The 57,671-nt window shown below is 45.0% G+C and carries 47 protein-coding genes (2 of these 47 cut by a window edge); 22 read left to right on the top strand and 25 right to left on the bottom strand.

Annotation, left to right across the window (positions count from 1 at the left end):
* The 5 genes from LEP1GSC058_RS17510 to LEP1GSC058_RS17490 form a co-directional block, all read right to left on the bottom strand.
* Positions 1 to 244: the 5' portion of a hypothetical protein gene (locus LEP1GSC058_RS17510; RefSeq protein WP_016550064.1), read on the bottom strand. 227 nt of this gene lie to the left of the window's left edge; only the first 244 of its 471 coding nucleotides appear in the window; its start codon is at positions 242 to 244; its stop codon lies beyond the left edge, outside the window.
* On the bottom strand, positions 241 to 1,218 hold the full coding sequence (locus LEP1GSC058_RS17505; RefSeq protein WP_039948508.1) for a PdxA family dehydrogenase: 978 nt from the start codon (positions 1,216 to 1,218) through the stop codon (positions 241 to 243). Before LEP1GSC058_RS17505 ends, LEP1GSC058_RS17510 begins: the two co-directional genes overlap by 4 nt.
* A gap of 20 nt (positions 1,219 to 1,238) precedes the next feature.
* A complete protein-coding gene (locus tag LEP1GSC058_RS17500) occupies positions 1,239 to 1,679 on the bottom strand; it encodes a bactofilin family protein (RefSeq protein WP_010417822.1) in 441 nt (146 codons plus the stop codon).
* 170 nt (positions 1,680 to 1,849) lie between these two features.
* The gene (locus LEP1GSC058_RS17495; RefSeq protein ID WP_016549915.1) at positions 1,850 to 2,623 is read right to left on the bottom strand and encodes a hypothetical protein; all 774 of its coding nucleotides are present in this window, start codon (positions 2,621 to 2,623) and stop codon (positions 1,850 to 1,852) included.
* 54 nt (positions 2,624 to 2,677) lie between these two features.
* A complete protein-coding gene (locus tag LEP1GSC058_RS17490; protein WP_016550670.1) occupies positions 2,678 to 3,991 on the bottom strand; it encodes a hypothetical protein in 1,314 nt (437 codons plus the stop codon).
* A 58-nt stretch (positions 3,992 to 4,049) separates the two neighbouring features.
* Here LEP1GSC058_RS17490 and LEP1GSC058_RS17485 point away from each other — a divergent pair, with 58 nt between their 5' ends.
* The 6 genes from LEP1GSC058_RS17485 to LEP1GSC058_RS17460 all read left to right on the top strand — a co-directional run bounded on the left by LEP1GSC058_RS17485 (position 4,050) and on the right by LEP1GSC058_RS17460 (position 11,961).
* Positions 4,050 to 6,305 (top strand): lytic transglycosylase domain-containing protein, encoded by a 2,256-nt coding sequence (locus tag LEP1GSC058_RS17485; protein ID WP_039948506.1) that lies wholly within the window; start codon positions 4,050 to 4,052, stop codon positions 6,303 to 6,305.
* Between the two features lie 197 nt (positions 6,306 to 6,502).
* Entirely contained in the window at positions 6,503 to 7,792 is a 1,290-nt protein-coding gene (locus LEP1GSC058_RS17480) for a citrate synthase (protein WP_016550337.1), read from the top strand.
* A 113-nt stretch (positions 7,793 to 7,905) separates the two neighbouring features.
* On the top strand, positions 7,906 to 9,171 hold the full coding sequence (locus LEP1GSC058_RS17475; protein ID WP_016549377.1) for a class I SAM-dependent rRNA methyltransferase: 1,266 nt from the start codon (positions 7,906 to 7,908) through the stop codon (positions 9,169 to 9,171).
* Entirely contained in the window at positions 9,168 to 10,034 is an 867-nt protein-coding gene (locus tag LEP1GSC058_RS17470) for a class I SAM-dependent methyltransferase (RefSeq protein WP_016550568.1), read from the top strand. Before LEP1GSC058_RS17475 ends, LEP1GSC058_RS17470 begins: the two co-directional genes overlap by 4 nt.
* Positions 10,031 to 10,837, top strand: a complete 807-nt coding sequence (locus tag LEP1GSC058_RS17465; RefSeq protein ID WP_016549596.1) for a TrmH family RNA methyltransferase — start codon at positions 10,031 to 10,033, stop codon at positions 10,835 to 10,837. The genes LEP1GSC058_RS17470 and LEP1GSC058_RS17465 overlap by 4 nt, the downstream gene beginning before the upstream one ends.
* A gap of 2 nt (positions 10,838 to 10,839) precedes the next feature.
* Positions 10,840 to 11,961, top strand: a complete 1,122-nt coding sequence (locus tag LEP1GSC058_RS17460; RefSeq protein ID WP_016549399.1) for a glycosyltransferase family protein — start codon at positions 10,840 to 10,842, stop codon at positions 11,959 to 11,961.
* A gap of 369 nt (positions 11,962 to 12,330) precedes the next feature.
* Here the strand turns inward: LEP1GSC058_RS17460 and gltB are convergent, their stop codons facing one another.
* Positions 12,331 to 16,818 carry a glutamate synthase large subunit gene (gltB, locus tag LEP1GSC058_RS17455; protein WP_016549530.1) on the bottom strand — a complete coding sequence of 1,496 codons (4,488 nt, stop codon included), beginning with the start codon at positions 16,816 to 16,818 and terminating at the stop codon, positions 12,331 to 12,333.
* A 341-nt stretch (positions 16,819 to 17,159) separates the two neighbouring features.
* Here gltB and LEP1GSC058_RS17450 point away from each other — a divergent pair, with 341 nt between their 5' ends.
* Positions 17,160 to 17,702, top strand: coding sequence for an SRPBCC family protein (locus LEP1GSC058_RS17450; RefSeq protein ID WP_016551046.1), 543 nt, complete (start codon positions 17,160 to 17,162; stop codon positions 17,700 to 17,702).
* A 21-nt stretch (positions 17,703 to 17,723) separates the two neighbouring features.
* On the opposite strand, the gene LEP1GSC058_RS17445 is transcribed toward LEP1GSC058_RS17450, so the two are convergent.
* Positions 17,724 to 19,013 (bottom strand): hypothetical protein, encoded by a 1,290-nt coding sequence (locus tag LEP1GSC058_RS17445; RefSeq protein WP_039948768.1) that lies wholly within the window; start codon positions 19,011 to 19,013, stop codon positions 17,724 to 17,726.
* Between the two features lie 78 nt (positions 19,014 to 19,091).
* On the bottom strand, positions 19,092 to 19,409 hold the full coding sequence (locus LEP1GSC058_RS17440) for a hypothetical protein (RefSeq protein WP_016550634.1): 318 nt from the start codon (positions 19,407 to 19,409) through the stop codon (positions 19,092 to 19,094).
* 162 nt (positions 19,410 to 19,571) lie between these two features.
* Between LEP1GSC058_RS17440 and ispG the strand changes: the two genes are divergently transcribed.
* Together ispG and LEP1GSC058_RS17430 are read left to right on the top strand one after the other, a co-directional pair.
* Positions 19,572 to 21,569, top strand: coding sequence for a (E)-4-hydroxy-3-methylbut-2-enyl-diphosphate synthase (gene ispG, locus LEP1GSC058_RS17435; protein ID WP_016549865.1), 1,998 nt, complete (start codon positions 19,572 to 19,574; stop codon positions 21,567 to 21,569).
* 141 nt (positions 21,570 to 21,710) lie between these two features.
* On the top strand, positions 21,711 to 23,381 hold the full coding sequence (locus LEP1GSC058_RS17430; protein WP_039948505.1) for an alkaline phosphatase family protein: 1,671 nt from the start codon (positions 21,711 to 21,713) through the stop codon (positions 23,379 to 23,381).
* 44 nt (positions 23,382 to 23,425) lie between these two features.
* Here LEP1GSC058_RS17430 and LEP1GSC058_RS17425 read toward each other — a convergent pair whose 3' ends face one another.
* The 14 genes from LEP1GSC058_RS17425 to LEP1GSC058_RS17355 form a co-directional block, all read right to left on the bottom strand.
* Positions 23,426 to 25,294: an esterase/lipase family protein gene (locus LEP1GSC058_RS17425; RefSeq protein ID WP_039948766.1), complete on the bottom strand. Its 1,869-nt coding sequence runs from the start codon at positions 25,292 to 25,294 to the stop codon at positions 23,426 to 23,428.
* A gap of 125 nt (positions 25,295 to 25,419) precedes the next feature.
* Positions 25,420 to 25,611: a hypothetical protein gene (locus LEP1GSC058_RS17420; protein WP_016549797.1), complete on the bottom strand. Its 192-nt coding sequence runs from the start codon at positions 25,609 to 25,611 to the stop codon at positions 25,420 to 25,422.
* Positions 25,595 to 26,392, bottom strand: coding sequence for a pentapeptide repeat-containing protein (locus LEP1GSC058_RS17415; protein WP_016550260.1), 798 nt, complete (start codon positions 26,390 to 26,392; stop codon positions 25,595 to 25,597). Before LEP1GSC058_RS17415 ends, LEP1GSC058_RS17420 begins: the two co-directional genes overlap by 17 nt.
* A gap of 63 nt (positions 26,393 to 26,455) precedes the next feature.
* Positions 26,456 to 26,656 carry a 50S ribosomal protein L31 gene (gene rpmE, locus LEP1GSC058_RS17410; protein ID WP_010417788.1) on the bottom strand — a complete coding sequence of 67 codons (201 nt, stop codon included), beginning with the start codon at positions 26,654 to 26,656 and terminating at the stop codon, positions 26,456 to 26,458.
* A gap of 24 nt (positions 26,657 to 26,680) precedes the next feature.
* A complete protein-coding gene (rho, locus tag LEP1GSC058_RS17405; protein WP_016549862.1) occupies positions 26,681 to 28,090 on the bottom strand; it encodes a transcription termination factor Rho in 1,410 nt (469 codons plus the stop codon).
* A gap of 217 nt (positions 28,091 to 28,307) precedes the next feature.
* Positions 28,308 to 29,429 (bottom strand): helix-turn-helix domain-containing protein, encoded by a 1,122-nt coding sequence (locus tag LEP1GSC058_RS17400; RefSeq protein ID WP_016549566.1) that lies wholly within the window; start codon positions 29,427 to 29,429, stop codon positions 28,308 to 28,310.
* A gap of 143 nt (positions 29,430 to 29,572) precedes the next feature.
* On the bottom strand, positions 29,573 to 30,238 hold the full coding sequence (locus tag LEP1GSC058_RS17395; RefSeq protein ID WP_016550763.1) for a hypothetical protein: 666 nt from the start codon (positions 30,236 to 30,238) through the stop codon (positions 29,573 to 29,575).
* 9 nt (positions 30,239 to 30,247) lie between these two features.
* The gene (locus tag LEP1GSC058_RS17390) at positions 30,248 to 31,297 is read right to left on the bottom strand and encodes an adhesin OmpL37 family surface protein (RefSeq protein ID WP_016549772.1); all 1,050 of its coding nucleotides are present in this window, start codon (positions 31,295 to 31,297) and stop codon (positions 30,248 to 30,250) included.
* 294 nt (positions 31,298 to 31,591) lie between these two features.
* The gene (locus LEP1GSC058_RS17385; RefSeq protein WP_016550952.1) at positions 31,592 to 32,818 is read right to left on the bottom strand and encodes an LL-diaminopimelate aminotransferase; all 1,227 of its coding nucleotides are present in this window, start codon (positions 32,816 to 32,818) and stop codon (positions 31,592 to 31,594) included.
* A gap of 5 nt (positions 32,819 to 32,823) precedes the next feature.
* Positions 32,824 to 33,183 (bottom strand): DUF2203 domain-containing protein, encoded by a 360-nt coding sequence (locus LEP1GSC058_RS17380; RefSeq protein WP_016550164.1) that lies wholly within the window; start codon positions 33,181 to 33,183, stop codon positions 32,824 to 32,826.
* A gap of 73 nt (positions 33,184 to 33,256) precedes the next feature.
* Entirely contained in the window at positions 33,257 to 34,183 is a 927-nt protein-coding gene (gene pyrB / locus LEP1GSC058_RS17375) for an aspartate carbamoyltransferase (RefSeq protein ID WP_039948764.1), read from the bottom strand.
* Positions 34,184 to 34,481: 298 nt separating this feature from the next.
* A complete protein-coding gene (locus LEP1GSC058_RS17370) occupies positions 34,482 to 37,586 on the bottom strand; it encodes an efflux RND transporter permease subunit (RefSeq protein WP_016549853.1) in 3,105 nt (1,034 codons plus the stop codon).
* 504 nt (positions 37,587 to 38,090) lie between these two features.
* The gene (locus LEP1GSC058_RS17360; RefSeq protein ID WP_016549411.1) at positions 38,091 to 38,804 is read right to left on the bottom strand and encodes an MgtC/SapB family protein; all 714 of its coding nucleotides are present in this window, start codon (positions 38,802 to 38,804) and stop codon (positions 38,091 to 38,093) included.
* 6 nt (positions 38,805 to 38,810) lie between these two features.
* Entirely contained in the window at positions 38,811 to 39,749 is a 939-nt protein-coding gene (locus tag LEP1GSC058_RS17355) for a fatty acid desaturase family protein (protein ID WP_039948501.1), read from the bottom strand.
* 97 nt (positions 39,750 to 39,846) lie between these two features.
* Here LEP1GSC058_RS17355 and LEP1GSC058_RS17350 point away from each other — a divergent pair, with 97 nt between their 5' ends.
* From LEP1GSC058_RS17350 to lpxB, 11 genes are all read left to right on the top strand, one after another.
* Complete coding sequence (locus LEP1GSC058_RS17350; protein WP_016550872.1) at positions 39,847 to 40,962, top strand: MBL fold metallo-hydrolase; 1,116 nt, start codon at positions 39,847 to 39,849, stop codon at positions 40,960 to 40,962.
* A 79-nt stretch (positions 40,963 to 41,041) separates the two neighbouring features.
* Positions 41,042 to 42,046, top strand: a complete 1,005-nt coding sequence (locus LEP1GSC058_RS17345) for a hypothetical protein (protein ID WP_016550086.1) — start codon at positions 41,042 to 41,044, stop codon at positions 42,044 to 42,046.
* 16 nt (positions 42,047 to 42,062) lie between these two features.
* The gene (ruvA, locus tag LEP1GSC058_RS17340; protein WP_016550641.1) at positions 42,063 to 42,701 is read left to right on the top strand and encodes a Holliday junction branch migration protein RuvA; all 639 of its coding nucleotides are present in this window, start codon (positions 42,063 to 42,065) and stop codon (positions 42,699 to 42,701) included.
* 465 nt (positions 42,702 to 43,166) lie between these two features.
* The gene (locus LEP1GSC058_RS17335; RefSeq protein ID WP_016550801.1) at positions 43,167 to 43,610 is read left to right on the top strand and encodes a DoxX family protein; all 444 of its coding nucleotides are present in this window, start codon (positions 43,167 to 43,169) and stop codon (positions 43,608 to 43,610) included.
* A gap of 521 nt (positions 43,611 to 44,131) precedes the next feature.
* Positions 44,132 to 45,304: an ADP-forming succinate--CoA ligase subunit beta gene (gene sucC, locus LEP1GSC058_RS17330; RefSeq protein WP_016549816.1), complete on the top strand. Its 1,173-nt coding sequence runs from the start codon at positions 44,132 to 44,134 to the stop codon at positions 45,302 to 45,304.
* 24 nt (positions 45,305 to 45,328) lie between these two features.
* On the top strand, positions 45,329 to 46,213 hold the full coding sequence (sucD, locus tag LEP1GSC058_RS17325; RefSeq protein WP_016550405.1) for a succinate--CoA ligase subunit alpha: 885 nt from the start codon (positions 45,329 to 45,331) through the stop codon (positions 46,211 to 46,213).
* 75 nt (positions 46,214 to 46,288) lie between these two features.
* Positions 46,289 to 47,836 carry a TolC family protein gene (locus LEP1GSC058_RS17320; protein WP_408605708.1) on the top strand — a complete coding sequence of 516 codons (1,548 nt, stop codon included), beginning with the start codon at positions 46,289 to 46,291 and terminating at the stop codon, positions 47,834 to 47,836.
* A 21-nt stretch (positions 47,837 to 47,857) separates the two neighbouring features.
* A complete protein-coding gene (locus LEP1GSC058_RS17315) occupies positions 47,858 to 49,291 on the top strand; it encodes an SH3 domain-containing protein (RefSeq protein WP_016549813.1) in 1,434 nt (477 codons plus the stop codon).
* A 34-nt stretch (positions 49,292 to 49,325) separates the two neighbouring features.
* Positions 49,326 to 49,571, top strand: a complete 246-nt coding sequence (locus tag LEP1GSC058_RS17310; RefSeq protein WP_016551003.1) for an FmdB family zinc ribbon protein — start codon at positions 49,326 to 49,328, stop codon at positions 49,569 to 49,571.
* 2 nt (positions 49,572 to 49,573) lie between these two features.
* Positions 49,574 to 50,428, top strand: coding sequence for an LpxI family protein (locus tag LEP1GSC058_RS17305; RefSeq protein ID WP_016550992.1), 855 nt, complete (start codon positions 49,574 to 49,576; stop codon positions 50,426 to 50,428).
* Positions 50,376 to 51,653 carry a lipid-A-disaccharide synthase gene (lpxB, locus tag LEP1GSC058_RS17300; RefSeq protein WP_084680423.1) on the top strand — a complete coding sequence of 426 codons (1,278 nt, stop codon included), beginning with the start codon at positions 50,376 to 50,378 and terminating at the stop codon, positions 51,651 to 51,653. The genes LEP1GSC058_RS17305 and lpxB overlap by 53 nt, the downstream gene beginning before the upstream one ends.
* Positions 51,654 to 51,690: 37 nt before the next feature.
* Here lpxB and LEP1GSC058_RS17295 read toward each other — a convergent pair whose 3' ends face one another.
* From LEP1GSC058_RS17295 to LEP1GSC058_RS17285, 3 genes are all read right to left on the bottom strand, one after another.
* Complete coding sequence (locus LEP1GSC058_RS17295) at positions 51,691 to 53,829, bottom strand: LIC_12586 family protein (RefSeq protein WP_016550367.1); 2,139 nt, start codon at positions 53,827 to 53,829, stop codon at positions 51,691 to 51,693.
* A 125-nt stretch (positions 53,830 to 53,954) separates the two neighbouring features.
* Complete coding sequence (locus LEP1GSC058_RS17290; RefSeq protein WP_016549414.1) at positions 53,955 to 54,599, bottom strand: tetratricopeptide repeat protein; 645 nt, start codon at positions 54,597 to 54,599, stop codon at positions 53,955 to 53,957.
* 4 nt (positions 54,600 to 54,603) lie between these two features.
* Entirely contained in the window at positions 54,604 to 56,619 is a 2,016-nt protein-coding gene (locus LEP1GSC058_RS17285; RefSeq protein ID WP_039948500.1) for an ATP-dependent helicase, read from the bottom strand.
* 106 nt (positions 56,620 to 56,725) lie between these two features.
* On the opposite strand from LEP1GSC058_RS17285, the gene LEP1GSC058_RS17280 reads away from it, so the two are divergent.
* Together LEP1GSC058_RS17280 and LEP1GSC058_RS17275 are read left to right on the top strand one after the other, a co-directional pair.
* Positions 56,726 to 57,307 carry an NUDIX hydrolase gene (locus tag LEP1GSC058_RS17280; RefSeq protein ID WP_016551028.1) on the top strand — a complete coding sequence of 194 codons (582 nt, stop codon included), beginning with the start codon at positions 56,726 to 56,728 and terminating at the stop codon, positions 57,305 to 57,307.
* Between the two features lie 13 nt (positions 57,308 to 57,320).
* Positions 57,321 to 57,671: the start of an MFS transporter gene (locus LEP1GSC058_RS17275; protein WP_016550681.1), read on the top strand. The gene runs 909 nt beyond the window's last position; only the first 351 of its 1,260 coding nucleotides appear in the window; the start codon lies at positions 57,321 to 57,323; its stop codon lies beyond the right edge, outside the window.

Here is a 57,671-nt window from a genome sequence, read left to right as displayed (position 1 = left end):
GTCCGTAAAGCCAACTTAGAATTTCAGTGGGATACGATTTTGTTAAACGATCGTAAGATTCCTTTAATTCCGGAAAGAACTGAAAGAAATAAAATACGAAAACGAAAAAAGTCGCCACCTTCCAGATTACTTCTATGTCGTTCCGAATTAAAACTAAGGTTAGCCCGACAAACCAAAGCAAAAATAACGGGAACACGATCTGCTCTAAGAGGCCGGCGGAAGCTGTTTGAGCGAGAAAGGTCATTTCTGTCTCCGGATTTTCTTTATTTTGGGTAATTTTCCGGAAGCCCAATCCAAACATTGAAACAAACTTTCCGGATCGGCTAATCCTTTTCCGGCAATGTCAAAGGCGGTTCCGTGATCGGGAGAAACCCGAAGAAAATCCAATCCCAGAGTCATATTCACCCCGTACTTACCTTCCCACATTTTAAACGGTATCAATCCCTGATCATGATAACAAGAAAGAAACAACGAAAAACGACTCCGATTGTGTTCGGTAAACGCTGCATCGGCGGATATCGGCCCGACTACATTCAGTCCCGACTTTTTGAAGGAGGAAATCATAGGCTCTAAAATGGCTTTCTCCTCGTTTCCGATCTGTCCACCCTCCCCCGCATGAGGGTTCAGTCCTAAAAAGGCAATCTCTTTCCCCTTTTCTAAAGGAGCGGAACGGATGGCGGCGATTAAACTCGGTACATGTATTTTTTTCAAGTAGAAAGGAACCTTCATTAAAGGAACATGAGTGGTTAAGGTTAGTACGTTCAGTTCTCGTCCGGCCATCAACATATAGGTCTTTCGGTCGTACGAATCCGCAAGCGTCTCGGTATGACCCCGGAAACCTTTTACCCCCGAACGTAAAACCCATTCCTTACTCAAAGGCAAGGTAACTAAATTTCCGCCGAAACGTTTTTGTAATTTAATAGCTGCAAGTAGAGAAGAGTATGCCGCCTTTCCGGATTCGATAGAAGGCTTACCCACAGTTAGACGGGCTTCTTCCCCGGGAGTCAAAGACCCGGTATTCCATGTATAGAGCCCGGGTCGGGAAATTTCCGTGGGGTCTTCCACCACGATCCAGCCTTTCTTCGGGAATTTTGTCTGCGAACGAATAAGAAGAATCGAATCATCCTTGGATAAGGACTTCAATTTCGAGTAGGAGAGCTCCACGAGCTCAGGCCCGATCCCGCAGGGATCTCCTTCAGTAATAAGGATGCGGTTCAAGGCCCTTTAGAATCGGAAGATTACGCTTCCTTACCGGTTTGCTTTCCGAAAAGTTTTTCGAGGCTGAGAGAATCCTTAGAATACTCCAACTCGATTCTCTCTTTATTCGAATGCTTTAGGTCGCTGGAGATCATACAACGTCCTTCCAGAGTCACTCCGTTTTGGATGATTAATTCCGGAGTCCGGATATCGCCCAGAATCAAACTTGTAGGAAGAAGCATGACCCGATTTCGAGCCGTGATATTCCCGATTACGATACCTTCTACGATGACACTCGCCGCAGTAATATTCGTTTTTACCTTACCGGAAACACCGATATACAACTGTTCCGCTTGGAGAGACTTACCTTCGAACTTTCCATCGATCTTCAAGGATCCGTTAATGAAGAATTTCCCGCTAAAGTAGGAATTTTCGCCGATCGTGGAATTGGTGACTTCGGAAGAGTTCTTAACAAGTGCCATGAATTTTAAATCCTATAGATTTCGAATCGGGTTATGTAATCCGGTGTATGCACAAAGTATAGCCCCTGCCGCTTCGGGAAAGGAATTTTTAGAGACACCGGGGGGTTTTTTCTCGATGGAAAAAACTTCCCGACCGAGCTAATTGGGTAAGTCGACGAGGGCCTTCGGTATCAATGCTTTAGATTCGGCACATTGATCCGATCCAAGACCTCGGCCGTAAAGTCGCGGAATTCTTCCACAGCTTTCGGAATGGGGAGACCTTCCAATTCCGTGGCTTTTTCAAAGCGTGAATTAAACGTGATTTTATCCTCGACGTTCATGATGATTCCGCCGCCCGCCTTGAGTCCGTCCAGGACTTTGTTCAGAAACTCGTTGAACTTTTGGAACATCTCGAAAGCTTCCGCAATGAAAATTCGAGTTTGTTTGTTCTTCATCCGACTGAGCTGCTCCCTGAATTCCTGTTTTTCTGCGGCTTGGTATTCTTCGATGGTTTCCGTCAAAACCTTGATATTTCTACGGATGTTTTCCATGTGCTTAACGACTCCGTCCTTTTCGTTCCCATGGGAAAAGTCGAAGCGAATATGCATTTCGTTCAGAATAGGCAGATATTCACGATCCAGTACGTTAATCCAAGTGCCGATCTGATTGACTTCTGAATCGTTCGAATTGGGGGAGATTTTCATGACCGGATATTTAGCCAAAATTCGGCCGGCAGCGTCGGGATTTTCTCGGAAGAGCCTGATTTGTTCGGCGGCAGTTTCCAAATTATCGGGAATTCCTTCCGGAGAAATTTCTCGCATGCGATTTCGGTATTTATCAAGGTCCCGGCTGACCCGATATCGCTGTTCGTCGTTCTTGGATAGTTTTAAAATTTTTTCCAGCTGGTTGATCATCTTTTGATGACGCTGCAACTCTAGAATCTGCTCTTGCGTTATTGCCGCCATAATGGAATTTTTATTCTAGCCGATTTCGATTCCGAAAGCAAGAAGTTTACTCACTTAATTGGATCGCTTCTTGTATCGTTCCAATACGAGCCGTAGAAAGTCCGAATCCGGAAATTTATACACCAAGGATTCCAGCAGTTTTATTCCTTCTTCCCCTTCCCCGCTTTCCAAAAGCGCGATCGCTTTCAGATAAATCATTTCGGGAGAATATTGGAAGCGCCCGGTGCGAGCTAATCGTTCACGGAATGCGTCGAATTTTCTTTCTTTGAATTCTTTTACGGCTACAGCGCGATGAATCAAATACGAATCGGGATAGGCCCTTTCTATGTCCACCAAGTCCGAGTCCAAGCGAGAAGCTGCCGTGGAATTCCAGAGAACCAAAAGTTCGAACGGCCTAAGGGTATGCACCAATCGCTTTTCCCTTAAAATTTCGTAACGTTCGAAAAGGCTCTCGTCTCCGCCGCCGAGAATCGATTCCCTCAGCGTGTCCGAGAGTTCTTCCCTGCCGTTTTTTTGCCTCTCCAATCGGAGCCATGATCTTTGCTCATCCTTGGATTTGAATTTCTTCAGAAGAAAGAAACGATCCCAAATCGAATGTCTCGTTTCATAGTCCCGAAGAAAATGGTCTTTTTCCTCGTCGTTCAACTCGCTCCAGCGACGAACAACGATCGCATCCAAAACTTTTACGTTACGTAAGCCGATCTGATTGAATCGAAAATAATGATATGCTAATCCGACCAGGGAAGGCTCTTTTCCCGAGACGGTTAGATCATATAGGAGAAATTTTTGTCGTTCATCCAAGCTCTCTTTTTTGTGAGAAAACGCCAATGTTTCCCTTATGCTTAGATCGCTCGGAATCGCGAGCTTTTCAGGAATGAAATCCAGAAATCCCAGAAAAAATAGTAAGATCCTGCCGTCGCGAGCTTCGGGAAGATCCTCCGGAAAAGAATTCAGTAATTTCTTGTATTCGTCCAAACGTTCTTCGCAGAGCAAGAATGCGGAACAAAGAGAGAAGAGTTCGCTATCCCAAACGACATGCCCCTCCAGTTCCTCCAAAAGCTCTTCGAAGAACAAACGTAGGAGTCTTTCCTCTCGTTCGGTAATTCCGTCTTCCCGAATCCAATCCGTTCTAGGAGAAAGGAACTTGAAATGACCGAACAAGTCGGAACGAAAGCAATCCAGCGGTTTTAAGTGAGTAAGAATACTACCGTTATAGTTTTCCAGTATCTTCGTTTTTAAGCGATAAACTTCCGACGGAGCGGAAACCTCGGGAGCAAGCTTCTTGCCGACCAATGCCTCCGAACTTTCCCTTTCTGGGCGACTCAGGGTGATCTCGGGCCATTCTGCTTGGGACGTTGAAACCTGCATGCCTGACTACCTTTTTGGAGTTGAACCTTTGTAAACGAGAGAAAGAGTGAAGAATCGCATGAAAAAGACGGTTCTCGTAACTCTACTATTTCTAGTTGTCGGCAGTCTTTTGGGGAACGACGACGTAAAATACCTGACCAAATCCTATAGTTTGGAAAAAATCAGGCGCATCTTTCGAGAGCGTCACCCGACCACGGAATCCGAAGTTTACGCGATGGTCCGCTTTCATGAAACCCACCCTGACGGAGATGGAAACGCAAAATATCGATATTTAGTTTCCTTACTAAAAGGCAAAATGGTCGCGGGCGTCGGTCGAGACGATCTTTTGGAAGTGATCGCGAATCCTCTCCCTTCTACAAGCGCCATAACTAAAGTCACATTCTGGAAATTGTATGAGGAGATGGCAAAACGAAAAACCCTCTCCTCCGGGGAATTAGTAACGTATCTCAAAAAATTTCCTCAAGCATACGATCCGATCTACAGGAACTCCATCTCCGAAATTCTAAAGATTCTCTACGAAACCAATCGATTCAAGGAAGCGAAAGAATACGCCGAGTCGTTTTCGGAGAAAGACCGACGGGAATATTTCGGAGCAATGGCAAATTACCGGTACGGTAAAGCACTCTATAAATTCGGCGAGGTTCAAAAAGGAGAGACGATTCTTTACGGATTGATGGAGGATGCGAACACTCCATCCTACACAAAAAAAGACATCTTCACGGATTTAAAAACATGGAAAGGGGATTCTTTCTACCGGTCTCTTCCGGTCGAAAAAGGAGTTCATTTTCTAACTTTTCTTTCCGCAGGAGATCGGAAATCGTATCTTTCCTCCCATTCCAATTTCGCTTCCGTGCAGTTCGAAAAACCGGAAAGCTTTAAAGCCGCTGCGAGAATCTTGGTTCAGTATCAACCGGAACGTATCCCGTCTTTCCTTTTCAGATACAAAGGATTTGCGCAATCCGGTTCCGATTTTACGGCGGCCATGTCCCGAGAACTCTCAAACCAAAGTCTGGGCGGTCCGGCTCTAAAAGTATTGGAAGACATTTCTCTCTCCTCCACCGACGAAGTCGAATATGCATTCGCCAGAGCTTATAAGAAATTAGGAAATCGGGATAAATATTTTTCGCGCCTTCTCGCTTCTCTAGAACGAAATCCTTATAATTTAACTCGTCAAGACGAACTGATCGATCTAATCACGGGAGACCAAACACATTTTTTAGAGGATTCTTACTGGAAGGAAGCGTTACGAAGAATTCCGAATCTTCCCGTAAAAGGCAGACTAGTCTATTGGTATCTACGAAATCTTAAAAACAAGGGCAAATCGGAGGATCTACGGGATTGGTTAAAATCTTATTATCGATCCATCCCCGGATCCTATTATACGAGAGTGATAAGAGAAGAGTTTTCCGACGAAATCTCTCGAATTTTACAGCCTGACAGTCCGTTACGAAACAAGGAAAGCTTGTTTGAATATCTGTCACTCACCGCAGGAGATCCTAAATTCGCGGGCAAAATCGTGGGACGGGATCTGGAATTCGCATATTTCCCGGAAGCATTCCAACTAGATATGCGAATCGACTCGGCCCACAGCAGAATTCGAGGCAACTATCTCCTTCAAAATGCCCGGGATTATTTGGAAATCGGGGAGATGGCCTACGCTACGGCCCTAGTCGACAAATATAAATCCCAAAATGGAATCGGAGACGATGAGCGAGATGAAATTTTAGCCGCGTTAGGAGAAGCCACCGGAAATCAGTATTTAACGGTTTTCCATATTCGTAATTTAATGAAGAAGCAACGAATTCCTGACGACGTGATTCTTCTACCATCCAAACTCGCTTCCAGAATTTACCCCCGACCTCATCGCGATTTAGTGACGAAATATTCCCAATCCTTCGGCATCGACGAAGATATAGTGTATGCCGTGATGAGACAGGAATCCTTTTTTAAGGAAAATGCGGTTTCCGTCTCCAACGCTCGCGGGCTGATGCAAATTATGGGCGCGACAGGAAAGGGACTTGCGCAGGGACTAGGATTAGGCCCTTATTCTCTCTTTGATCCGGAAATTTCCGTACAAATGGGCGCCAGGTTCCTGAAATATCTTTTATCCAGCAATGAAAACGACTTAAAGTGGGCCTCCATCGCCTATAACGGCGGCCCGGGTAATTTGAGAAAATGGAAACGGAACCATTATCGAGGAGACTTTAATCATTTCCTGGAGGAACTCCCCGTAAAAGAACCCCGTGATTATTGTAGAATCGTAACGTCCAACTATTACAATTATCAGACTCTAAGGCATTATAAGAACCGTTAAAACCTAGGTTTATCTTTCCTTTTTTTGGATTGTCTAGAATTTCCGATTCATAGGATAGTATTTACGGAAAGTTCCGAATCCGAAACGGTCTTAAAGTCGAGATGCCGGGTTCGTGACCGAAGATCTGCGTTCGCAGTTCCTCGGCTCCGCCGCATTCGACTGCCCTACATAATAGATATTTTACCCAGGAGAAACAAATGTCAAACACCGCAATCCTCAAAATCGATGGAAAGGAATATGAACTTCCCATTATTGTCGGGACTGAAAACGAGAAAGCGATCGATATTTCCAAACTTAGACAGCAGACCGGCTATATTACCCTGGATAACGGCTATCTGAACACCGGTGCCTGCACAAGCGCGGTCACTTTCCTGGATGGAGAACTCGGAATATTAAGATACCGTGGTATTCCGATCGAGCAGCTTGCGGAACAATCCACGTTTACCGAAGTGGCTTACTTACTCATATACGGCCATTTACCGAACGACGCGGACCTTCAAAAATGGAATCAGGAACTGACGATGCATACTCTGATTCACGAAGACCTAAAACGTCTTTATAACGGCTTTCCTAAAGACGGTCATCCGATGGCAATCATGTCGTCGATGATCGGATCCTTATCGACCTATTATCAGGATTCTTACGATCCGGAAAACCCTGAGCATCGTCATATTTCGATGATTCGTCTTTTGGCGAAATTTCCGACGATTGCGGCGTTCGCGTATAAGAAATCGCTAGGACAACCCACGATTCATCCTTTGAATCATCTGGATTATTGCGGAAATTTCTTGAACATGATGTTTTCGGTTCCGAGTGAAGAATATTATATCGATCCTGAAATCGTAAAGGCCCTGAATCTACTTTTAATCCTGCACGCCGATCACGAGCAGAACTGTTCGACTTCCACCGTCAGATTGGTGGGTTCTTCATTAGCGAATCTTTATGGAGCGATTTCCGCGGGGATCTGCGCACTCTGGGGACCTCGCCACGGAGGAGCCAATCAGGAAGTTTTAGAAATGCTCTTGGAAATTAAGGCCTCGGGACTGCCTGTTAAAAAAATCGTAGAGAAAGCGAAGGATAAAAACGACGCCTTCCGTCTTTCCGGTTTCGGCCACCGCGTTTATAAGAACTTCGATCCTAGGGCGAAGATCATTAAGAAAGCTTGTGATTCGGTACTGGCTCGTCTCGGAGTGAAAGATCCCCTGTTGGACATCGCGAAAGAATTGGAAGAAGCGGCTCTGAACGATCCTTATTTCGTCGAAAGAAAACTTTATCCTAACGTGGACTTTTACAGCGGGATCATTTACCGCGCTTTAGGAATTCCGGTGAATATGTTTACGGTTATGTTCGCTATGGGCCGCCTTCCCGGCTGGATCGCGCAATGGAAGGAAATGATCGAATCTCCGGACATGAAGATCGGTCGTCCTCGTCAAATTTACGTCGGCCCGACGGACACGGGTTATGATCAGGCAAAGAAAAAAGCCTAATTTGTTCGAATCCTCTATCGACAAACTATGATCCGAAGGATCTCTCCGTTCCCGGGGAGATCCTTTTTGCTTATTCCGAAAGAAATATTTTCGATCAAACACTTCCCTTAACATTGTTTCACCAAGTGCGTCGTTATCAGCTCAATAAATCCTCCGAAGCAATTCTCCGTTCGGGGCATCCATGGATATTGACGGGAAATATTTCTTCCGCAGCTTCCGCATTCAAGGACGGCGATTGGCTACGATTAGTATCCGGAACAAACGAAGTCTTGGGATACGGTATTTACTCCGTTTCCGGACCGATCGGAATACGGATTCTACAGAGCGGTAAAGAATTCTCTTTAGAAACGCTTCGCAAAACTTTATTAAGCGCATTAGAAAAACGAAAACAGTTACGTTCCATTACGGATGCATATAGAATTTTACACGGAGAAAACGACAAGATCCCCGGAATCACCGTAGATAAATATGCAAACACCTGGGTTGTCCAGATTTATTCCCAAAGTTTGTACCGGCTTGCAAGATTAGTAGTTCGCTTATTGTATTCGGCATCGGATACCGTCAATGAACCTCGACCCGAAAGAATACTGTTGATTTCTCCCCATAGAACCGGAAACGCACCGTCGTCGGCACCGCGGTTTTTACGAGGAAGTTCCCACATTCCGTTCGAAGAGAAAATCAGGATGAAGGATCTCGAATTTAAGGTTAAGATCCCCGGCCAGAAAGGCGGTCTTTTTCTGGACGTTCGAAATTTGCGAATCGCCTTATTGGAAAAGAAAGAAATGGCCAAAGATAGAAAGTGCCTACATTTATTCTGTCATACCGGCCTGACCTCGCTTTGTATGCAGGCTTCGGGCGCTCAATCGATCGTTTCGGTCGACGGCTCCAGAGAATCACTGTTAGAATTTGCTTCGCAATTGATCGACGTTCCTCCTGCAAACGCTTTCGAGCGGAAAAATGTCAAGGTTTCAATCGGCATTCATGAACTTGTCAGAGCTGATCTTTTTAAAACCTGGGATTTCCTAGAACATAGAAAATTTGAACTCATCGTTTTGGACCCGCCGAATCTCGCACCGACGCAAGCCTCGATTCCATCCGCAAAAAAAGCATATAGAACGTTGATTGCAAAATCGCTAGAACATATAGAACCCGGCGGCGATCTTGTGCTTCTATCCTGTTCCGGACGGATTCCGGAACAGGAATTTGAAAAGATTGGCCGAGAAAGCCTAGCATCTCAAGGATGGAATTATAAGAATTTATTTCGACTGTCTCCTGAACCGGATCATCCGATTCGCGGGGAGTTCCCCGAAGGTAAATACTTTAAAGTTCATTTATATCTAAATGTTAATCGATTAAAGTCAGACACGAGTACCGAATGAAACGAGCAATATCCAGCGGAACCTATGAACTCTTAGATTCCGGTAATTTTAAGAAACTCGAACAAATTGGGCCGTACAAAATCATTCGTCCATCTCCCGTGAGCGCCTGGCCGCCGACTAAGATCGCTCTCTGGAAAGATGCCGATGGGGAGTACCATAGGAGTGATAAAGGAGGGGGAAATTGGAAATGGGCGGACCGGCCCGAAGACGAATTCTTTATCGAGATCGATGATTTGTCCGTGAAGATCCGATTCACTCCTTTCGGTCATCTCGGACTGTTTGCGGAACAGAGGGAAAACTGGAATAGGATTCGGAATTTTTCTTCGCAACTTTCCGGCAAAGGTGAGGTTTTAAATTTATTCGCCTATTCCGGTCTTTCGACTCTTTCCGTATTGGCCGGAGGAATGGACGCTTGCCACCTCGACGCTTCCAAAGGAATGGTCGAATGGGCTAAAGAGAACGCCGATGCATCCGGGTTAGCGGATAAGAAAGTTAGGTGGATGGTGGAAGACGTACTTAAATTTTTGGGACGCGAAATTCGCAGAAAGAAAAAGTATGCCGGATTCATTTTAGATCCTCCTACTTTCGGAAGAGGGGCCAGCGGTGAAGTTTTTAAAATCGAACGGGACCTTCCGGAAATGATGGACCTCCTCATGCAGCTTTGTGATTCCAAACCGGAGTTTGTAGTATTGACCTGTCATTCGGCCGGATTCAGTCCGCTTGCCTTACGAAGAATATTGGAAGGCAGAATTCGGAGCAAAGGAAATTATCTTACCGAAGAACTCTCCATACAAGAAACCACGGGACGCATTTATCCGGCCGGTTCCAATTGTATCTTCTACTCCGAGAGGTTGGAACTTTGACGGGAAAACGGTATTACCTCGAGATCACAAGCTTCTCAAATGAGAAGCTGAAATACATATCCGGCCTTAAGGAAAAAAAGAATCGGGAAAAAGCCGATGCATTCTTCATCGAAGGGTATCGGGAGATTTCTCGAGCATTGACCTCGGGTAAAATAAAATTCGAATATATACTTACCTGTCCCGAATGCTATTTGGGAGAAAACGAAGACGCTTTGGTGGAATCCGTCCAAGCGAAAACGATTATCGTTCCTAAACCGATTTTCGAAAAGATTTCGTATCGAGATCGGCCAGACGGTCTAATCGCAACCGCTTTCTTACCGGATTTTTCCCTCCCCGAAACGATCCCTCTAAACGGTTCCCCAATTTTAGTCGTCGAGGGAGTGGAGAAGCCCGGAAATTTAGGAACGATCCTCAGAACCGCCGAAGGTGCCGGCTTTAACACGATTTTTGTCGCGGATCCTAAGCTGGATTTATTGAACCCAAACGTGATCCGCTCTTCGACAGGTACCCTTTTTACTTTAAACGTTTATCAATCTCTCATTCAGAATCTGTATCCCGTATTAAAAAAAGAGGGGTATAAGATAACGGCAGTTACGCCGGAAGCGAAATCCGTCTATTGGGACTCCGACTTAAAAGGCAAGATAGCTCTCGTATTCGGGAGTGAACAATATGGATTAAGCGAATTCGCGAGATCAAAGAGCGATCTCTACATCTCGCTGCCGATGAAAGGTCATGCGGATAGTTTAAATCTCGCAATGTCGGCCGGAATCTTAATGTATGAAGTGTTGAGGCAAAACAAATAGAAATGGCCCAAGTCCGCCTTTTAGTCTATTTGAGCAGTCACGGTTTCGGGCATATAAGCCGGTCCCTTGAAGCGATTTCATTTTTACTCGCGAATAATAGCGGTTGGTCTGCAACTATCGTTTCTGAACGAGCCGAAGACTTTTCGTTCACTTTAAATAAAAACGAATCGTGGCTTCGATCCAAGGATAGAATTCAATTTCGGAAGTCGAAGACGGATGTCGGTATCGTTCAAAGAGATTCTCTCGGAATGGATTTGTATGCGACCGAAAAGGAGATCGAGCTATTTCGTTCTCAAAAAGAAAGCTGGATCGAAACGGAATACGCATTTTCCCAAAAAGACGGATACGATCTCGTCTGGTCGGATGCCGCGCCTCTTCCTTTTGCCGTTTCCTCTAAATTAAAAATCCCATCCTTCTTCTTGGGTAATTTCACCTGGGACTTCATTTATTCACACTATAAACGACCGATATTCTCACAGTATGCGGAAGAAATTCGTAACGAGTATGCGCTTTGCGACTTGGGGTTGATTTTACCTTTTTCCTGCCCGACAACTTCGCTTAATAATAAAAGAGAGATCGGATTATTGGGTCGAAAGCCGAATTTATCCAAAGAAGAAGCACGACGACAATTCGGTTTTGAGAAGGATGTCGAATATTATCTTTTCTCCTTTGGCGCCTATGGAATCGATCCTGAACGGTTTTCATGGCGAGATTGGAATCCCGCAAAAAAAAGAATCGTGATCAGCGGCACCGAGCTGAAAGGCCCTACCCCCAATTCCCTCGGAGTAGTTTCCGTTCCGCCTTGCCATTATCCGGATTTAATTACTGCCTGCGATTTTGTTTTAACGAAACCGGGATACGGAATCTTAAGTGAAGCGTTATTGGCAAATACTCGAATTTTGTACACCGATAGAGGCGATTTTCCCGAATACCAATTTTTAGTCGAAGCTTTGGAGAAGAATTTTTACTCTTCGTTTATCAGTCACGATGATTTATATAATTTCAGATGGGAAGAAGCGTCCGTAAACGCAGGTAATAAGCGACCTGAAAGCGACCCCCGTTTGCAAACGAATGGAGTCGCGGATATCGCAAGCGCGATCGAAGAGCTTCTATCGTGGCAATGAATCGGGAACCGAAAGTTCTACGAACTCTATATTTTAATTATATAAACGACTAGTTTAAAAATCCCGGATTAACGAAAGGTATCGGTTCGCGAATGTTGGAGCTCCCACAGAATTTGCCGTTCCAAAAAATGCTTGAAGGTTTTCCGAATCTGTGATAGATACGCGATCCAGCCTGCCGGGAACGCGGGGTACCACCGACCGGCCCCCCACCCACGACCGGTGGGGAATACAAATCCCTTAGCCGCCCAAACCGTTCCCCACCTAAAATAAGTGAAGGTTTTCAATTTCCAAGATTCTCAGTATTCCGGCGGGCTTGCCGAAGAGAGACCCTCATGCGATCTACCCTTCGGTTTTAATGAAACGATTGAACTATTTTGGAACAACCTTTACGAAATACTTTTTAGAATCTTCCCAACTCTTAAGAATCTCGTCCGATAATTCGGAGCCCGTAAGCTTCGTATGTTCCGTAATCAAGGCTTTGATTGCATCGTTATCTTCGTGTTCCAATTCAACGATCTTAACATATTCCTTATTTAGTAACGGCTCGAGCTCCCAACCTTTTTGGAAGAAGTAAGCTTTTCCTCCGGTCATACCGGCGCCCATATTTTTACCGACGGTTCCGAGGCAAACTACGGTTCCGCTAGTCATGTATTCCAAGAAGTGGTCTCCCGCTCCTCCGACAACCGCATCTGCACCGGAGTTTCTGACTCCGAAACGTTCCCCGGCACGACCTGAGCAAAATAGTTTTCCGGAAGTAGCGCCGTATAAACAGGTATTTCCGATGATCACGTTTTCGTATGCTTTCAGTTTAGAACGACGATGTTTGCGAATTGCGATCGTTCCTCCGCAAAGGCCTTTTCCTACGTAATCGTTCGCATCACCGTGCAACGTAATTTGAACGCCCTTCGCTAACCAGGCCCCCAAAGACTGTCCCGCAGTCCCTTCGAGAATCACTTCAAGTTTACCGGGAAGACCTTTTGAACCGTACTTCCGAGAAATGATTCCGGAAACCTTCGCTCCAACCGTACGATTCGTATTCCTGACGGAATAGGAAAGCGACATGGAGGTCTTTCCTTCGAGCGCCGGCTCGGCATCCTTAATGATTCTATCATCTAGAACTTCTCCGACAGGCTCTCTCCTTTCCAGACGATTTTTCTTCTTCGCCGAATCGTAGAGGAGAGGAAGGCGAACTAAAATCGGATTGAGGTCCAACGAATCCAAACGGTCCTGTTCATAACGAGTGATCTGCTTGAGGAGGTCCGTGCGGCCGACGATTTCGTCCATAGATCGAAAACCGAGTTTCGCTAGATATTCCCGAACTTCCATAGCAAGTAGAGTCATAAGGTTCGCTACTTGGTCGGGGGAACCTTTGTATTTAGCTCGGAATTTCGGATCTTGAGTCGCGATTCCGGTAGGACAATTATTCAAATGGCATTTGCGCGCCATGATGCAACCGAGCGCTACCAGGGAAGCGGTTCCGATTCCGTATTCCTCCGCTCCCAGACAAGCGGCGATGATCACGTCGCGACCGGAGACAATTCCCCCATCCGTGCGAAGAACGACTCTATCCCTAAGCCCATTCATTACAAGAACTTGATGTGCTTCGGAAAGTCCCAATTCCCATGGAGACCCCGCGTGCTTGATCGAAGTCAATGATGCGGCTCCGGTTCCGCCGACATGTCCTGAAATCAAAATGATGTCAGCATTGGCTTTAGCGACTCCCGCAGCGATCGTTCCCACTCCCGCTTCCGAAACAAGTTTAACTGAAACTTGAGCCTTATGATTGGCTTGCTTTAAATCGTAAATCAACTGCGACAAATCCTCGATGGAATAAATATCGTGGTGAGGAGGAGGAGAAATCAAATCGATGCCTGCCGGCGTATGACGGTTGGTCGCAATTTCCTCGTTATTTTTCTTTCCGGGAAGCTGTCCGCCTTCTCCAGGCTTTGCCCCTTGGGCGATTTTGATCTCTAACTCTTGGGCGGAGTTCAAGTATTCGGAAGTCACTCCGAAACGTCCCGAAGCGACCTGCTTGATGGAAGAATTCGCAAGGTCTCCTTTGGAATCTACGACGTATCTTGAAGGATGTTCGCCGCCCTCACCTGAGGAAGACTTCGATCCCAAGCGATTCATCGCGACCGCTAGATCGGTATGCGCCTCGATAGATAGCGCTCCATGACTCATTCCCGGAGTTAAAAAACGTTTTTGAATTTCGGAAACCGTTTCAACTTCGTCGATAGGAATCTGTTTTCTTTCCACAAAGTCGAATAGATCGCGAATGTTGATAGGATCGCTTTCTCTAAGAATTTTGGAAGCTTCCAAGAATGCATCATAATCGTTATCAACGGCGGCTTTACGAATGAATTTAACGACTTTCGGAGACCATCTATGAGGCTGATCATCCTTTTCCGAAATGAAATCTTCTGGATTGATTTCTTTGTAGAAAGCCTGGTCGTGATTCCGCAGAATATTCTGCTCGATACCGCCGATTCCGATTCCTGAAATTCTCGAATAAGTGCCCGGAAAGTATTTCGAAATCAAAGTCCTAGAAAGACCGATGGCCTCGAATACTTGTCCGCCTACGTAAGAAGACATGATGGAAATTCCCATTTTAGACATGACTTTCAAAAGACCGTCATCCACACCGGCCCTGTAGTTCTTGCAAAGTTCGGCTAGAGAAGGACGCTTTCCGTCCTCGGAATCGAATTCTCCTCTTTCCCAAATATCGAAAAGAGTATCCCAAATTAAGTAACTATTGACTCCAGAAGCGCCGTAACCCAGAAGAACAGCTACATTATGAATTTCGAATGCTGATCCCGTTTCCACAAGTATACTCATAGTGGACCGTTTCTTGTTTCTGATTAGATGATTATGAACGGCAGCAACCGCCAATTCCATCGGGATCGGAGCACGCTCCTTATTCAATTTTTTATCCGAAAGAATCAGGATATTCACGCCTTCGTTCGCGGCCTTTACGGCGTTTGCGAGAAGATTATCCAAAGATCTTTCTAGATAATTGGAATCCGCACCCGCTTCGTGATGGGCCTCGAATGTCGCATCCAGAGTAACGATCTTGTATTGTTTTCCGTCTTTTTCCCGAATTCTTTGCAACCCTAGATTTGTCAGATACGGATGTGAGAGAACCAGACAGTTTTGAGGTTTCTCGTTCCCGAACAAATTCATCTTTTTGATTAAACGAGTGTAAAGAGAAGTAACTCCTTTCTCCCGCAGATAATCGATCGGAGGATTCGTAACCTGAGCGAATCTCTGACGGAAATAAGTGTACAATCCGATCCGAGAAAGCATCAAAATGGAAAGAGGAGTATCGTCTCCCATCGAGCCGATGGCTTCTTTGCCGCTGAGGGCCTGAGGACGAATGACGACTTTCTGTTTGTATGGAGAGTATGCGAACAGGATTTGTCTTCTTCGTAGATCGTCTCCCTTATATGTAACCGCGCTCGCGATCGAATCGTCGATGTTCTGGTCCAGATACTCTACGTTTTCTTTGGACCACTCGCGATAATCGTATTTTTTTTCGAAGAGTGCGTTGATATCGTCGTTAAAATATACTTTGCCTTCTTTCAGGTTAACGGCAAGCATCTCGCCCGGACCGAGGCGTCCTTTTCTCGTGATGGTATCCTCGTCGATTTGCACGAGTCCTACTTCCGAGCCCATGACTACGAGACCGTCTTCGGTCGTAACGTAGCGTGCCGGCCGTAATCCGTTCCGGTCTAACCCGCCACCGACCCAATCCCCTTCGGCAAAAGCCAAAGCAGCCGGACCGTCCCAAGGCTCCGTTAAAGTATTATTATATTCGTAAAAAGATTTTAACGCTTCGGACATCTGGAAATTCTTACTCCAGGCATTCGGGATCAGCATTGCCTTTGCGTGAAGGACGTCCTTTCCGGAACGTACGATGGCCTCCATCGCATTATCGAGGCTTGCGGAATCGGACATATGTGGGCGGATGATCGGGTGGATCTCCTTCTGAGCCTCCCCCCATTTTTCGCACTCCAATTCCTCTTCCCTAGCGAGCATCCAAATTCTATTTCCGACAATCGTATTAATCTCTCCGTTATGGGCGAGAATCCGGAAAGGTTGAGCCAATGCCCAACTAGGAAAAGTATTCGTGGAATAACGCTGGTGAAAAATGCAATAAGGAGATTCCATTTCATCGCTTTTTAAATCTTCGTAAAACTGCGCTACTTGGTTTCCGTTAAAGAGTCCTTTAAAGACGATTCTCTCGGCGGAGAACGAGCAGATATAGAAGTCTTCGCTCATGGATAATTTCTGAGCGTCACGCATTACTTTTTTCTGAATTAAGAATAACTTAGTCTCGAAATCCTCGTTGGACATCCCATCCGGCTTACCGATCAATACTTGCTCGATCTGAGGACGGGAAGCATTCGCTTTCGGTCCGAGAACTTCCGGATTTACCGGAACATATCTCCAAGCGTAAAGCTTAAAGTTGAATTTCATCAAAGCGGATTCGATTAAGCTGCGACAAATATCTTGCTTGTCGATGTCTTCGCGAGGCAGGAACACCATTCCTACGCCGATAGAATCTTCGTCAGGACGACGGTGACCCATGTCTTCGATATACTTAGCGAACAATTTTTTCGGGATACGGAACATTACTCCCGCACCGTCGCCGGTTTTCATATCGGCGTCGACGGCTCCACGGTGAGTCAGGCATCCGACTGCCTTCAGACCCATAGAAACAATGCGGTGGCTGGATTCGCCTTTGTATGAAGCGACGAAACCTACTCCGCAGTTATCGTGCTCGAAGGATCTCTCATAGAGACCACTTTCCTCCAAGTACTTTTGGATCCGCAATTGTTCGTCAAGTTTTAACATTCGCGAGGTGTCCTTTCGGGTAGATATGAATTCGAGGCATTGCGCGGACTTCATATGTGGTAAGGGGACCCCCTACTTTTTTGCGCTCGAAGGCTGAATTTTCCGGCAAATTATCGATTCTAAGACCAGTAAATTGGCAGTTGCTTATATTGAAAACGATCTTTTTGGCGGAATTCCCCCTCGGAAAATTAGCGTAGTTCTTTCGCGAAACGGCTTTAGGAGATCCAAGTAGAACAACTTGACGCCCGGGGTTTTCTTAGAGAAACTTTTCCGAACTTTCAAGTTTCGACTTCTGCTACTGCTCTCGGAAGCCATAAAACTTTTACTGGGGGAAAAACACGATGAAGGCATTCAGAATCACAATACTAGGTTTAGTCGCTTTAGCTCTGGTGTTAATCGTAGTCGGCCTACTTTTACCCTCGAGCGGAAGCGTAAGCCGGAGCATCGTAATCAAAGCGCCGCCGGAAGAGATCTTCGCGTACGTTGCGAATTTCAAAAAAGGCTGGGGACAGTGGAGCGATTTTGACTATGAAGATCCCGAAATTAAATATTCGTATTCCGGTCCGGAGGAAGGTGTTGGTGCGAGTCGCACCTGGATTTCTAAGAAAATGGGAAACGGTTCTCAAAAAATCATCAAGGCCGACAAACGCTTAGGCGTCGAATTCGAACTCGCGATGCAAGATACGAATTTTTCCATAGTCGGAAAATTTTCCTTCGAACCTGAATCGAGCGGAACAAAAGTAACATGGACGGACTCTTGGGATTCAGGTTATCACCTCGGCTTCCGTTATATGGCATTGTTAATGGACAAAATGATGGGTCCAACTTTCGAACGTAGCCTCAGCGCTCTAAAGGAAAAAGCGGAATCGCAGGAACGCAAATAGATCGAGCTAAATTCGATTTTTTTAATTTTTCCGAATCGATAGAACCGGCGAAAAGAAAAGATCGGATAATATCTTTCTCTGACTGACGTCCGGAATTCGGGATAGAAGCTGATCCATCTTTGCCTTTAATTGGCCCATCTCCGGGTACTCGTCCATTACCCGTAGAATATGTGGCCAGGCTTTCTTGACAAGATCCGAAACCGCCGGACTCGCCGTCTTGGCCCGATTCCAGGAAGATTCAAGTTGGTTCCGAATCCTAAAAAAATCCCTTCCTAATTCCAAAACCTTCCGCAAGCGATGGTCCGACAGTCCGGTCCGACCGGTTAACTGCGAAATAATACCGTCCCAATCCACGACTTCGCCCTTTGATTCTTTCAGAAGAGATGATTGCAATTGGACCAACGCGTTTTCTTCCGAAGGTAAAGTACTTACCCAACGTTTGTATTCTTCCAATTGCCCCGCTTTTTGAAATGCTCGAACCTTACTGACCTGATCCATATATCTGGAAAACGCGATAACGACCGGCTGTTCGAGCGGAGTCGCAGGCATATCGTCGTCACTGTCGAATGCGAATCCCCCTTCGAATTTAAGATCGTCCACCTCGGAAAGAATTTCATTCGCATTGACTTGAATCGGAATATCGTCCTCTTCCAGCTCCTCTTTCTTCAAAACGATAGGAGTTCCTACAAAAAGGTCTCCGTATTTGGAAAGAATTTCCTGCAAGATCGGAGTTTCGGGCCCCCGCCGAACCGGAACCGGAGGAGCCTTCGTTACTGTAGCAGCAACCTTGGCCCCGTCTCGGATCGCTTCTGCAGAACCCGCCGACTCGACTTTTTTTCCGGTGGATCCGTCGATTAAATAGAGGATTTCTTCTTGCTGTTCGAACCGAAATCCTTTTGGAAGCAGAAATCCGAGACCTTCAATAATCTCGTCGGTGATCCGCCCGTATCTTTTTTTCTTGGGAGATTTGTCCACCGCGACTTCTTGCTCGATCAGTTTCGCCTTAACCTTATTCAATGCCCCTAAAAAATTCCGGTTCATATACGCGGAAAGATCTTGAGTACTGATTTCCAGAAATTGAGCGAATTGAGGAAGTTGATCGAAGAAATGATCCGTCTTTTGGACGTTATTTACGATATAAGATCGGATTTTATTTTTTAATGCTTCTTGCTCTTTTGGAGAAATTTTCTTTTGAGAAACAAGAGTTCCGAATAGTTGAATATGAGTGTGGAAGTAACTGAGGAACTCACCATAAGCGGTCAGAGCGTATTCCCCTTCCGCGTTCCTCTCAATGACCTTTCGAGTTTCCATAATCGGATTTGCGGTCAAGTTTTTCCCGTTCCGGGGCAAACTTCAAGACAATTAGGAAGCTCTGGATGGGTCTTTTTATCAAACAGTTTTGGAAATTTCTTCCTCGTTCAAAGACCCGCTTACGATACGATATCTCAGGAACGTGTTACAGGTCGCTTCGTCCGAATAACGGACCAAATCGTAATCCGGGCGAGGAGAACGAAAAAAGGAAGAATGGACCAATCGTTCTCCTACCTCTTTTCGAATATGAGAACGAGCTTCGTTTCTTCTTTTATAAATGGAAGGAACGACGATATCGTTCTTATATGAGAGAATATTATTCCTATAAATGGCAACGGTTAACCGTATTCGGTAAACCTTGTCGTCTTCGCTTTCCTTTTTATTTAGAAAATCCATTTTTGATAAAAGCAGGGTCCGGGCAAATGAACCTGGCCGCTATACAGAATATCGGCCCGCCTCCCCCCCGATCTCAAATTATGGAAAGAGAATTTTTTCCCTAAAATCCTACATGACAAGCGGCCTACCGGGGTCCAAATTGTTATTAAGAGATCGCCTAAGATGAATTTCCGATACAATCATTCCCCTTTTTCCTATAAACGTCGTCGTACCCGGGAAGTGAAAGTCGGAGACATAGGGGTCGGAGGCGATAACCCCGTTCGAATCCAATCCATGATTACCGCCGATACGCGAGATACGGAGAATTCGGTACGTCAGATATTGGAGTTGGAGGAAGCAGGCTGTGAAATCGTAAGATTGACGGTTCCGTCGCAGCCGGATGCGGATAATCTACCGAATATTAGAAAAGAATTAAAACGTACAGGGAGTAAAGTGCCTCTGGTCGCGGACATTCATTTTACTCCTAGCGTTGCGATGAAGTCCGTGGAATGGGTCGAAAAGGTTCGAGTTAATCCCGGAAATTTTGCGGACAAAAAAAAATTCGCAGTTCGAGATTATTCCGATTCGGAATACGATGAAGAGCTGGAACGAATAGCGGAAGTATTTTCTCCGTTGGTTTCCCGTTGTAAGGAGCTAGGAGTTTCCATGCGAATCGGAACCAATCATGGCTCCCTTTCCGACAGAATCATGAATCGCTACGGCGATACTCCGATGGGAATGGTGGAATCGGCGATCGAGTTTATCCGCATCGCAGAAGCGATCGGTTATAAGGATATCATCGTAAGCATGAAGGCTTCGAATCCCCAGGTGATGATCCAGGCTTATCGACTTCTCTGCAGCAGGTTTTTGGAATTGCAAATGGATTATCCCCTCCACCTAGGAGTGACCGAAGCGGGAGACGGGAAAGACGGCAGAATTAAGTCCGCAATCGGAATTGGATCCCTATTGGAAGATGGACTCGGAGATACGATTCGAGTTTCCCTAACCGAAGACCCGATCCACGAAATTCCCGTGGCCCGTTATCTTGCGGAAACGTACAATACGAAAATATTTCCGGAAGCAAGCGGCATTTCCTATTCGGAATTTAGAAACCCTTATACATACCAACGGTTCTATAGTAAACCGATTCGAGTTTCGAGCGCAGAAATCGGCGAGAGTCATCCGGTTCGTATCGAATCCGTTTTGAATTTTTCCTCTCCGGGAGAATTTTCGAATACTCTTACTTCGCTTAAAAATTTCGCAAGAAATAGATCTTTGGAAGTGGAATTCGTTTCGGTTCCGTTTCCTTCCGATTCGAATCGAAGGGAAGAACTCCTCGAAATTTCCAAATCGTCCGCCCTTCCGATAGGAGTCATTCTGGAGCAACACGAATTATTATTCGCGAATGATTTAGAGGATTTAAAACCGTTTCCTAAAATCACGATCGATCCATTCTATCATTTTCAGAATATCGACGCTCTAACGGATTTTCTGAAGCTAAGGGAAGGTCGCGGGTTAACCGAACTCTCCGTTCAATCCTATCAGATCGAAAGCCTGAACGGGCTCCCGGAAGTATTTAAAGAAAACGGAATAGAATCCATCGCTTTCTCTCTTCGGACGCCTCATATCCTTCACGATTATCGGAAGCTGGCAAGAATCCTGAGCGACTCAGACTATCCGATCGTCCTCGCCGGAGAATTTGAAAGTCTCGACGCGGCATTATTCGAGTCTTCCATCGGCATCGGCGGCTTGCTGGTTGACGGAATCGGTGATCTGCTGAGAATTCGAATCGCAGATTCGGATCCGGAATCGGTGCTGCAACTCGGATTCGATCTTCTTCAGGCGACAAGACTCAGACTTACAAAAACTGAATATATTTCCTGCCCTTCTTGCGGTCGTACTCTATTCGATCTGCAGACGACCACGGCAAGAATCAAGGCTAGAACCGGACATCTCAAGGGCGTCAAAATCGCGGTGATGGGTTGCATCGTGAACGGTCCCGGAGAAATGGCGGATGCCGACTTCGGATACGTCGGTGCAGGACCGGGAAAAGTGCATTTGTACAAAGGAAAAGAAATCGTCTTAAAAAATGTTCCTTCGGAAGAAGCCGACGAAAAACTCGTTCAACTCATTAAGGAATCCGGAATGTGGATCGAGCAGGAATCGGTCGAAACGATTTAATCCGCTCTGAATTCGAGGAAATATTAAGCGAATCCCTCGAATCTTTGACTTGAATTTGTAATCAAATCGGTTTCGATCTTAAATCTTCCTTCTTCGAAAAGTTCTTTTCGAACCTGAAGAGCCCTCCACAATCTGATTAACATGCGCCGATTTAAACCCCTTTTTGTAATTTTTGCGGTTACGATCGCTTTTAGTTCAATCTTTACTGCACCATCGTCCGTCGCACCGATTCGACCCAAATTGGTCGTCGTAATTTCCGTCGATCAACTTGCCGCCAACTTGATCGATCCGAAGTCTCTCAAAACGTGGGGAGGAGAATTTACTAGAGGTTTCAAAATACTCCAGGAAGAAGGCATTTATTTCACGAATTCCTATCACGCTCACGGTTTTACCGAAACGGGGCCGGGTCATTCCGTTATTCTTTCCGGCCGCTTCCCGACTCATACTAAGATTACTCAAAACAGTTGGACGGATCCCGAGAATGGCGAGGAAATTTATTGCGTTACCGATAAAGATACCGACATTTTAGAATCGAAGAAGAAAGGAACCGGGGCCAGCCCGAAACACTTCGATGGAACTACGATTGGCGATTGGCTTTTATCTCAGGTCCCGAATTCCAGAGTTTATACGTTTGCCGGTAAGGATAGAGCGGCCGTTTTGATGGGTGGCACAAAACCGTCCGGCGCATTTTGGTTTGACGAAGAGTCGTTTATCTTTACGACCTCCACGTTTTACGGAAAGGAATTACCCCAATGGTTGGAATCGTATAACAAAAAAGTTTTAAATCGATTCGCCGAAGATATCACTTGGAAACTACCGACTCATAGAAATTTTAATTCCGGGAAATATCAAGTTGGAACGTATTCCCTGAACACCGGAGCGAATAAAGCGATCTATAAGGCCGGAAGTCCACTCGATAAATCGACCTATCTCCGGTACCGTGCATCTCCGTTTTTCGACGACGCGGTTATCGAAGGAGCGATTCGCTTAATCGATGAGGAAAAATTAGGTCAGGGAGAAACGACGGATCTGATCGCAATCGGATTATCAGCCACCGATTACATCGGCCACGGATTCGGAAACCAAGGACCGGAAATGCGAGACCAACTTTTGCATCTGGACGAGATTATCGGTACGTTTATCGAAAAAATGCGAGTTTCGCATCCGGACGCCTGGATTATTCTTACTGCCGATCATGGAGCTCCCGATTTAACGGAGCGTCTTATGGAAGCTGGAAAGGATGCAAATCGAATCGATCCGGACGTCTGGAGACGCAAATTTGTAAAGGAAGTTGCGGCTCGTTTAGGAACCGGAGAAGCGGAATTATTCTGGAAGATTCGTGATCCTTCCCAAATTTATATCAGACCTAAATACAATTTGGATAAAGCCGGAGTTTCCAAGGAAAAGGTAATGGCTGCGTCTCTTGAAGTGCTCAAGACGATGCCGGGAGTTTTGACGGCTATTTCCGCTGACGAGCTCCAAAAATTAGATCCGCCTTCTAAAAATGATTCGGAGCAGTATTCGATTAAAGAACGCTTGAGACTCAGTTATGTTCCCGGTCGATCAGGAGATATCTTAGTCGCGTTCAAAGAATATACGGCAATCGGAGATACGGATAAATTCGAATACCTAGTACATCATGGAAGTCCTCACGATTACGATCGGAAAGTTCCGTTGATATTTTTAGGTCCTTGGACGGCAAAGAAAGTTTCGAAACCGACGAAGATCGTCGATCTTGCACCCACCCTCGCCAAATATTTAGGCTTAAAACAAGTCGGCAAAGTGGACGGACAAATACTGCCCTTGGAATGAATTCCGATAGTAAAGATATGCCATCGCGAGGCGTATCTTTACTATTACTTGGATCGGTGTTCTATAAGAATTCGTTTTACTTCTAAAAACGTAGGGATATGATTTTGAACGGAATGTTCCGATGGAACCAGCAATTCGGATTCAGCGCCGTCGATATGCGAGCTATCGTAAGAAACCACCGAATCGTTGATCCAATCCAAATCCCGCAATCTTGAGTTTCCGATAATCGAATGAAACTTCACTTGCGGTCTGGCATTTCCGGTGACTTTTATGAAAATACTCTGCGGAGAAAGACTATCGACTCCGTACGTTTCCGGAACGAAAGAGTCTTCGGTTTTTTCTAACGTTAAAAATCGAAATACCTTTCCCATGTTCGTAGCGACACCTTTAGGTAGAACGAACAATAATCTCGCCACCGCGCCTAAAAACCCCTCGGCCAATGTGGATCCCTTATGCGGAGTCGCGATAAAAATAACTCTCTTTACGAAAGGGACCGGATCATAGTCGAAAAATCGGATCATCTCCTTCTTCAGATCGTCGGGAAGCGAAACGAATTTTGACGAATCGACTTTTGCCGCCTGCATCCAATCTTCTTTTCTACTACGAGTCACCATCATTTTTGACAAAATTCCGCCCATGCTATGACCTACTAGAACCATTTTGTCAAAAGCTTTATGCTCTTTTTTAGGATCGTAAACTTTTCTTAAATCGTATAAAGTTTCTCTAAACTCGGCTCCCGACAACGATATCGGACTCCCGGTCGGATACCAATACACCCAAAATTGATATCGTTCCTTAATCTGCGGATCGGAAAGTAATTCGTTTATCATCGGGAACCAAATAAAAGGAGAAGAAGCCAGACCGTGAACGAATACGACAGGAATCTTATCCGATCGATACGGATAAACGAAATACAATCCTCTTCTTTCTCGTCCGGTTTCCCCGTCAAATGTCGCCCATAGACTATCGCTTTTTTGAGCGATCGAAAGCATATATGCCAGAGGGGTCGTCGTATCGCTTTCCATCGGAAGGTCCAATCCGGAAAACTTAATTCTGTCCCGATAAACCGGATCGTATAGATGTATGGTTGCCTTAAGGTCTAGATTCCGGTTTTCTAAATATGATTCTTCTAAACTTAAGAAAGCGGTTCCGGGATATGCCTGACCTACTCCGGCGATAAATTCGTATTTCCTACGCTCCGGAGACTCCAGTTCCGGATGCTTACGAACGAGTATCAAAGGCGCTCCGATTCCGTATTTACTGATATGGTTCGAAAATCCCGTGACTTTATAATCGGACGCGACTTCCACTTGAAGAAAACTTTTAGGAGTCCAGGCAGTTTCGACTTTCACGTTCACCATCGTGAGAGTTCCGCGTATTAAAGGCAGGTTCAAATCGGTCATGTTCGCCAATTTACGATTCCGTTTAGCGAAACGAACCAGTTGTTCCAAGGAGCGATTATAAGTTTCTAACGCGAATCTGAATTCAAGTGAATAAGGATCAGGCTCCGGAATGCCGTGAGAATCGAATAGATACGTATAAGAATAAACGAGCGCGGAAGCGAACATCCTGGCGAACATCGGATCCTCGGAATCCAAGGATGATCCGGAACGATAGCAGAGCTCGGCCAAATAATAGGATAAGTTTCTAGACTTGGTTGCGATAAGACGATTGTCCAAATCATAAATAACGACTCTTGGATATTCCCGATAACTTTCGAACAGGTCGTTGCTTTTCAGAAACCGAACAGTCAGTTCGCTTAATCCTTCGTAATTGACCGCGTTTAAGCGAACTAAATTCTCATGTTCGTATTTGGAGTAATTCTTAGTCGTGTATGTGGCGCAATCGAGGAGCAAAAATCCTATAAGAAGAATTAATCGTGGATAAAAATTAAAAATGAAAGAGAATCGCATTTCAATTCGCCCTTTTTCCGGATCGCTCGATCCGTCGAACGAAGAAACCATGATAGTCAGGTTTCCGAGTTTCCGTAAAGTCAGAGTTTGCCTTGCCGGGAAATCCCGGATCTATAAAAATTTTCTCAGTCGAGGGGAGCTAGTTCGGAAAGGCTTAAATCCGAAATCGTATGCGGATACCCTTCTCGATCATTATATAAAACGGAAACTTTGTCACCGTCGATTTCCAGGATTTCCACTTGGGCTCCGGTTAATACGATCACTCCCTTTAATAGGAAACTTCTCTTGGTCAACTTTACCTTATCTCCCGGCTTCATCCTTCTCCATATACACGCCTTTTCCTTCCTTTTTCATGGAAGAAAAAATGTGAATCTGCGCTTGGTCGACTCGAGTACCGATATCGTATACCGCGTCGGTAAAATCCGCTCCATCGATTTTGGCACCGGCAAGCTTGGCCCATCTCAAATCGGCCCCTCGAAAATTTGCACCTTTGAGATTCGCGGAGTTGAGGAAGGCTCCTCTCAGACGAGCGCCTTCGAAATTCGCGCCTTCGAAATTACAGTTGGTTAAAAATGCGTTATTTAAGTTAGCTCCGGAAAAATCCACTCCGTGGAAATCTTCCTTTTCCAAAATGATCGAAGATAGGTCTTCCTCTTTTAGAGTTCCGTTTTGCTTCAATAGATCTTTTGCTTTGGAAGCCGTGATCCTTCTTTCTTTCGGAACACCGGAACCGTTTTCAAAATCTTGGACGGCTTGTCGGAGTGCCGCTACTGCGGATTCGGGATAATTTTTACGTCGTTCCGGGAATTCGAAAAGCTTCTCTACGTCTTCCGGTGTGATCGATTTAAGTTCGTCGATTGATTTGCCTTTGGCAATTTCGGTCGCCATAGCCAAGGCTACGATACCGAAACCGCATCCGGTCGTAGTGTAACTTGCGTCCGAAACGACTCGATTTTCGTCGATTTTAAGATAGATTCTGTAGCCGTCTCCACAACCTACGTTTCGGTAATTGGAGACGACTGTTGCATCTTCCATTTCCCTATAGTTCAGTCTTTGGTCGTTGATTTCCTTGTATTTGTCAAAATCCATCGCCTTCATGAAACTACCTCCGGCAATAGCTTAGACTCGAAAAACGCCAAATCCGACATAGAAATCGGAAGCTTACTTCATCTTATATTTTTTCTTGAATTTGTCTACGCGACCAGCCGTATCCAGAACTTTGGATTTACCGGTAAAGTAAGGATGGCATGCAGAGCAAATCTCCACATGAATATCTCCCACCGTAGTACGAGTCTCGTAAACCGCTCCGCATGCGCAACGGATCTTAGCTTCTGCGTATTTTGGATGAATACCAGTTTTCATAATTTTTTCCAATCCTCCTACTACTTAGGCGTTCATGCTGGCCAAAAAGGCTTCATTTGTTTTTGATTGCCGCATTTTTTCTAGCAATAATTCCATGCTTTCCGTGATACTCATGGGAGAAAGTACTTTTCGGAGAACAAAGACCTTCTGAAGGATCTCCTTCGGCAAAAGCAGCTCCTCTTTCCGGGTTCCCGATTTGTTTATGTCAATTGCCGGAAAGATCCGTTTGTCCGAAAGTTTCCGGTCCAGATGGATTTCCATATTGCCGGTTCCTTTGAATTCTTCAAAAATCACTTCGTCCATTTTGGATCCGGTATCGACGAGCGCGGTCGCGATAATGGTGAGCGAACCGCCTTCTTCTATATTTCTGGCAGCGCCGAAGAATCGTTTCGGTTTATGAAGAGCATTAGAGTCCACGCCTCCCGAAAGAATTTTCCCGGAAGTCGGAATCACCTGGTTATAGGCTCGAGCCAATCGAGTGATCGAATCCAAAAGAATGACCACGTCTCTTCCATGTTCGACAAGACGCTTAGCCTTTTCGATTACCATCTCGGCGACCTGAACGTGACGCGTTGCAGGTTCGTCGAAGGTGGAACTCACCACTTCTCCCCGAACATTTCGGGCCATGTCGGTCACTTCTTCAGGACGTTCATCGATCAAAAGAACGATTAAGGTGACTTCCGGATGATTACGAGTGATCGCATTCGCAACGTTTTGCATCAAGATCGTTTTACCGGTCCTAGGAGGAGCGACAATCAAGGCCCTCTGACCTTTTCCGATCGGGCACATCAAATCGACGATGCGAGTATCTAATTGGGAAGGATCGTGCTCCATTCTCAATCTTTCGTTCGGATATAAAGGAGTTAGGTTATCAAAAAGCGCTCTTTTGCTAGCGATATCGGGAGTGTAACCGTTAACGGTTTCCACGCGGAGCATCGCAAAGAATCTTTCCGACTCCTTAGGAGGACGAATCTGACCTTCTACCGTATCGCCGGTTCGAAGGCCGAATAATTTGATTTGGGACGGAGACACATAAATATCGTCCGGACCCGGAACATAGTTATAATCCGGCGAACGAAGAAAGCCGTAACCGTCGGGAAGTCGCTCCATGACTCCGGCAGCATGAACTTGTCCGTCTCGCTCGGCCTGAGCTTGGAGAATGGCAAAAATCAGATTCTGCTTTTTGAGTCCCCCGGTATTTTCAACACCGAGATCCTTTGCGACTTCGATCAATTCGGAAATAGAGGTTTTCTTTAAAGCGACCAGATCAATCGGAGCGGGGCTAGGTCCGTCATATGCACCTCTCCGACGCTTTCTAGAACGGATCTCGGCAGTTTCGGGATCATCTTCCGGGAAACTTGGTTCGTCTTCGTGATAATCGTTTTGATTGTCTGTATTGAGTTTGGGCTTAGAGTCTCTTCTTGGGTTAGCCATCAGGATACCATTAGATTTTATAAAAGGTGTACGCTAATACGCCTTTCAGTGTTTATTTTTTATGATTAAGAGCGGGTTATTGAGGATCCGGAAAGATCGGTTTCTTAAGTCGCCCCGAAAACCCATTTATTCTCTGTGCGGGGATCGGCTCTGAGAAGGGAACGGAGGTCGGCTCTTACTTTGGACTATTTCGCGAATATATGCGGTGTCAATGAAATTATTTTCCCTTGGCCTTTTTTTTGGAAGATGTTTTCTTTTTTGGAACGGATTGCTTCTTCTTCGCTGCGATTTTGGGTTTCGTTTCTAAAGGAAGGGATTTGGGAGAAGTCTGGGGCTTCCTAGAAGGAACCGATTTGCCTGTTTTCTTTCTCGGAATCGGTTGATCCTTGTTCAATTTAAATCGAGCCCCCAAATCCAAAAACTTGATTCTGTTTTGTAAGGTCGTTCTTGGCACCCCAAGGTCTAAGGCCGCATGAGAAACGTTTTCTTGATTTCGCTTTAACGTATGGTATATGTAGCTTCCCTCTACTTCCTTTAACATCGTCTCTAGCGGAAGTTTTTGACCGAATGCTTCTGTCACCGACGGAAATTCCATGCCATCTTCGTCTTGGGAGTTAAGCTTGGCTCGAATAGGCGAGAAATGATACAGGTAACCCAAGGGTTTTCCTTTTTGCCGTAATACGGATACTCTTACCAAAGAGTCCAAATCTTGCACAAATGTTTGAACGGAAATCTTTCCCTCATCCAGACGTAGTTCGTGCGTCTTAAGATAGTTTCCCAGAAGATCCTTGGACATTTCCTTTAAGAGTTTCTCCGCGTAAAGAATGCTGTCTCGAAACCATTTCCGAGTAAGAATGTCTTTTTCAAAAGTCTCATTATAGAAAACCGCGTGTCCGTCCAAATCCGTCGCAAGCAAACCGTCCGGGAAATTTTGCAGGATTACTTCCATAAACCACTGGCTTTGCTTTGTCCGATCTTCTGCTTGTAATTCAGGGCTTTGCTGAGCGGGCTTTTCCGCTCCCTTTGCCACCCAAGAAGAACGACTCAGCTCGGCCATCAGACGAGGCTTATCCCAATCCTCCTTTCTTTCTCCGAATGAATTTAAAACGGGAATCGTTCTCTGTTTTTGAAAGTACCCGAGAAGGCTTTCCGGTATTTCGCGGATCAGGTATTCTTCCGGAATTCTGGTAAATTCGCGATCCGCTACGCTCAGGTCGGCTAGCTCCATGAGAATCGTTTCCTTAGGAAGAAGGCCTAGCAAACCGTCGCTTTCCTCCCAAACGGGAAGAAAGTTCGTCGGAGTGTATAAAAAATGTTTATAGAGACCTTCGATTCTCATTAGTAAGCGTAGCATCGGGAAAAAGAATTTCCCTGAAATGACTTCTATTCCCGATTTACCGGGAAAATTCTTCCCTTTTTTTTCTCGAAGAAAGGAGTTTTTTGTCGGTCAAAAAAAATTTTAGCGAAGTTAAGGAATACTACTTAACGATTAATCTTGCCAAGAGATCGCTCTCCGGCATTTTGAAATTCCTCCGGAACCGATAACTTGGAGGTTTTTAGACAGGAAAGCGAGTATTTTAAAGAACGTTTATACAGTACGAGTGCAAACAGGTAATTTCCGTCCCGATGAAACTTGTTTCCGGAAATCCATTCTTCTCTCGCCATACGAAAGTAATTATTGGCAAGCGCACTTTCTTTGGTAGTAAGAGGATGCCGATCCGGCGAGTCGATTTTAAGCAACTGCGTTTCTCTGACTGCATGTTGCAAAAGTTTGGAGGAGAAATTTTCCGCAAATTCCGACCATCGTTTTAATACTTCGGGTAGTTTTCTTTCGAGAGTCGCTAAAGCTTCCGATCGTTCCTGAGCGGTTCCGCCCCGAGTCATCGATTCAAGATCGGCCGAGTACGATTCTACGCGTTCTAAATCTTTTTCCAACTCGACCGAATGGAAAGATCGATTCATTTCCCTTAGTACTCGAACTTTGGAATCCGCGCTTTTTTTCCGCTCTCTAAACGTCAGCGATTGGGAAGAGTCCACCTGTTCCCATGCAAAAAGTCCAAGAGCAAATCCGCCAAAAATCACTATCCATTTCCATGATTTTCTTTTTCCTCGAAGGGCCAGAATTTCGGCTGGAGTCGGTAAATCCATCGGAGCGGACTATTTTCCCGTCGCCGCGGGTGTTGCTCCGTTACCGGACGGGACCGGAGGAAGCGCTTCCTTCCTATTCATATCATCCGAACGAATTTCTTCGTTGCTTTTTTCCAAGAAGGAGACTCGTCCGTTGGTTATAAAACTATAATTATCGTCGTGGGTTTCCAGCAAATCGATCGGATTGCTCTTCCCTTCTCCCGGAGGAACGATCTTTTGGCTGATTAACTCGTTATCGATATAATCGATTAATGTATTTCTAATTCGATCGTAATCGGATATATTTTCTTTTTCTGCAGCGTTTCTCATTTCATCTAGATTCACGAATTGATACTCGGCTTTATCGTCGTTCGGAGTCTTTGCGGAGATCATGGCCAAAATAGCGAAACGTTTTGCCCTGCGGGCAACTCTAATCCCGTCTCCGTGTAAAACGAGCTTCACTCTATATTGTTGCGGTGAAGAATTATAAGCAGTAGTGAAACTATCTTCGGAGGATTTTAAATCCCTAAAACCCAGCTTCAGTAAATGTTGCGCGATCTTATCATTAGAACGAATAATTAAAGGAGAGGCGGCCTCCAAGAGGATTCTAGCCGTACGAACGTAATTTTCATGTACGACTTGAAAAAGGTCCTTCATTTCGCCTTGGGCGGATTTAAGATTCTTATACGAAAGACTGTAGTTTCCTTGAAAGTACCACATATTGCCGTTGAAGTCCGCTTGATTCGCTTTTCGAAAAGAACGATAGTTATCAAACGTATTCAATTTTTTATAAAGTTCTTCTTCTCCGGCAGGAGCTGAACCGGCGGGTGTCTGGCCGCCTTGCGCGTTTTCCGCGGCGGTTGGTGCGTTGGGTTGCGGCTTGGCATTCTTTTCTTCAGTGAGCTGAGGAGTAAGGTTACTCGCGCAAATATTGATAAATTTCAAATTCAGCTTATTTTCGTCGATCAAGATAGCCAAATTGGTCTGATCCGGGGATACTCCCAGGATCCGATCCGACAATCCGCTAACGACTAAAGCCGTGAAGAGTATGACTAAGATTCTAAAACGATTCAGACCCATGGCGTTCTACCCTTCTACTATCGGTCAGAATGAAAAAATTTACTATTTTTTTTGGAATTCTCCAAAATGTATCTCGAGTCTTCCGGGTTTTCCCGGGGCACCCCGGCCTAAGGTAGCCCGCCAAATCGTAGGAAAAATTCCCCACCCTTCCTGGGTGGGGGCCGGAGCGAAGCGGCGGTACCCGCCCCTATTTCACATAATAGCGAGTATGGCAACTCTTTTAGACTTGCATCGACTTGTGGGAGCTCACACAGAGCCGGCCCATAAATTTTCGATTGCTAATAAGGTGAGCGCTCAGAGAGCCGAAATTCTCCGAATAGCCTCGACGACGTCCTCTTTCTTTCCGAATGCGGAAAGTCTGAAATAACCTTCTCCGGCAGGACCGAATCCGGAACCAGGCGTTCCAACGACTTGAGCCTTATCCAGTAATCGATCAAAGAAATCCCAAGAACTTAAACGATCAGGAGTTTTTAACCAGATATAAGGGGCGTTTATTCCGCCAAACACGTCATAACCGGCCTTTTGCAATCCTTCCCGAATCGACTTTGCGTTTGCCATATAATAGGCGATATTTTCGCGAATTTCTTTTTTTCCCTGGTCCGAGTAAATTGCCTCGGCGGCTTTTTGGGTCACGTAAGAAACGCCGTTGAACTTAGTCGTATGGCGGCGACTCCAAAGTGTGGCGATAGATATTTCTTGGCCGTCTTTTGTCTTACCTTTTAGCTCTTTCGGAATGACGATATATGCACAACGTAGACCGGTAAACCCTGCAGTCTTGGAAAAAGATCGGAACTCGATCGCGACTTCTTTGGCTCCTTCTATCTCGTAAATCGAACGGGGAATGGCCGGTTCTGAAATAAAGGCTTCGTACGCCGAATCGTAAAGAATGATACTCTGATTTTTTTTTGCGAAGTCGACCCATCCTTTTAAAGATTCCTTCGATGCGACGGTACCGGTAGGATTGTTCGGGAAACAAAGATAAATTAAATCGGGACGCTCTTTCGGAAATTCCGGTTGGAATCCATTCTCTTTCGTCGCAGGCATATAAATCAAATTTGCATAACGCCCATCCGGCCCCGCTTCCCCGGTACGGCCTGCCATCACGTTCGTATCCACGTAAACAGGGTACACAGGATCTCCTATCGCAATCTTCGCGTCCGAGGAAAAAATTTCTTGAATGTTTCCGCAATCGCATTTCGAGCCGTCCGAAACGAAAATTTCGCTTTCATCCAAGGTGACGCCTAACGGAGCATAATCGTGCTCGGCGATCGCTTTTAAGAGAAACGAATATCCTTGCTCCGGTCCGTACCCGTGAAACCCTTGCGAGGTTCCCATTTCTTGCGAGGATTTTACCAAGGCATCCACTACCGAGGGCGCTAACGGCAAAGTAACGTCTCCGATTCCTAAACGGATAATTTTTGCGTTAGGATTTTTCTCGGAATATGCCTTAACTCTGCGTCCGATCTCCGGAAACAGATATCCGGCTTTTAATTTCAAATAGTTCTCGTTGATATTCGCCATATTCTTTATTCGTTTTCCTCGTCATTATCGTCGATCGGCCTTCGTCCGGAAAAGCCCTCGTCATACCCGTGCTCGAAGAGAAGATCCTCTTCTCCCAGATGCCAGCAATAATATCCCTTTCCATTATCGAAATCGACCAGCCAAAGTCCTTTTACTTCGATCCCGAGTTCGCGAATTTTCTCGGCCCATTCGATTAACAGTTCTTCTAGTCGGCTCTCTTTCGCCTCCAGCTCGTTTTCCCTTAACATCTCTTCTTTGAGTTCTCGATGTAATTCATTAACGGAAGAATAAAATTCTTCCGTAATCGACCTAACGTAAGGTAGAATTTTACGGGCTTCTTCGTATGTCCAGATTTTCCGTTCCATTAAGAATTAAGCTGCGTTTGAGGGACTTTCATTCCGATCCGATTCGAATCAATTTCTCGGAGTAAAGTTCCGATCAGAACTTTACTCCGAGAGAAAGACAAAGCAGAGTCATTCTGCTCACGACTCCGTATTTTGCCTGGCGAAAATACGCGGCATTCGGCAGGTCGTCCACGTCCGTCGAAAGTTCGTTCACTCTAGGCAAGGGATGCAATATCGTCGTATCCTTCTTCGAGGCAAGAATGAGCTCCTTATTCACTTTAAAGGATTCCTTTAATCTCTCGAATTCCTTGTGATCGGGAAAGCGTTCCTCTTGGATTCGAGTGACGTAAGCGACGTCGCATTCCCAAACTTTTTTGATGTCCTCGCTTTCTTCGAAAGAAATCGGAAAACCTGAAAGCCCTTTTTTATAAGAATCCGGAAGCGCAAGTTCCGGCGGAGAGATAAGATATAAATGCACTTTATAATGGCGCAATAGATTGATAAGACTATGGATCGTGCGGCCGTATTTTAAATCCCCGATAAACGCGAGCACTAGCCCGTCCAATTTCCCTTTTTCGGAAATGATGGTATACAAATCCAGTAATGCCTGGGTCGGATGCTGTCCAGCTCCGTCGCCCGCATTAATCACAGGAATACTGACCGCGCCGGCGGCGATTCTCGAAGAACCTTCAACCGGATGTCGAATCACAGCGATATCCGCATATGCCTCGATCATTTTCATAGTATCGTATAGGGTTTCACCTTTCGATATGGAGGAGAATTGAAAGCCCACTGTGGATATGACTCTTCCCCCCAATCGCTCCATGGCGGCTTCGAATGATAATCGAGTCCGAGTGGAGGCCTCGAAGAAGAGCGAGGCTAAAAGTTTTCCTTCCAGAATACCGAAGGCTTTGCCGGCTTCCATTAAACGTTCCATTTCCCGAGTTTGCCTTACGAGGAAATCAAGGTCTTCTTTGGAGAATTGTTCCGTATCTAGAATATTCTTATGATCGTACGACATTCCGATGGACAGGATCGGACGAGGGGAATGGTACGCAAGAGATTTAGGTACGAAAAAAGATTCATTCCGCGGCAATTCGATTTAATAAACGAACATTTTTGGGCGACTCCTGCTTTCGCAGGACCGGGCAGCTACGGGTTCGCGGAGTCCCGCTCATCCGTCCGCTGAAATGCATTAGGACGAGCGCTTACTCTAGAACCCCGCGTCCGGACTTTGCCCTCCGCATCCCTGTCGCGAAAATTCAAGATCGATCGGTAAATCCGATTCGAAATTCTACTCTCCCCGTACATCCGAATTCCTAATGATGGATCTTCTTTTTTTTCGAAGCAAACCGATGAAAAACGGAAAGAGTGACAGGCACATAGAGTAAACTTCCTAACGTACCAAACCCAAGTCCCCAACCTAGAGCCAAAGTCATCGGAACTAGGACCGGATCGGTTCCACCCAAACCGTAGGCGGTTGGAAGAATTCCGGCAACCGTAGTAAGCGTAGTTAAAAGAATCGGGCGAAATCTCCTCCGGCTCGCTTCCAATAAAATTTCGTCCATAGAATCCTTAGATCCCTTTTGAATCGAATCGATACAGTCCACGAGTACGATGGAGGCGTTTACGAGAACACCTGCGAGTCCGATAATCCCGATCATGGCAAGGAAGCTGATCGACTTACCGGAAAGAGGAAACCCGAGTACGATTCCCATGATTCCTAACGGAATCGTACTCAGAATCAGGAAAGGTTTCCAAAAATTCTGCATCGTCAAAGCTAAAATCGCAAAAATTCCGAATAATGCCAGAAGGCCTGCTTTACCTAGAGATTCCATGGATCTTTGGGTATCCTTCTCTTCTCCTCCGAATGCGAGCGAGATTCCGGGATATTGACGCTCGACCAAAGGTTTAAAGACTTCTATAATTTTCGAATTCGCTTCGTGAGCCGTAATTTGATCGATTTTAATTTCGGCGTTCACCGTAATCGCCCTTTCAAATTCCCTATGAGATAGGAGTTCGGGAGAATCCACTAATTCCATTTTTGAGATCTTGGACAAATGGGTGATATTCCCGGCTTTATTCCGCAACGGAATATGCTTAATCTCATCCGGATTTTTTCTAAAATCCTTATCGTACATGACTCGAAGATAAATTTTAGTTCGCCCCTTTCTTACGGTTCCGGCTCGTTCTCCGTCGTACGCCGTTCGAAGCATGTTAGCCGCCGAGAAAGTGGAGACTCCGGTAAAACTCTCCAAATCTTCATCCAATCGAACCTGCATCTGTTTGCGGCCGTAACGATAATCGTCTCGAACGGAATGGACTCCCGGAATCGTCTTCAGAAATGTCTGCAATTCCGCGGAAACTTTCGTCAATTCTTTATAATCTTTTCCTAATATTGAAACGGTAATAGGAGCGCCGATCGGGGGAGCGGCTCCGAACTCCTCCATATAAACGTCCACTAAACTCGGAGTCTTACGAAAATCCGCTTCCAGGGAGGCAAGGATTTCTCCGGCTTTTCTTTTTCTCTCCGATTCTGGAGTCAGATAAACCAAAATCACTCCCAGATTCTCGCCGTATCTCGAAAGAGGATCCTCGGGATCGGTTTGTTGCACGCCGATTTTAATGGAATAGCTCACAAGCTCATCCGGCGGAATTCTTTTGATGATCGTTTCCATATATTTCATTTTTTCCCGAGTCTGATAAATTCGAAACGAGCTAGGAAACTCCGCTTTAACGGTAAAAATTTCGATGTCTTCTTTCGGGAAAAGAATGAACTTCATCTGACTTAGGGCCACGAAGGAAGCTACGATCAAAATCAAAATAATGACGAAGGAGGAGTATTTATGGCGCAGCGTAAAGGCTACGAAATCCGAAAAGCGTTCCTCCATTCTATGAAAAAAAGCGTCCAAAGTTTTTCTAAAACGGGTAGTCCGCTTTAATTGATCGGGAGTTTTTGCAAATACGCTGATCCGCGCGGGCAAAAATAAAAACGATTCGATAAGACTGGCAGTCAACGCGACGATCACGACGAGAGGAATTTGCCAAACGAACTTCCCCATGACACCGGACATGAAAAGCATCGGAAGGAATGCGGCGACCGTGGTAAGATACGATCCGAAAATGGGAACCAGCATCTCTAAAGTTCCTTTAACCGATGCGGTAAAGGAATCCATATTCTTTCCTAAATACGTGTAAATATTCTCCGAGATCACGATCGAGTTATCCACGAGCATTCCGAGTGCAATGATCAATCCCATCATGGAAATCATATTGAAGGATACGTCGAAGAAAGGAAGCACAGCAAAGGTCATCAACATGGAAATAGGAAGCGATAAAGAAGTAATCGTAGCCGTCCTGAAATCCAGAAAAAGAAACAAGATTCCGAAAACGATGCAAAATCCGATCAAGGCGTTATTGGAGACGATATCCAGACGCTTACTAGTCCGCTTTGCTTCGTCGCTTAACATCACCGTCTTAATTTCAGGCGGAGCCGTTTTTTCCAGTTCGGCCAAACGTTTTCGAACGTGATCGGCTACGTCTATCGCGTCGGCCCTCTCCTTTTTGACCACGGAAAGAATCAAACCTTGCTTTCCGTTCGCAATCGCAAGAAATCTTGGATATTCGAAAGTATCTTCCACTCGCGCAAGACTTCCCAATTGGACTTTGGAGAAAAAATCGTTGGTTCGAATTGGAATTTTATAAATATCCGAAGGGTCTCTAAATTCACCGTCGATCCTAAGGTCGAAGGCCGTCTCGGAATCCACGGATCCGGCCGGTAAATTCACGTTCCGATTTCGGATGGCGGTCGTAATATCGGAAAGATCCAATTGATAATGTTTCAATCGATTCGCGTTTACCAATATCTGCCATTCGCGATCCCGCTTTCCGAAGACATCCACGCGAGCCACTCCGGAAATTTTTTCGAGTTCTCTTTCCAAGAACTCGGCCGTCGTATGCAGCTCGATTTCGTCCTTCCCTCCGAAAACGGAAAATTCCAAGACGGGATACGAACTGGACTTTCTTTCTATGATTTTCGGTTTTTCGGTAACTTGGGGAGGAAATTCGGAAATCGCATTATCTACAGCGCGACGAATCTCGTCCAAAATTTTTTCCGGATCCTTTTCTTCCAGACTCACTCGAACATCTATATCCGAGGCGGAGTTTCTGGAAAAGGAACGAATTTCGTCAATCCCGTCTATTTCCTTGATTTTCTCTTCGATAGGATATGTGACTCGAAGCTCCACGTCGGCGGGAGAGGCTCCCGGAAATTTCGTCGTTATCACAAGTTGTTTCATATCCACGTTAGGAAACGTATCTCGGCGCAAACCTAATAACGATACGATTCCCGCTAGGAATACGAAGCTTGTTCCTAAATAAAAGAATAAGCGGTTCTTAATAAACGATTCTATGATTGTTCTCATTGATTCCTAAATCCAGGGGTCGGTTTAACAAACCTGGCAAAAATCATCGTGAGGTCAAGGGAGAGAAAAAAATCATTCATCACAAATCCAATAGATTCAACCGGCCATGAATCATGATTCCGATTTCTTTTTTGCCATCGGTTCTGTTTGTTGGAAGATAGTTAAGAATTAGTTGTACGACAGTCGGCCATTTCGTTCTAGACCAATGCCTAATCGAATGTCTTATTCGATTTCGGATAGTTCCTTGATTTTATTTTTCCGATTCGAATCGGAAATCTTTTCTTATCTTAAGCCCAATTGAAGAAATGAAAACGAAGAAATTTTTGAAAGAATGGAATCCTTCTTTTACAAAATCATATTTCTTAGAGCATTCCCTAATTTCGAATCCAAAGGAATCGAGAGCACGACGATCGTATTTAGATGTTCTCACTAAAAGATACTTAGGTATTCCTAGATCGATCGTTTAAAACCGAGCTTACTATTTAGAGGAATATAAACCGGTGTTCATTCGGTTGCGCTGGTCCAAAATGCTTGTTTAACGCTATCCTGCTTTGCCAGTTCTTCCACAAGACTGTCCAACTCCAATCCTTCGACCGAAGTGGAAACCAGAACCGCTTGGATCTGCACTAAGTCGTTCCCGAAAGGGCTGATAATGAGATCCCGAACCGGATAGTTAGCATTTTCCAAGGATTCTTCCAAGAATTGTAAAGCTTCCTTATGTTTATCCCGTATTGCAATTACGGTCACGGTCATCGTAGCTTCTACGAATCGAGTATCCAAAGGTTGTCGATTGATACGATTTGCGATCGGCCTTAGTAACGTATTGGTCGCAATTACGAAAGCGGAACCTAGAAATGCTTCCAATAGCAAATCCGCTCCCGCGCAAGCTCCGACGGCGGCGGAAGTCCAAAGAGTCGCTGCAGTATTCAAACCGCGCACGTTACCTTCGCCTCGCATGATTACTCCCGCTCCCAGAAAACCGATGCCCGAAACAACATAAGCCATGACATGAACGGCCGCGTCATGCCCGTGCAATCGATTTGCAGCGTCGACAAAAATTGCGGATCCTACCGACACGAGGACGTTCGTCCGCAGACCGGCCGTCCTTTGACGATACTGTCTTTCCAGCCCGATCAATCCGCCAAGAATAAAAGCTGCGCTTAAGCTTATGATCGTATCCAATAAAGAGATAATATTAATTTTATGAAATGCTTCCATGTTATTCTACTCTTTTCTCGGCTCGTCCATCAAGCCGCCCCATTGACTCCAGGCTTGTTGCCAAAAACCTCGATCCCAAACTTCTCCGCACGCTTCCATCTGCACGGGCAATCGATTCCACGGAACTCCCGGGAACCTGTGATGAATTCGATGATAATTAAAATGAAGAAAATATCCGCTCAATCGGAAAGGTAGATACAGATTGTACGCCGAGTTCTTATCGTCGATTTCTTTCCCGTAATGATAAGCGTTATCGAAAAAAGAAACGACGAATGCTCTAAGTAATAACGCGATACCAAGAATCCAACCTTGCTTCCCGAAAAGCCAAACGGAGGGCGCATATATCGCCGCCGTAAAAAATAAATCCTTCCTGATTTCGGCCAGAATTTCCGGCTTATAGACCCGATTGAAAAATGCTTTTTCGATCGGAAGCTTCGAGAGTTTCGTAGAAATCGGTTTTGTTAAAATGGTCGGTAAGGCTAAAAATAAACCCACTCCAACTTCGAAACAGTACGTGGCAAGAGTAATCCTAAAATAATAGCGAAGACTCTGTAGCCAACGAGGATGTATAGATGTCGGCTCAAAGAATTCGATCCTATCTCCGGGCTCCCGATTGTATTTATGATGCATCAAATGACCGGCTTTTAATACGGCAAACTGTGTTCCGAATAGAACCGAGAGACATCTTCCCCAAAATTGGTTCTGCGAGCGAGCGTTGGAAAAATTTCCATGAATACTTTCATGGATTAAATTCCAAAGTATGTAAGACAGCGGTCCAGTCGATATCGCAACAGACAAACCGACCCAAAACGCACCGGGAAATCGAGCCAATATGATCGGCAATGCATAATGAAAGCTTCCAAAAAATAGCAGGAATAGCCAAGCGAGCTTGATATTCAGCCCGGTAGGAAGATCTCTCGCAGGAATCGCCGAAGAAAAAGACATCTTGATTTCCTATTCTAATTTTCCAGTTTGGGATGCAATCGTTTCGACGGGAAAAAATTGCCTCCCGTTTTAAACACGATCGGTCCAAGTTAACGATATGATAAGAGCTATACAAGCTGTGATTTTTTCTCTTTTTCTTATTGGAAGTGCCGGGTGCTTTCCCTTAGATCCGGATCGCGTTTCTTCCCCTAGTTATAAAGACGGTCGATACCGAAACATTGCTCCAGACGAAGAACTCGTCGGGAAATCCTTCTTTTCCGTATTAAAATGGAAGCTGTTCGGTCCGCATGATCCGCCCGCAGTTAAGGGATTGAATGGCGAATTACCTTTGATATTAGAAAGATCCGCCGGGGACATGATCGCGGCCGAAGGACGGATCCGAGCCGTATGGTTAGGCCATTCCACGATATGGATTTCTATAACTCAAAAAGGAAAAACGATCAATATCTTGACCGATCCGATCTTCGAATCCCCGACTCCTGTTCTGGTCGATCGCTGGGTTCCTTTGCCGATTTCGAAAGAATCTCTTCCTCCTGTGGATTTCGCAATCGTCAGTCATGCCCATCGGGACCATTTGGATCGGGACAGCCTCCGGTTTTTACGCTCTAAAAATCCTAATTTAAAGATCCTACTTCCCTCCGGAATGAAGGCCTTTTCCGAAGATGAAAAGCTCGGCCTCGCGCAGGTCCAGGAAATCGGACAAGTAACACATCATGAATTCGTAAAGATAATGTTTCTTCCGGCATACCATTGGAGCCGCATGGGAGTCAACGATACGAACCAGTATTTTTGGGGAAGCTATGCCATAGAGGCAGGCGGTAAATTAATCTACTTTGCGGGAGATACGGGATATTCCATTCACTTTAAGGAAATTGCAAAGCTTTTAGGAAAACCAATCGATTTGGCATTTCTTCCCATCGGCGCATATAAACCCAGATGGTTTATGAAGCACGCACATATCGGTCCGGACGAGGCACTCACCGCTTCTCTAGACTTGGGCGCCAAATCGTTCGCACCCATTCATTGGGGAACCTTTCCTCTCGGAGACGATCTTCCGCAGGAGCCTGTATTGGATTTAAAAGGAAAACTTAATTTTCCCGAAATTCCTGACATAAAAGGATTAAATCCTTTATACACCGGTATATCTTGGGGAAATAAAAACGGAGTAAGAGTAGTTCCCTGGACAATCGGTAGCGGCATCGATTTAGAATAAACATCGGGAAAAAACATGGCGCCGTATTTCATTTTGTGAATTCTGGTATTTTCGCAACAAAGCCGAAGGTACCAAAAAAATGAAAAATAAGTTTTTCCAAGAAACAACCATAAACGGAAAGTTCGCTTATTATCTAGCGTTGATACTCATCCCGACGATCACTTTAACGTCGAACATTGAGTCAAAGGAGTCGGACAAAACGGAAGTCCCGTTCGCGACTGCCGAGGTGAAACAGGAACAGGATTCCCCCAAGCCTAAGACGAACTTGAGACGAGTCGATGAAAGAAAGGGCACCTGGACCTTCCAATGGGGTTATAATAGGACCGCTTTTTCTCAAAGCGATATCAATTTCAGAGGTCCCGGATACCATTTTACTTTAAAGAGCGTAGATGCCAGAGACAAACCCCAAAGTTTAGATTCCGCCTATGTCAATCCGACGTTATGGGAAACTCCTCAGTTCAATTTTAAGTTCGCATATTATATTACGGATCATTTTTTCATCTCCTTCGGAGAAGATCATATGAAATACGTAATGACTACCGGGCAGGCCGGAACGATTTCCGGTTATATCGACCCGTTAGCGATCGAACGGGCGCGATTCGCGACTTCTCCCGAATCCTCGGTATATCTATACGCCTTCCCGAATAATCTTAATCAGTTTGCCGGATACCACGGCGGCGGACAAACGGTGAATATCACGCCCGACTTTTTAAAGTTCGAGCATACCGACGGCTTGAACTTCTTCTTCATCGAACCCGGTTTTACGAATTCATTTTGGGTTTCGAAAGACGGAGAGCATGCTTTCAGTTTGGTAGGCTCTGCGGGAGGTGGACCTGTTATTTGTAGAAGCGACGTCCGGCTTTTCGGAGAAGGAAAGAATAATCACTTTCATTTGTCCGGATACGGAGTCACTGCGTACGTCGGAACCAGACTCGATCTGTTCAGGTCCTTCTTCATCGAATTCGGCGGAAGAGGCGGTTATATAGACTTAACAAATATTCTCACAACCGGAAGAAGCAAAGATAGAGCCACTCAAAACTTCGACTTTATGGAGATGATTGCTTCCGCCGGAACGACCTTTTAAAGAATCGAATCAATAGATGATATCCGGACTCCAGGGTTTTATTCGAAAATTAGAGGTGAACACCGTCCAATTGGACGTGCAAGGTGTGACCTATGAGATCACCATTTCGTTTAAAACCTATTTGGAGCTAAAGGATACTTATCTTGCGGGTAAAAAAGAGATTCTACTTCATATCCATCATTCGATTACCGAGCGTGGACAGCGTTTATTCGGTTTTCTGCATGAACGAGACAAGGAATTCTTTAAGGTAATGAAAGGATTACATGGAATCGGAGAAATGACCGCCTTAAAGGTCCTCTCCTTCTTCAGTCCTTGGGAATTGTATCGAATTGCTTCCTCCGGTCAGGCAAAGGATCTGGAAAAAATTCCAAAAGTCCGCGCCAAAACTTCGGAAAAGATTTTCTTCGAAGTGAAACAAAATATGAAAAAGCTAGAGTTATTTCTAGATGGCACACCGGCGGATCCGATCCCTTCGGATATACGCAGAGAAGAACTATCCTCTCCGGAAGATAGATTTAAAGAAACGGCAGTGCAAGCGTTAGTTCAGCTTGGCTTCGATGATAAATCGGCGCTTAAAGAAGTCGAAAAAGTCTTAAAAAAGCAAGAGTTTCAGGACACTGGCGAATTGGTTCGAGAAATTCTAAAGAATCTCTGAACGGATTGGGAAAAATTTCCTAAGCGGAAAATTGATTTCCGGATTCTATCCTTTCTTAGAGGCAAGAGAGATAATTCCTCTGGGAGGATCCTGACAATCCGACTGCGAGTGATCTTAGATATCCGAGTACTTAGAAAGGGTCAGAATCCCTGATTTCAAAAACTCTCTTGGGAGACTACGGCTAGATCGTAAAAATCCAAGATCCCACCCTCAATCGACTTAGACAAACCCGCTATTTATAGGATTAGGCGAATAGTATTAGAGCAATTTCTGTAATAACAGAATAAATTCTGTTATTACATCAAAAGAGCATTCCGTTTTTCCTGAATACCTCTCCTTTATTTTTCATGAAAAGTTAGACCTACGGACAAAAATAGCTTGCTTCAAATACTTCACATTTAAAGCATTAACACATGAACTAATTGTCCCGTTTATAGGAACGAGGCATAAATAAGGAGCAGAACAATGTTAGAAACTTTACTTTCCACGAATGAGGACCTGGCCCCTCTGATTCTTCGTATCACACTTGCCGCAGTGATCTTTCCTCACGGAGCTCAAAAGCTTTTAGGCTGGTTTGGTGGTTACGGCTTTAAAGGAACCTTTGGATATCTGACCCAACAAGCGGGCCTGCCTGCAATCGTTGCCACTCTCGTAATACTCGGAGAATCTCTCGGATCTGCGGCCGTTCTATTGGGTTTTCTAACTCGCTTTTCGGCGATAAGCATCGGAATCATTATGGTCGGAGCCGCCCTCACCCATAAGGGAAACGGTTTTTTTATGAACTGGTACGGAGCTCAAAAAGGGGAAGGATTTGAGTTCCATCTATTAGCGATTGGAATCGCGTTAACTCTCGGTTTCACCGGCGGAGGATTATATTCCATCGATCAGTTCATTCTCACCTTATTCTAAATTAAAAACCTGCTGCCTTTATAGGACCGAAATCTTTTGAGGGCAGCGGGATTTCTTCCAAATTAGATCCAATCCTCAATGTCCCCGAATACTTTTTTCTTCTTTCAAAAATTTCACCACCTATGTCTTTTCCAATTGCTAAGGAATTGGATTCAATGCGGTTTTTAGGAAAAAATCCCCACCCTTCCTGGGCGGGGGCCGGATCGGAGGTACCAGCGCCCTGCCGAAGAAACCCCGTATCACCAAATCGATTTTATCGCAACAATTTTAACTCGGCAGAATCTGTGGGAGCTCCCACATGTTTTCGAATACAAATTTTGCCAAACCGTTAGGACTATTCGCCAGTTTGAATAAACAGAGCCTCCATAGTTAGGAAATCGGAAACAATAGAACCGACTACGGGACTGTCTATGTCTCGGTTCCGTAAATTGTGTACGAAAGGAATGGACAGGAAATTCCGGCGTAAAATCCTTAGAAAAAGCGATTCGTATCCTTCTTAACCCCAATAAAAAGGCCAATTAATGAAAATTCATGAGTACCAGGCGAAAGAAATCCTGAGACGCCATAACGCGAAGGTTCCCTTCGGCGTAGTTATAGATCAAAAAACAGACGGAGCAAAAGCTTACGACGAAGTATCCGGAAAAACCGGAACTCCTGTCGTAGTCGTAAAAGCTCAGATCCATGCCGGCGGGCGCGGAAAAGGTGGCGGAGTCAAAGTGACTAAGACGAAAGACGACGCTCTCGCCGCCGTTGATAAAATTCTAGGCATGCAGCTCGTTACTCCCCAAACCGGGCACGAGGGAAAAAAAGTTCTAAAAGTTTATCTAGAGCAAGGAATCAATATCGCAAAAGAATATTATCTAAGTATTCTTTTGGACCGCTCCGTTCGGAAAACGATCATCATGGCTTCCACGGAAGGCGGAATGGAGATCGAAGAAGTCGCGGAAACTCATCCCGAAAAAATCCTAAAAATCGCATTAGATCCTGGAATCGGATTGCAGCCGAGCCAAGCTTCGCAACTCGCTTTCGACCTTGAATTGCCTGTCGAATCTCATAAATCCTTCAAAGCTTTACTTTCTTCCATTTACCAAGCTTATATCAAAGAAGACGCGTCTCTTTTGGAGATCAACCCGTTGATCTTAACCAAGGAAAACGAAATCGTCGCCGGAGATTGTAAAATGGACCTGGATGAAAATGCACTCTATCGTCATCCGGACAACGCGGCATTCCGTGATATTTCTGAAGAGGATCCTTTAGAAGTCAAAGCCAGCGAATACAATATTAATTACGTAAAATTGGATGGAAATATCGGCTGTATGGTTAACGGAGCCGGTCTCGCGATGGCTACCATGGACATCGTAAAATTAGCCGGAGCCGAGCCTGCAAACTTTTTGGACGTCGGCGGTGGAGCGAACGTGACCACGGTAACGAACGGATTTAAACTGATTTTAGGTGATCCGAACGTAAAAGGAATTTTCGTAAATATCTTTGGCGGAATCGTACGTTGCGATCGAGTCGCGACCGGTATCATTGAGGCGGCCAAAGCGGTGAATATCAATGTTCCTCTCGTAGTGCGATTGAAAGGGACCAACGCGGAAGAAGGAAAACGGATACTGAACGAATCCGGCCTGAATATCATCGCGGAAGAAGATCTGCGGACCGCAGCGAAAAAAGTGGCAGAAGCCATTAAATAAGAGATTAGGTATACTTAAACAAACATGGCAGTATTAGTAGATAGCAACACCCGAGTGGTAGTCCAAGGGATCACTGGAAAAGAAGGATCCTTTCATGCTCAACAAATGATCGAATACGGAACCAACGTAGTCGGCGGAGTCACTCCCGGAAAAGGCGGACAGAAAGCGGATCTGGTCGGTAAAGCGGTTCCGGTTTTTAATAGTCTAAAAGACGCGATTTTGAAGGAGGGAGCCAACGCTTCTATCATATTCGTCCCGCCTCCTTTTGCAGCGGATGCAATCCTAGAAGGAATCTTCAATGAAATTCCATTGGTGGTTTGTATCACCGAAGGAATCCCGACTCACGATATGCTCAAGGTATACAGTGCCCTTAGAAGCTCTAAAACGCGCTTGATCGGCCCGAACTGTCCCGGGATAATTTCTCCCAAATACCATGTAAAAATGGGTATTATGCCCGGATTTATTCACCAGGCAGGCTCGATCGGGATCGTTTCCCGTTCAGGAACCCTAACCTACGAGTCAGTCGCGCAGTTAAGTCAGCAGAATCTGGGACAATCCACGGTAATCGGTATCGGCGGAGACCCGGTTCCGGGCATGAACCATACTGAAGCGGTCAAACTCTTAAACGAAGATTCTGAAACGAAAGGGATTGTCATGATCGGTGAGATCGGCGGGACTTCCGAAGAAGAAGCTGCCGAATACATTAAACACAATGTAAAAAAACCGGTCGTAGGTTTTATTGCAGGACAAACCGCACCTCCGGGTAAGAGAATGGGCCATGCGGGCGCCATCATCAGCGGCGGAATGGGAACTGCTTCCTCAAAAATGAAAGCGATGAGCGAAGCGGGTATCCACGTCTGTCAATCCATCGCCGAAGTCGGCGAAAAAATGAAGAAGGCGATCGGCTAAAACCGGTCTAATTTGGGGCACAAATAGGAGGTTACTATGAAAGACTACCAGGAACAATCAAAGCGATTTTCATACATTTCTGCTGTGAAAGCGTTTGCCTGGGGGGCCATCCTAGTTGTGTCCCAATTCGGCTTACTTGCCCAATCGGGCACGAAACAACTCAAATTAACGACTGAAGAAACCGTCAAGCGCGCTCTGGAGAGTAACTTTAACCTCCAGAATCTCCGATACCAATTGGTAAAATCGGATTCCGATTATTTAAAAGCCGAATCCAAATATTCCTGGAGAATCGTCGCCGACGGAACCTTCAACCAAACGATATTGCCGTTTAACCAGAACAACGTCTTTACCGGTAACAAAATCTCGGATGATACGATGAAAGGCGGGATCGAAAAAACGATTCGGGCTACGGGAACGTACTTTAAAATCGAAGCAGGAAATAGACGATTCGACTCGAACGCATTCGAAGATAAAAGCAACCCGTTCACTGCAAGTTTCTCGGGTTTAGGACTTCCGCCATTATATACCGGCTTTCTTCGCTTAACATTTAGCCAAGACCTTATGAAAAACGCATTCGGTTATCAAGGTCGAAACGAAGAGAAAATTTTAGAGAAGCAAACTCAGATTGCCAAGAACCAAGTCTCGCAACAAATTTCCCAAGCAATCGTGGACTCGCTTTTGGATTTCTGGGATTATTCGATCAAACTGCATTCTTTAAAAACGTATAGAAAACTTCAGGAAAACGTAAAAGACATCCGTAATCTTACGATGCGTAAGCAAGGTCTCGGTCTGTCCGAAGGTTTCGAAGTCAATCAATGGAATTCCCTACTCGCCCAAGCCGATAGTCAACTTGAGACGGCAATAGTTCAAAAGGACGAGTCCAAAAGAAAACTGACTCGCGAACTTAAATTGGATGATGGAACCGAACTTTCCGAAGAAACGGATTTGCTGGAAGAAATTCCCGAAAAGCCGGATTATACTAAGGATTTGGCGATCGCATACCAAAAGAGAGCGGATTACTTAAACGCAATTAAACAGAAAGAGATCGCCGAGGTTCTGCTAAAGAATGCGAAGAATAACCAGCTTCCTAGCTTGACTCTTTCCGGAACGGCCGCTTCGCAAGCGCAAACTCTCGCTTCTCCGCAAAAGAATTACAGCGACCCCGCAGACGGAGTGACCTCTTTCAAATACAAGGATTACCAAAGTAAATTAGCGTTTTCTTATCCTTTATTCGATAAGGGCGTTTATGCAGGAAGGCGGGATTCTGAGATCGGAGTTCGTCAGGCAGTGCTCGCGGAACAGGACATTAAAAACCAAGTCCGGGACGATGTCAGAGGAAGAATCGATTCTCTAGAAGCAAGTTATAGAATATACAAAAATTCGATCGTTACGGAGCGCGAGACTCAGAGTTATTATAACGGAGTTCTGCGTAGCTTTCGACAAGGCCGAGCCGATGCGGTGGCTGTAAAGAACGCTTTAGATACCTTGGTTCAAGACCAGCTTAGTTTAACCCAAGCGAAAGTGAATTTTAATATCGATTTAATGCGCTATTATATCGCAAAGAATACGCTCTTAGAACGTTTCGATTTGAGTGTGGATAAACTGCTTCCAAACGTAGAATAAAGCGGGAGACTAAGTTCACTTTTGAAGCGTGGATTTTTCCTTTCTCTTTTCGGAATAGCGATCCTAATTTTGTGCGTCGTTCTGGCTTGGAAATTTTGGCCCAAACCTTCCGATACGATCTATGAAAATTTCAAAAAAGGGAAATGGGAAAAAGTCGTTAAATCAGTTCGTTTATTGACTGATCCTTCCCCGTACGATTTATTTTACGCTTCACAATCGTTAGTTTCTTTTAATGCGGAATTGAAAAAGTTAGAACCTTCCGAACAAGTTCAGGAGGCCTCTCGTTTTTCTTCCGCCTATAAAATTCCTTATATCGGAACGGGCAACGAAGTCACCTTTCCGGTTTTCGAGGATGTTTTCCTTTCCCAATTGTCTCCCGGCAGCTTTCTCCGTCAAAAGGCGATCGCCTATCGTTTAGAAACCGCTTCGGATTGGGAAGACGAGACGAGCTTTGTCAAATCTCTAAAGGAATTCTCCAAAAGCAATCCGATCGTACTTGGCCCGAAATATTCATTAGTACTTCGTAAAGCATTAAGAAGAGAAACGAGTCTTTCGGAGTCGGATAAAAAAAATCTGGAAGAAAGATTAGGTTTTTTGAGTACTCGAGAAGAGTCCTCGTTCTTCGGCGGAAAACTTAAAAATGTCGGAGAAAATACGAATCTTAGAACGGGTCCAGGAACCGAAAATCCGGGTCGAACCAGATTAAAAAAGGGAGTTTCCCTATTCGTCCTGGATAAGGATCCCCGTTCGGAAACGATAGGCGGGAAAAAAGGAAACTGGCTGCAAGTTTTCGTTCCGGAATTGCCGGCCGTAGGTTGGATCTTTTCTTCGTTTACCGAGGAGGATCCGTTTCCGACGGAGAAAGCCGAGTCGATGCTTGTCGGATTTTCGGACTCTGAGAAAAGCCAAGCCTGGGACTTCGCATTTTGGGAGCCCGAACAATCTCCCCCGGGATTTCACGGTGATTATATTAAAACCGAAAAGATTGCGTTAGACGGCGATTACGGAATCGTTCTTTATCGCTCTCAAAATGGAAAATATAGAGAAATTTGTAGATTAGTGGAAGAACCGTTTCGATCCTTGGAATTTTTAACTGCAAGTTTAAGCGGCGAGGATAGCGTTCCTCTGTTTAGATTATATTCGGGACAGCCGGGAAGCTGGAACCTAGCGTTTCAAATCGACCTTGATAGTGAAAGCGTCTCAATCAATAGGAACAAATATATTATCGGAAATGCTTCGAGCAAGCGCCGATTCCAACTCGCGATTTCACCGACTGAATCCGGAAGCAATGCACTTGCTTCCCTTCTAGTCGGAGAAAATATCGTATTACAAGGAATCCGACCGGAGGAAGAATTTTCACCCGGAGAGGAAACCAGATATAAGCTTTGTCTTCTCCAGCCGGAAAAGCGCTCGGATTCGAATTTGGCTGCATTCCGATTTAAATTTCAGCTCTAAGAGCAAAGATCGCAAAAGGAGAAAGAAAAACTAAATGCCTACTTACGAATATAGATGCAGAAACTGTGGTCAAACTTTCGAATTCTTTCAATCGATGAAAGACGAACCTTTAAAAGAATGTATCCTCTGCAAGAATGGCGAAGTGGATCGCCTAATTTCAAACGGTGGCGGAATCATATTTAAAGGCTCGGGATTTTACGTAACCGACAATAAGGCTCCCGGATCTTCTTCCGGCAACGGTTCACCTTCTTCCACTCCGTCCGACTCTTCATCCAAATAATCTTGGGACGTTTAGGAATCTTAGCGGGAGGAGGCAACCTTCCGGAAATCGGAATGAGAGAAGCATTGGCCGCAGGCGAAGATCCGCTTTTTCTTTCCATTGCCGAATCCGACTTTAAAACCGGAAATTATCCTGATCGAGTCATCCCGATTCATATCGCAAAAATAGGCGGGCTATTCAAATCCTGCAAAGCCAACAAGATCGACCGCCTCTTACTTTTAGGAAAAGTAAAAAAAGAGATCATTTTTAAGAGCTTAAATTTCGATTTAAAGGCGATCGCTCTCTTAGCGAGAATGGTCAACAAACACGATTACTCTATCTTTAAAACGATAGCCGAAGATTTCGAAAAAGAAGGAATAAAGATCCTTTCCCAGAAAACATATCTGCAATCGTTACTTTTGCCGGAAGGTCGGTACACCAAAAAGCCGTTGGACAAAAAGCAACTCGCGGATGTCGAATTCGGAATGGAATATGCCGAAAAAATCGCGAATCTGGATATTGGACAAACCGTCATCGTTTTGGATAAATCGGTGCTCGCAGTGGAGGCGGTGGAAGGAACGGACAAGGCAATTGAGCGAGGCGGATCGTTCGCAAAGAAAGATAAAGCCGTTGTTTGTAAGAGTTCCAAACCGAGTCAAGACGATAGATTCGACCTCCCCACAGTGGGCCTGGAAACCTTAAAAACGATGAAAGATAATAATTGCGGAACCCTCTCTCTTCGAGAAGGAGAAACCATCGTGGTCGATCCGACGGAATTTATTCGCCTTGCCGAAAAATTGAAAATACATATCTTGAGTATCGGCCGTGGTAACCTCTCGAAAATCAACCGTATCCAAAAAAGCATCTCAAAAGCATAAGAAAGGTCTCGAAAAGAACAAACATATCGTTCGAGAATGGACAGATAGTTCCTCGCCTGTGTTCCTCTTCTTGGCTGGAGAACATTCAGGCGATCTGCTCGGAGGGGAACTCATCAAGGAACTAAGAAAGTCTTATCCGGATTCGCCTTTCTTCGGTGTAGGCGGCCCCCGAATGATCGAAGAAGGCTTCGACTCCATTGAAAATATGGAAGAGTTATCGGTGATCGGCTTCACTGCCGTCTTATTCAAATATAAATTTCTGAAAGCGCTTATGGAAAAGCTGGTGGACGAAGCTATTGCGCGTTCATGCACGCACGCAGTATTAGTCGATTATCCGGGATTTAACTTACGGTTGGCCGAGCGGTTAAAAGCCCTCGGTATTAAAGTCATCTTCTACGTTTCTCCGCAACTATGGGCTTGGAAATTCGATCGAATCTTTACCATCAAAGAAAACGTGGATTTAATGCTGGTTCTCTTTCCTTTTGAAAAGGAGCTTTATGATAAATACGAGATCCGTAGCGTTTTTGTCGGCCATCCGATTGCCCAGCGGATAAAGGAAAAAATCAAGAAGGAGCTGCCGATTCCGAATACCGGGGAAGATCGTCCTCATTCTTCGTTTATCGTAACATTAATGCCGGGATCTCGAGGCGGAGAGATTCGGCGCATTTTAGGAACTCTGATACAGACTGCAAAACTTCTGCATTCCGATTTAGAAGCGGAAAAAAAACATGTCCGATTTCTTCTTCCTAACATCAATATTAAAGAAGAAGAATATATACAAAAATCCATCGAACATGCGCAGGCTCAGCTTCCGGGATTGAATATCGAATACTATTTCGATCGATCGTTGCGTGCCATCGAGGCTGCCGATTTGGTCCTTGTAGCATCGGGTACCGCCACGTTAGAAGTCGTATATTTTGAAAAGCCGATGATCATCCTGTATAAAGTCAGCTTTTTAACTTATGTAATCGCTTCCCGCTTTATTAGAACTCCGTTTATCGGGTTAGTTAATATTCTCTCGGGAAGAGAAACCGCGCGGGAATTGATTCAAGCCGAATGCACGCCGGAAATCGCCCGCGAAGAGGCCCTTGCGATCCTGAAGAATAAAAAATATAGAAACGCGATGATAGAAGAAATCTCTTCCGTAAAGCAATCTTTAGGAGAAGATCCTACTGCGCGAAATGCAGCAAAAGCGATCGTTCATTTTCTAAAAGAGAAACATTAAAAAATCCATAAAGATTCGTTAATGTTTCGAGATAGTATCACTCTAAAATACAGCCGTCTTTAGTTTCGCGAAACTTTGTAAAGAACGGAGTCGAAACTGCGGGAATAAACGAATCCGACGAAGTCGATTGGGAACTTCCAGTGATGGAATAACGCAAAGCGGAAGGCTCTACGTAAACTGCAGCTGTCGCATTAAAATTCCCCGACTTCCAGGAAAGGTTACGTAACGGCGGATTACCCGGGTCGCTGTAATCGAACTCCATTTCAAAATCCGGTTGAAGCGGCAAAGGAAAATTGGCCGCCCCCTTCCAGCGAAGACCGTTAAGCCGAACTTCCTGCAAGCTTAGATTGAAATGATCGTAAAAATCCAGGAAATTATTTCCAAAAAACCGAATGTTCCCTTTTCCCGTAACGGTTTCCGGAATTAAATCTTTTCCGCAAAATCGAAATGCCGGAACTTTCCAAGGGAGCTGAACGCCTTCGAAATCGAAATTGAAATACGGACTCTCGTTCCCGTACGTAAAATAGGAACTAATTTTCGCATCCGCAACTCCGGAAAGTTTTCCTTCCAGCCTGGATTGATATGGAATTAACTTAACATTAAGTGATAATTCCCCCATATTAGAAAGGCTTCTTTGCAAGCGAATCTGCTTCGAATGAACCTTTAAATTGCCGGTAGGAAATTCCAAAAAATATTTAAAGATAGGCGTTCGAACAAAGCGAATCTCCGGAATTAATTTTTCCATCCGAGTTCGGACGTCTTCCCGGACCATCTGTCTTAAACTTCGATACCAGGTTAAGTAATCTTCCAATACCAGCGACTCGGTATCCAGTTCGAGATTATACTCCCCTTGAAGAGGGTAATACGCTGAACCGTCCCCTTTCAGAGCCTTCTTAAATGCGGTTTTTCCGCTCGCTTTTGCCGTTAAGGGAAACCCGAATTGTGAACCTTTCAAACTAGCGCCGAATATTCCTGCGAGATTCCATTCGAATATTCCTTCGTCGATCTTAAGATCCAGATCCGCGTCCTTCCATCGGAAATTCCTAACGGCCAAGCTACTTTCGAATTTTAGCCAATCTCCGAAATTACCGGTTTCCTTGCCTTTCCAAAACAGTTTTACCCCGCCTCCGAACGATTCTAGCTGTCCGGTAAACGGTAGAAAATCCCTGAGACGATCTATATCGGCTACTTCCAATTTTAAATTCCAGGAACGTAGACCTTTATCGGTTCTGTCTCGTGCAAGTTCTAAAAAATCGTCTCCGTCGTAGATTCGATGGTATTCTTTGTACGTTAACTCCTGGGATGATCGCGCCCATTCGTGGTCCAGATTTACATTCTTCCAAAGCCAGGGTTCTTCGCGAAGAGGTAAATCCTGAAGAACCTCTCCGGTTACTCCCGAAAATTCCGTTTTACCGCTTACTTTTAGGATAGTTCCGTCAGTCTCAAGTAACGCTTTACCCGAAATCTTGCCACTCTGAGGAAAAAAAGGTGAAAATTCCGAATATAAACCTCCGATCGCACTTGCTCTAGCATTCCTAAAATCTAATGAAAGGGACATTCCTTTCGAACCGATATCCGTCGCGAACGTACCGTTAACGTAACGTAGGCCGGGCCAAGGAAAAACCGAATCAGAAATTCCGACGTTGATCTTCGATCCTTCTTTGCGAATCAGAAAATCCACTCCTCGAACTTCTTCCAAAAGCTTTTTTTCTCCCTTGGAAATCGACACTGTCGTATTCTCTAGTCGAATCTCTGGAATATTCACTTTATGAATATATCCGAGAATTTCACCGGAAATTTTATCTTCTAGATCCAGCGAAATTTGGGCGTCTCGAATCCGAATGGCGCGAACGGAAGGAGTTCCTTTCCAAAGTCCCCGTAAGACTAATTCGATTTTGTTTGCCTTAAAAATAAGATGTTGGGCTGCAAAGTCTTCGTCGCTGGAAATCTTTAGATCTTCGATAAAAACATGATTAGGAAATTCATATTCCACGACGCCTAGAGCTACGGCCCTCCCCAATTCTTCGTTTATAAAGTTGCGGGAAAGTTCTTTAACTGCACGCAGATCCAAGATACGACGAACAAAATACCACTCTGCGCCTTCTTTCGCTGCTGCTAAAAGTAGAAGAAAAATAATCGCGGATACTGAAATCCTCCGAAAAGATTTACGTTCCATCGTTCGTTTGGCCCGAATAAAAAATACTCGGGAGTATTTGTACGCGAAAAAGGGAACCCGAATCTTTACTTCGATCCGGTCCCTTACGATGAAAGAGTTTTTAGGAAGTGGAAAGGAAAGTCGAATTATCGCGGAAGGAGTTGCGCGATTTTTTCCGAGGTCTCCCGTAGTACGGCGCTCTCTGGAAATTTCTGCAATCCTTCTTCCAGAACCATCTGGCATCTTTTGTATTCCTTAATCCGATAGAAACTAACGACAACAGTTTCGTAATAGAACAAGTCTTTCTCAAAATTCTTATCCCGAGCTGCACGACCTAAAATTCCCAGAGCCTGGCCGTATTTTTCATCTTCGAAATACGCCTTTGCCCACATTTTTTTACGATTAGCCGATTCGAAGTCTCTATCAATATTATCGGATTTACGGAAGTGAACAATCGCATTACCATAATCGTTAATTCCCAAATATGCCGAACCGAGATAATGGTCCAGATGCAGAAGGTTTTTTCCTTCCTTGGAATTTTGGAGTTCTTTTAAGACAAGCGAAGCTTCTTTAAAGGATTCGATTTTCAGTAGAAGTTTTGATTTTTGGAGAAGAAGTTCCGACCTTTTTTTGTCTTCAGTGCTGGTCGTTTGCAGTTGGGCATCTATGATTTTTATCTCGGCTCTAACCTGGGACTCCAAGTTGGCTGAAACCGCCGTATCTCTCTGTGCCGTAGCGCAGGAAAAGAGGGTTAGGTTTCCAAGTATCAATATCGTGAGATATTTATTCATTTTCTCATCCCGTTTTCAATTTTTCAAGTTCTTGGAGAAAGTCATCCGTCTCCTGTTGCCTAGTTTCCTCGTTCGAAAGCCAATCTAGGGTGTCGGAGTCGATCTCTTTTAGGAACCGAGAAGGCTCCGAACTCAATTGCTCCCCAAATTTGCGGCGATTTGCGGCTCCTGTCAAGCATAAATGGGCTTTGGCTCGAGTCATCGCCACATACATCAGCCTGCGCTCCTCGTCAACGGCATTTTCTTCAGTAGCAATTCGACCGTTCGGGAGAATTCCTTCTTCCAAGCCTACCACATACACCGATTCGAATTCCAGTCCCTTGGATTGATGGATCGTTAGCAGCTGCACCCTGTTATCTTCTTTCTCATCGGTAGGGGCATCTTCCATAAGCATTGCAAGTCGGTTAATAAAGTCAAAAAGCGTCGGTTTCTCGCCTGATTCGTTATTTTCCTCAAAAAAGGCCAACATATTCACCAGTTCGGACATATTATAGATTCTTGCTTTTGCTACCTTCTCCTCCTTCTCCTCGAGAACGATTTCCTTTTCCAAACCCAAATCCGCGATTAACTCGCGCAAGGCGAAAAAGAGCCGAGGCGAGGAGGAAAATTTTTTCTTAGCCTTCTCTATTAAATTAACGAAGTTATAGATCTCGGAAGCGACTTTTCTATTCAAATCGGGAATAAAATCGGGAGACTCGCAAACCCGGAATAAGGTTTCGTATAACGACTCTTTATTATGTCCTGCCTTTTCATGCACGAGAGAAATCGAACCCGGGCCGATCCCGCGTTTAGGGTAGTTAATAATGCGCAATAACGAGGCATCATCTTTTTGGTTTGCAATCAAACGGATATAGGAAATTAAATCTCGAACCTCTTTTCTATCAAAAAAATTATAACCGCCGACCACTTTGTACGGCATGTCCCGAGTTCGAAAGGCTTCTTCGAAAGGACGAGATTGAAAATTGGTCCGGAATAGAATCGCGATCTGGCTTCCCTTTCGAGCTTCTTTGATGATTTCTTCCCGAATACTATCGGCTACCCATTCCGCTTCGTCTTTTTCGTCTATCCTTTCCACATATTTCACTTTTCTCGCACCTGGAACTTTAGAATAAAGTTCCTTCTCGCGCCGAGAAGAGTTATGACGAATCAAGGAATTTGCGGCGGACACGATAATATCGGTGGATCGATAATTCTCGAGAAGACGAATCACGGTGGCAGCGGGAAAATCCTTTTCGAAACCGAGAATAAGACTAACGTCGGAACCGCGAAATGCGTATATCGATTGATCGTCGTCTCCGACAACGCAGAGATCGTTCGAAGTTCCCATCAAGGCGCGCAGGAATTCATATTGGGTCCGATTCGTATCTTGAAATTCGTCGACCATAAAATACTGGAACTTTTTATGATACTCTTCCCGAACCTCTTCGAAATTGACAAGTAGCCTGAAGGGTAATAAGATTAAATCGTCAAAGTCGATGCAGTTTTGTTCCTTCAAAGAATCTTGATATTGTTGAAAGAGGGATGCCGCCGTTAAATCGCCTTCGTTAATCGAAGTACGAAGAAATTCCAGATATTCCGGTCCCGAGTTTTTGACGCGGGAAATCTTTCCGAGAATCTCGCTCACCTGCGCTCGCTTCGGTTCTATTTTTTGAGCGACGAGCATACCGGTGATCAATCCTTCCTGGTCCGCTTGGTTTAACAGAAGGAAAGGTTGTTTATAACCTAATTTTTCGATATGCTTTTTTAGAATTCCCAACCCCAGCGAATGGAACGTCGATAAAACGATTCCTTTCAATAAATTGCGAGGCACAAGCTTCCGCACGCGCTCTGCCATTTCTTTTGCGCTCTTATTCGTAAAGGATAGAGCAACGATTTTCGAAGCGGGAATATGATGGTCCTGGACCATATGAGAAATCCGATTCGATATCACCCTCGTCTTACCGGATCCTGCTCCGGCAAAAATGAGCAATGGGCCTTGGACGGTTTGTACCGCTTTTTCCTGTTCTGGGTTCAGCTTCATGGAATCATGGGACATAATTCCGAGTTTTCGCTTCTTGTCAACCTCGTACAGGCAAAGGTTTGCGAATCAGACGGGGGCCGAATATCTTGGAAGAAACGTCAATCCGATGCAAGAATTTCGACCAACCGATTACCGCCCCGACTCAAATCTCTGGAAACGAGGCGCCAAAAAACTTCTTTTTCATACCCCTATCTTCGATTTAGTCTCCTGTCATACGGAATCGCCGGATGGAAATGTCTCGAGAGATTTCTTCCATCTAATCTCGAAGGATTGGGTAAACGTAATCGCACTGACGAGCGAAGGAAAAATTCTACTAATCAATCAGTATAGGCATGGTTTAGATCGATATTCCCTGGAAATTCCTGGAGGAATCGCCGAGAAGGAAACTCTACTAGAATCTGCACAGGCCGAGTTGCGAGAGGAAACCGGATATATCTCCGACGAGTGGGAATATCTGGGAAAGGTCTCCGGAAATCCGGCCATTTTCGATAACTGGTGCCATACTTACATTGCTCGGAATGTAACTCCTCACGAAGGCGGGCAGGACTTGGATGAAAGCGAACAGATAGAGTTCTACGAGTATCCCTTGGAAGGAGTTCCTTCACTCATGGAACAAAACATACTTCATCACGGTATGATGGTCGCAGCGCTCGGAATGTTTTTCCTCAAATACCCATTAAAAAAATAAAACGGATCGTTTCATGAAAAAAAAATTCTTCACTAGAACTCCCTTTGAGTCTCTCCTCATTCCGGAATTTCGAAACTTCGTCCTCGCAAAATTTCTAATCACCACTTCCTTCATTCTTCAATCTACGATCGTGTTTTGGCAAATTTACAAAATCACCGGGGATGCGTTAAGTTTAGGCTTAATCGGATTGACCGAAGCGATCCCTTCCATCTTCATTTCTTTTTTTTCCGGTCTAGTGGTCGATAGTGTTCCTCGCAAGAAAGTGATCGTTTCCTCTCTCGCATTACTGACTCTATGTTCCATCCTTCTTTTTTCCTTCACGACTCCTTATTTTTCATGGGTGATATTGGGTTACGGAAGCCTC

It is taken from the genome of Leptospira fainei serovar Hurstbridge str. BUT 6, from assembly GCF_000306235.2.
Lineage (GTDB): Bacteria > Spirochaetota > Leptospiria > Leptospirales > Leptospiraceae > Leptospira_B > Leptospira_B fainei.
This window is presented reverse-complemented; position numbering and strand designations above follow the sequence as displayed.

Bases quoted from the DNA above. Each gene is read 5' to 3' on its own strand.
- LEP1GSC058_RS17500 (WP_010417822.1), bottom strand. From the start codon at position 1,679: ATGGCACTTGTTAAGAACTCTTCCGAAGTCACCAATTCCACGATCGGC.
- LEP1GSC058_RS17495 (WP_016549915.1), bottom strand. From the start codon at position 2,623: ATGGCGGCAATAACGCAAGAGCAGATTCTAGAGTTGCAGCGTCATCAA.
- LEP1GSC058_RS17490 (WP_016550670.1), bottom strand. From the start codon at position 3,991: ATGCAGGTTTCAACGTCCCAAGCAGAATGGCCCGAGATCACCCTGAGT.
- LEP1GSC058_RS17485 (WP_039948506.1), top strand. From the start codon at position 4,050: ATGAAAAAGACGGTTCTCGTAACTCTACTATTTCTAGTTGTCGGCAGT.
- LEP1GSC058_RS17480 (WP_016550337.1), top strand. From the start codon at position 6,503: ATGTCAAACACCGCAATCCTCAAAATCGATGGAAAGGAATATGAACTT.
- LEP1GSC058_RS17470 (WP_016550568.1), top strand. From the start codon at position 9,168: ATGAAACGAGCAATATCCAGCGGAACCTATGAACTCTTAGATTCCGGT.
- LEP1GSC058_RS17460 (WP_016549399.1), top strand. From the start codon at position 10,840: ATGGCCCAAGTCCGCCTTTTAGTCTATTTGAGCAGTCACGGTTTCGGG.
- gltB (WP_016549530.1), bottom strand. From the start codon at position 16,818: ATGTTAAAACTTGACGAACAATTGCGGATCCAAAAGTACTTGGAGGAA.
- LEP1GSC058_RS17450 (WP_016551046.1), top strand. From the start codon at position 17,160: ATGAAGGCATTCAGAATCACAATACTAGGTTTAGTCGCTTTAGCTCTG.
- LEP1GSC058_RS17445 (WP_039948768.1), bottom strand. From the start codon at position 19,013: ATGGAAACTCGAAAGGTCATTGAGAGGAACGCGGAAGGGGAATACGCT.
- LEP1GSC058_RS17440 (WP_016550634.1), bottom strand. From the start codon at position 19,409: ATGGATTTTCTAAATAAAAAGGAAAGCGAAGACGACAAGGTTTACCGA.
- ispG (WP_016549865.1), top strand. From the start codon at position 19,572: ATGAATTTCCGATACAATCATTCCCCTTTTTCCTATAAACGTCGTCGT.
- LEP1GSC058_RS17430 (WP_039948505.1), top strand. From the start codon at position 21,711: ATGCGCCGATTTAAACCCCTTTTTGTAATTTTTGCGGTTACGATCGCT.
- LEP1GSC058_RS17425 (WP_039948766.1), bottom strand. From the start codon at position 25,294: ATGCGATTCTCTTTCATTTTTAATTTTTATCCACGATTAATTCTTCTT.
- LEP1GSC058_RS17420 (WP_016549797.1), bottom strand. From the start codon at position 25,611: ATGAAGCCGGGAGATAAGGTAAAGTTGACCAAGAGAAGTTTCCTATTA.
- LEP1GSC058_RS17415 (WP_016550260.1), bottom strand. From the start codon at position 26,392: ATGAAGGCGATGGATTTTGACAAATACAAGGAAATCAACGACCAAAGA.
- rpmE (WP_010417788.1), bottom strand. From the start codon at position 26,656: ATGAAAACTGGTATTCATCCAAAATACGCAGAAGCTAAGATCCGTTGC.
- rho (WP_016549862.1), bottom strand. From the start codon at position 28,090: ATGGCTAACCCAAGAAGAGACTCTAAGCCCAAACTCAATACAGACAAT.
- LEP1GSC058_RS17400 (WP_016549566.1), bottom strand. From the start codon at position 29,429: ATGAGAATCGAAGGTCTCTATAAACATTTTTTATACACTCCGACGAAC.
- LEP1GSC058_RS17395 (WP_016550763.1), bottom strand. From the start codon at position 30,238: ATGGATTTACCGACTCCAGCCGAAATTCTGGCCCTTCGAGGAAAAAGA.
- LEP1GSC058_RS17390 (WP_016549772.1), bottom strand. From the start codon at position 31,297: ATGGGTCTGAATCGTTTTAGAATCTTAGTCATACTCTTCACGGCTTTA.
- LEP1GSC058_RS17385 (WP_016550952.1), bottom strand. From the start codon at position 32,818: ATGGCGAATATCAACGAGAACTATTTGAAATTAAAAGCCGGATATCTG.
- LEP1GSC058_RS17380 (WP_016550164.1), bottom strand. From the start codon at position 33,183: ATGGAACGGAAAATCTGGACATACGAAGAAGCCCGTAAAATTCTACCT.
- pyrB (WP_039948764.1), bottom strand. From the start codon at position 34,183: ATGTCGTACGATCATAAGAATATTCTAGATACGGAACAATTCTCCAAA.
- LEP1GSC058_RS17370 (WP_016549853.1), bottom strand. From the start codon at position 37,586: ATGAGAACAATCATAGAATCGTTTATTAAGAACCGCTTATTCTTTTAT.
- LEP1GSC058_RS17360 (WP_016549411.1), bottom strand. From the start codon at position 38,804: ATGGAAGCATTTCATAAAATTAATATTATCTCTTTATTGGATACGATC.
- LEP1GSC058_RS17355 (WP_039948501.1), bottom strand. From the start codon at position 39,749: ATGTCTTTTTCTTCGGCGATTCCTGCGAGAGATCTTCCTACCGGGCTG.
- LEP1GSC058_RS17350 (WP_016550872.1), top strand. From the start codon at position 39,847: ATGATAAGAGCTATACAAGCTGTGATTTTTTCTCTTTTTCTTATTGGA.
- LEP1GSC058_RS17345 (WP_016550086.1), top strand. From the start codon at position 41,042: ATGAAAAATAAGTTTTTCCAAGAAACAACCATAAACGGAAAGTTCGCT.
- ruvA (WP_016550641.1), top strand. From the start codon at position 42,063: ATGATATCCGGACTCCAGGGTTTTATTCGAAAATTAGAGGTGAACACC.
- LEP1GSC058_RS17335 (WP_016550801.1), top strand. From the start codon at position 43,167: ATGTTAGAAACTTTACTTTCCACGAATGAGGACCTGGCCCCTCTGATT.
- sucC (WP_016549816.1), top strand. From the start codon at position 44,132: ATGAAAATTCATGAGTACCAGGCGAAAGAAATCCTGAGACGCCATAAC.
- sucD (WP_016550405.1), top strand. From the start codon at position 45,329: ATGGCAGTATTAGTAGATAGCAACACCCGAGTGGTAGTCCAAGGGATC.
- LEP1GSC058_RS17310 (WP_016551003.1), top strand. From the start codon at position 49,326: ATGCCTACTTACGAATATAGATGCAGAAACTGTGGTCAAACTTTCGAA.
- LEP1GSC058_RS17295 (WP_016550367.1), bottom strand. From the start codon at position 53,829: ATGGAACGTAAATCTTTTCGGAGGATTTCAGTATCCGCGATTATTTTT.
- LEP1GSC058_RS17290 (WP_016549414.1), bottom strand. From the start codon at position 54,599: ATGAATAAATATCTCACGATATTGATACTTGGAAACCTAACCCTCTTT.
- LEP1GSC058_RS17285 (WP_039948500.1), bottom strand. From the start codon at position 56,619: ATGAAGCTGAACCCAGAACAGGAAAAAGCGGTACAAACCGTCCAAGGC.
- LEP1GSC058_RS17280 (WP_016551028.1), top strand. From the start codon at position 56,726: ATGCAAGAATTTCGACCAACCGATTACCGCCCCGACTCAAATCTCTGG.